At 46.6% G+C, this 57671-nt stretch carries 52 protein-coding genes and 1 pseudogene (2 of these 53 cut by a window edge); 42 read left to right on the top strand and 11 right to left on the bottom strand.

Translation table 11 applies throughout. The features are described 5' to 3' along the window. From NSS94_RS15200 to NSS94_RS15170, 7 genes are all read left to right on the top strand, one after another. Positions 1 to 1327 carry the 3' portion of a DNA repair helicase XPB gene (locus tag NSS94_RS15200; RefSeq protein ID WP_341039585.1) on the top strand. 497 nt of this gene lie to the left of the window's left edge, so the window shows 1327 of its 1824 coding nt (coding positions 498-1824); the start codon falls outside the window, past its left edge; the stop codon is at positions 1325 to 1327. 6 nt (positions 1328 to 1333) lie between these two features. After that, positions 1334 to 3358, top strand: coding sequence for a helicase-associated domain-containing protein (locus NSS94_RS15195; protein WP_341039583.1), 2025 nt, complete (start codon positions 1334 to 1336; stop codon positions 3356 to 3358). A gap of 108 nt (positions 3359 to 3466) precedes the next feature. Beyond that, positions 3467 to 3907 carry a YlbF family regulator gene (locus NSS94_RS15190; protein WP_013310906.1) on the top strand — a complete coding sequence of 147 codons (441 nt, stop codon included), beginning with the start codon at positions 3467 to 3469 and terminating at the stop codon, positions 3905 to 3907. 38 nt (positions 3908 to 3945) lie between these two features. Continuing rightward, positions 3946 to 4206 (top strand): YlbG family protein, encoded by a 261-nt coding sequence (locus NSS94_RS15185; protein WP_341040413.1) that lies wholly within the window; start codon positions 3946 to 3948, stop codon positions 4204 to 4206. A 228-nt stretch (positions 4207 to 4434) separates the two neighbouring features. After that, positions 4435 to 4872 carry a hypothetical protein gene (locus tag NSS94_RS15180; protein WP_025717787.1) on the top strand — a complete coding sequence of 146 codons (438 nt, stop codon included), beginning with the start codon at positions 4435 to 4437 and terminating at the stop codon, positions 4870 to 4872. Positions 4873 to 5084: 212 nt separating this feature from the next. Beyond that, positions 5085 to 6041 (top strand): selenium metabolism-associated LysR family transcriptional regulator, encoded by a 957-nt coding sequence (locus NSS94_RS15175; RefSeq protein WP_029517636.1) that lies wholly within the window; start codon positions 5085 to 5087, stop codon positions 6039 to 6041. Beyond that, positions 6041 to 6910 carry a PHP domain-containing protein gene (locus tag NSS94_RS15170; protein WP_341039581.1) on the top strand — a complete coding sequence of 290 codons (870 nt, stop codon included), beginning with the start codon at positions 6041 to 6043 and terminating at the stop codon, positions 6908 to 6910. The genes NSS94_RS15175 and NSS94_RS15170 overlap by 1 nt, the downstream gene beginning before the upstream one ends. A 93-nt stretch (positions 6911 to 7003) precedes the next feature. Here NSS94_RS15170 and NSS94_RS15165 read toward each other — a convergent pair whose 3' ends face one another. Further along, on the bottom strand, positions 7004 to 8749 hold the full coding sequence (locus NSS94_RS15165) for an Rqc2 family fibronectin-binding protein (protein ID WP_069010586.1): 1746 nt from the start codon (positions 8747 to 8749) through the stop codon (positions 7004 to 7006). Positions 8750 to 8978: 229 nt separating this feature from the next. On the opposite strand from NSS94_RS15165, the gene NSS94_RS15160 reads away from it, so the two are divergent. Continuing rightward, positions 8979 to 11777 (top strand): calcium-translocating P-type ATPase, SERCA-type, encoded by a 2799-nt coding sequence (locus tag NSS94_RS15160; RefSeq protein WP_069010587.1) that lies wholly within the window; start codon positions 8979 to 8981, stop codon positions 11775 to 11777. 109 nt (positions 11778 to 11886) lie between these two features. After that, positions 11887 to 12720, top strand: coding sequence for a diaminopimelate epimerase (dapF, locus tag NSS94_RS15155; protein WP_029517632.1), 834 nt, complete (start codon positions 11887 to 11889; stop codon positions 12718 to 12720). 165 nt (positions 12721 to 12885) lie between these two features. Here the strand turns inward: dapF and NSS94_RS15150 are convergent. Further along, positions 12886 to 14246, bottom strand: a protein-coding gene (locus NSS94_RS15150; RefSeq protein WP_341039579.1) for an IS1182 family transposase whose coding sequence is annotated in 2 segments (ribosomal slippage) — positions 12886 to 13679 and positions 13679 to 14246 — 1362 coding nt in all. Because the reading frame shifts where the segments join, the coding sequence is not laid out codon by codon here. A 255-nt stretch (positions 14247 to 14501) separates the two neighbouring features. On the opposite strand from NSS94_RS15150, the gene NSS94_RS15145 reads away from it, so the two are divergent. The 17 genes from NSS94_RS15145 to spoVM all read left to right on the top strand — a co-directional run bounded on the left by NSS94_RS15145 (position 14502) and on the right by spoVM (position 33118). Next, positions 14502 to 15524 carry a hypothetical protein gene (locus tag NSS94_RS15145; protein WP_069012753.1) on the top strand — a complete coding sequence of 341 codons (1023 nt, stop codon included), beginning with the start codon at positions 14502 to 14504 and terminating at the stop codon, positions 15522 to 15524. Between the two features lie 147 nt (positions 15525 to 15671). Beyond that, the gene (locus tag NSS94_RS15140) at positions 15672 to 17558 is read left to right on the top strand and encodes a bifunctional homocysteine S-methyltransferase/methylenetetrahydrofolate reductase (protein WP_069012752.1); all 1887 of its coding nucleotides are present in this window, start codon (positions 15672 to 15674) and stop codon (positions 17556 to 17558) included. Between the two features lie 35 nt (positions 17559 to 17593). Further along, positions 17594 to 18481: a YicC/YloC family endoribonuclease gene (locus NSS94_RS15135; protein ID WP_069012751.1), complete on the top strand. Its 888-nt coding sequence runs from the start codon at positions 17594 to 17596 to the stop codon at positions 18479 to 18481. A 56-nt stretch (positions 18482 to 18537) separates the two neighbouring features. Beyond that, entirely contained in the window at positions 18538 to 18798 is a 261-nt protein-coding gene (gene remA, locus NSS94_RS15130) for an extracellular matrix/biofilm regulator RemA (RefSeq protein ID WP_005548256.1), read from the top strand. 14 nt (positions 18799 to 18812) lie between these two features. Then, on the top strand, positions 18813 to 19385 hold the full coding sequence (gene gmk, locus NSS94_RS15125) for a guanylate kinase (protein ID WP_013310894.1): 573 nt from the start codon (positions 18813 to 18815) through the stop codon (positions 19383 to 19385). Positions 19386 to 19507: 122 nt separating this feature from the next. Continuing rightward, a complete protein-coding gene (gene rpoZ, locus NSS94_RS15120; RefSeq protein ID WP_039270867.1) occupies positions 19508 to 19711 on the top strand; it encodes a DNA-directed RNA polymerase subunit omega in 204 nt (67 codons plus the stop codon). A gap of 90 nt (positions 19712 to 19801) precedes the next feature. Then, complete coding sequence (coaBC, locus tag NSS94_RS15115; protein WP_341039577.1) at positions 19802 to 21106, top strand: bifunctional phosphopantothenoylcysteine decarboxylase/phosphopantothenate--cysteine ligase CoaBC; 1305 nt, start codon at positions 19802 to 19804, stop codon at positions 21104 to 21106. Continuing rightward, a complete protein-coding gene (priA, locus tag NSS94_RS15110; protein WP_029517200.1) occupies positions 21106 to 23682 on the top strand; it encodes a primosomal protein N' in 2577 nt (858 codons plus the stop codon). Before coaBC ends, priA begins: the two co-directional genes overlap by 1 nt. 139 nt (positions 23683 to 23821) lie before the next feature. Next, positions 23822 to 24319 carry a peptide deformylase gene (gene def, locus NSS94_RS15105; RefSeq protein ID WP_029517201.1) on the top strand — a complete coding sequence of 166 codons (498 nt, stop codon included), beginning with the start codon at positions 23822 to 23824 and terminating at the stop codon, positions 24317 to 24319. Positions 24320 to 24325: 6 nt separating this feature from the next. Further along, positions 24326 to 25285: a methionyl-tRNA formyltransferase gene (fmt, locus tag NSS94_RS15100; protein WP_029517202.1), complete on the top strand. Its 960-nt coding sequence runs from the start codon at positions 24326 to 24328 to the stop codon at positions 25283 to 25285. Continuing rightward, positions 25282 to 26697: a 16S rRNA (cytosine(967)-C(5))-methyltransferase RsmB gene (gene rsmB, locus NSS94_RS15095; protein ID WP_029517203.1), complete on the top strand. Its 1416-nt coding sequence runs from the start codon at positions 25282 to 25284 to the stop codon at positions 26695 to 26697. Before fmt ends, rsmB begins: the two co-directional genes overlap by 4 nt. A 187-nt stretch (positions 26698 to 26884) precedes the next feature. Continuing rightward, a complete protein-coding gene (gene rlmN, locus NSS94_RS15090) occupies positions 26885 to 27925 on the top strand; it encodes a 23S rRNA (adenine(2503)-C(2))-methyltransferase RlmN (protein WP_029517204.1) in 1041 nt (346 codons plus the stop codon). A 6-nt stretch (positions 27926 to 27931) separates the two neighbouring features. Further along, positions 27932 to 28708 (top strand): Stp1/IreP family PP2C-type Ser/Thr phosphatase, encoded by a 777-nt coding sequence (locus NSS94_RS15085; RefSeq protein ID WP_069012748.1) that lies wholly within the window; start codon positions 27932 to 27934, stop codon positions 28706 to 28708. Continuing rightward, the gene (pknB, locus tag NSS94_RS15080) at positions 28705 to 30984 is read left to right on the top strand and encodes a Stk1 family PASTA domain-containing Ser/Thr kinase (RefSeq protein WP_069012747.1); all 2280 of its coding nucleotides are present in this window, start codon (positions 28705 to 28707) and stop codon (positions 30982 to 30984) included. The genes NSS94_RS15085 and pknB overlap by 4 nt, the downstream gene beginning before the upstream one ends. A gap of 72 nt (positions 30985 to 31056) precedes the next feature. Then, the gene (rsgA, locus tag NSS94_RS15075; protein ID WP_029517207.1) at positions 31057 to 31974 is read left to right on the top strand and encodes a ribosome small subunit-dependent GTPase A; all 918 of its coding nucleotides are present in this window, start codon (positions 31057 to 31059) and stop codon (positions 31972 to 31974) included. Positions 31975 to 31978: 4 nt separating this feature from the next. Further along, positions 31979 to 32647, top strand: a complete 669-nt coding sequence (gene rpe, locus NSS94_RS15070) for a ribulose-phosphate 3-epimerase (RefSeq protein ID WP_029517208.1) — start codon at positions 31979 to 31981, stop codon at positions 32645 to 32647. Positions 32648 to 33037: 390 nt separating this feature from the next. Further along, positions 33038 to 33118, top strand: coding sequence for a stage V sporulation protein SpoVM (spoVM, locus tag NSS94_RS15065; RefSeq protein WP_010345573.1), 81 nt, complete (start codon positions 33038 to 33040; stop codon positions 33116 to 33118). Positions 33119 to 33342: 224 nt separating this feature from the next. On the opposite strand, the gene rpmB is transcribed toward spoVM, so the two are convergent. Then, entirely contained in the window at positions 33343 to 33531 is a 189-nt protein-coding gene (gene rpmB, locus NSS94_RS15060; protein ID WP_013310881.1) for a 50S ribosomal protein L28, read from the bottom strand. 509 nt (positions 33532 to 34040) lie between these two features. On the opposite strand from rpmB, the gene NSS94_RS15055 reads away from it, so the two are divergent. The 4 genes from NSS94_RS15055 to NSS94_RS15040 all read left to right on the top strand — a co-directional run bounded on the left by NSS94_RS15055 (position 34041) and on the right by NSS94_RS15040 (position 39193). Then, positions 34041 to 35825 (top strand): DAK2 domain-containing protein, encoded by a 1785-nt coding sequence (locus NSS94_RS15055; protein ID WP_341039574.1) that lies wholly within the window; start codon positions 34041 to 34043, stop codon positions 35823 to 35825. Between the two features lie 49 nt (positions 35826 to 35874). Continuing rightward, on the top strand, positions 35875 to 36744 hold the full coding sequence (locus NSS94_RS15050; protein ID WP_069012745.1) for a DegV family protein: 870 nt from the start codon (positions 35875 to 35877) through the stop codon (positions 36742 to 36744). A gap of 1 nt (position 36745) precedes the next feature. After that, positions 36746 to 38794, top strand: coding sequence for an ATP-dependent DNA helicase RecG (recG, locus tag NSS94_RS15045; RefSeq protein ID WP_165150238.1), 2049 nt, complete (start codon positions 36746 to 36748; stop codon positions 38792 to 38794). Between the two features lie 111 nt (positions 38795 to 38905). Beyond that, positions 38906 to 39193, top strand: coding sequence for a stage VI sporulation protein F (locus NSS94_RS15040; RefSeq protein ID WP_013310877.1), 288 nt, complete (start codon positions 38906 to 38908; stop codon positions 39191 to 39193). 150 nt (positions 39194 to 39343) lie between these two features. Here the strand turns inward: NSS94_RS15040 and NSS94_RS15035 are convergent, their stop codons facing one another. Further along, positions 39344 to 40612, bottom strand: a complete 1269-nt coding sequence (locus NSS94_RS15035; RefSeq protein ID WP_341039572.1) for a DNA polymerase IV — start codon at positions 40610 to 40612, stop codon at positions 39344 to 39346. 217 nt (positions 40613 to 40829) lie between these two features. On the opposite strand from NSS94_RS15035, the gene NSS94_RS15030 reads away from it, so the two are divergent. Next, positions 40830 to 43355: a transglycosylase domain-containing protein gene (locus NSS94_RS15030; protein WP_341039570.1), complete on the top strand. Its 2526-nt coding sequence runs from the start codon at positions 40830 to 40832 to the stop codon at positions 43353 to 43355. Positions 43356 to 43369: 14 nt separating this feature from the next. On the opposite strand, the gene NSS94_RS15025 is transcribed toward NSS94_RS15030, so the two are convergent. The 3 genes from NSS94_RS15025 to NSS94_RS15015 form a co-directional block, all read right to left on the bottom strand. Beyond that, positions 43370 to 43657: a Ger(x)C family spore germination C-terminal domain-containing protein gene (locus NSS94_RS15025; protein WP_341039568.1), complete on the bottom strand. Its 288-nt coding sequence runs from the start codon at positions 43655 to 43657 to the stop codon at positions 43370 to 43372. A 176-nt stretch (positions 43658 to 43833) separates the two neighbouring features. Further along, positions 43834 to 44121 (bottom strand): spore germination protein, encoded by a 288-nt coding sequence (locus tag NSS94_RS15020; protein ID WP_341039565.1) that lies wholly within the window; start codon positions 44119 to 44121, stop codon positions 43834 to 43836. Positions 44122 to 44348: 227 nt separating this feature from the next. Then, positions 44349 to 44750: a hypothetical protein gene (locus tag NSS94_RS15015; RefSeq protein ID WP_069012741.1), complete on the bottom strand. Its 402-nt coding sequence runs from the start codon at positions 44748 to 44750 to the stop codon at positions 44349 to 44351. 301 nt (positions 44751 to 45051) lie between these two features. On the opposite strand from NSS94_RS15015, the gene NSS94_RS15010 reads away from it, so the two are divergent. Then, positions 45052 to 45942 (top strand): DMT family transporter, encoded by an 891-nt coding sequence (locus tag NSS94_RS15010; RefSeq protein WP_029517216.1) that lies wholly within the window; start codon positions 45052 to 45054, stop codon positions 45940 to 45942. Between the two features lie 460 nt (positions 45943 to 46402). Next, positions 46403 to 47107 (top strand): YitT family protein, encoded by a 705-nt coding sequence (locus tag NSS94_RS15005; protein WP_029517217.1) that lies wholly within the window; start codon positions 46403 to 46405, stop codon positions 47105 to 47107. A gap of 113 nt (positions 47108 to 47220) precedes the next feature. Here NSS94_RS15005 and NSS94_RS15000 read toward each other — a convergent pair whose 3' ends face one another. Continuing rightward, positions 47221 to 47412, bottom strand: coding sequence for a hypothetical protein (locus NSS94_RS15000; RefSeq protein ID WP_029517218.1), 192 nt, complete (start codon positions 47410 to 47412; stop codon positions 47221 to 47223). 151 nt (positions 47413 to 47563) lie between these two features. Here NSS94_RS15000 and NSS94_RS14995 point away from each other — a divergent pair, with 151 nt between their 5' ends. Beyond that, positions 47564 to 48367: a lipid II flippase Amj family protein gene (locus NSS94_RS14995; RefSeq protein ID WP_341039563.1), complete on the top strand. Its 804-nt coding sequence runs from the start codon at positions 47564 to 47566 to the stop codon at positions 48365 to 48367. Between the two features lie 108 nt (positions 48368 to 48475). Here NSS94_RS14995 and msrA read toward each other — a convergent pair whose 3' ends face one another. Beyond that, positions 48476 to 49447: a peptide-methionine (S)-S-oxide reductase MsrA gene (msrA, locus tag NSS94_RS14990; protein WP_341039561.1), complete on the bottom strand. Its 972-nt coding sequence runs from the start codon at positions 49445 to 49447 to the stop codon at positions 48476 to 48478. Between the two features lie 178 nt (positions 49448 to 49625). After that, positions 49626 to 50243 carry a TVP38/TMEM64 family protein gene (locus NSS94_RS14985; protein WP_341039560.1) on the bottom strand — a complete coding sequence of 206 codons (618 nt, stop codon included), beginning with the start codon at positions 50241 to 50243 and terminating at the stop codon, positions 49626 to 49628. Between the two features lie 350 nt (positions 50244 to 50593). Between NSS94_RS14985 and NSS94_RS14980 the strand changes: the two genes are divergently transcribed. From NSS94_RS14980 to NSS94_RS14960, 5 genes are all read left to right on the top strand, one after another. Next, positions 50594 to 51283 carry a TerC family protein gene (locus NSS94_RS14980; RefSeq protein ID WP_029517222.1) on the top strand — a complete coding sequence of 230 codons (690 nt, stop codon included), beginning with the start codon at positions 50594 to 50596 and terminating at the stop codon, positions 51281 to 51283. A 165-nt stretch (positions 51284 to 51448) separates the two neighbouring features. Further along, positions 51449 to 52393 carry a Gfo/Idh/MocA family protein gene (locus NSS94_RS14975; RefSeq protein WP_029517223.1) on the top strand — a complete coding sequence of 315 codons (945 nt, stop codon included), beginning with the start codon at positions 51449 to 51451 and terminating at the stop codon, positions 52391 to 52393. Positions 52394 to 52465: 72 nt separating this feature from the next. Beyond that, positions 52466 to 52786 carry a hypothetical protein gene (locus NSS94_RS14970; RefSeq protein ID WP_013310862.1) on the top strand — a complete coding sequence of 107 codons (321 nt, stop codon included), beginning with the start codon at positions 52466 to 52468 and terminating at the stop codon, positions 52784 to 52786. A 95-nt stretch (positions 52787 to 52881) separates the two neighbouring features. After that, on the top strand, positions 52882 to 53160 hold the full coding sequence (locus NSS94_RS14965; RefSeq protein WP_029517224.1) for a hypothetical protein: 279 nt from the start codon (positions 52882 to 52884) through the stop codon (positions 53158 to 53160). Between the two features lie 320 nt (positions 53161 to 53480). Further along, positions 53481 to 54965, top strand: coding sequence for an alpha-N-arabinofuranosidase (locus NSS94_RS14960; protein WP_341039559.1), 1485 nt, complete (start codon positions 53481 to 53483; stop codon positions 54963 to 54965). 84 nt (positions 54966 to 55049) lie between these two features. On the opposite strand, the gene NSS94_RS14955 is transcribed toward NSS94_RS14960, so the two are convergent. Further along, positions 55050 to 55868 (bottom strand): AraC family transcriptional regulator, encoded by an 819-nt coding sequence (locus tag NSS94_RS14955; protein WP_029517226.1) that lies wholly within the window; start codon positions 55866 to 55868, stop codon positions 55050 to 55052. Between the two features lie 166 nt (positions 55869 to 56034). On the opposite strand from NSS94_RS14955, the pseudogene NSS94_RS14950 reads away from it, so the two are divergent. The 3 genes and pseudogenes from NSS94_RS14950 to NSS94_RS14940 all read left to right on the top strand — a co-directional run. Then, positions 56035 to 56328, top strand: a pseudogene (locus tag NSS94_RS14950) (Gfo/Idh/MocA family protein); the annotation flags it as partial. A gap of 184 nt (positions 56329 to 56512) precedes the next feature. Further along, positions 56513 to 57280, top strand: a complete 768-nt coding sequence (locus NSS94_RS14945; RefSeq protein WP_341039558.1) for a sugar phosphate isomerase/epimerase family protein — start codon at positions 56513 to 56515, stop codon at positions 57278 to 57280. Next, positions 57273 to 57671: the 5' end (the start) of a Gfo/Idh/MocA family protein gene (locus tag NSS94_RS14940; protein ID WP_029517229.1), read on the top strand. Its footprint extends 684 nt past the window's final position; only the first 399 of its 1083 coding nucleotides appear in the window; it begins with the start codon at positions 57273 to 57275; its stop codon lies beyond the right edge, outside the window. Before NSS94_RS14945 ends, NSS94_RS14940 begins: the two co-directional genes overlap by 8 nt.

Genomic DNA, 57671 nt, shown 5'->3' with positions numbered 1-57671 from the left:
ACTTCGTGTTGATGAGGTAAGCGTATCGGTCCCGCCCGAAAATCGGGGCTTGCTCAAGCAGGAATTAACTCGCTTGGGATATCCCGTTGTGGATACGGCAGGCTATCTTGAAGGGAATCAGCTTAGATTTACCTTGGGAAAGGGACAAATGAAGTTGCAGCTTCGTGATTATCAAGTAAAGGCCGCTGATGCGTTTGAAGGAGCGAACGGCTTAGGGGGTAGTGGTGTACTGGTGCTTCCATGTGGAGCCGGAAAAACAGTGATAGGTATGGCCGTAATGAATCGACTTCAGTGCGAGGTGCTTATTCTAACATCTAATACCACTTCTGTACGACAATGGGTAGAAGAGTTAAAGCAAAAGACGGATATTTCTGCCGATTCCATTGGGGAATATAGTGGTCAGAAAAAAGAGGTGCGTCCGATTACGGTGGCAACCTACCAAATTTTGACACACCGTCGCACCAAAGACGGAGATTTTGAGCATATGAAACTGCTGAGTGAGCGGAAGTGGGGACTCATTATATATGATGAGGTTCATTTGCTGCCCGCGCCAGTATTCCGGGCGACGGCTGACATTCAGGCTACTCGTCGTTTGGGGTTAACAGCCACGCTGGTTCGTGAGGATGGTTGTGAACGAGATGTATTCTCTTTAATTGGACCCAAACGGTATGATATGCCGTGGAAGGAACTGGAGCGACAGGGCTGGATCGCTCAGGTCGATTGTGTGGAGCTACGGCTTCCAATGACAGTAGAACTTATGGAGCGCAGTATGCGTGCCGAGGGCAGACAGCAGTACCGAATTGCAGCCGAAAATCCGGTCAAACTGGAGGCGGTGCGTAGCCTGATGCAGCAGCACAGTGGTTTGCCCACGCTCATTATTGGTCAATATTTGGACCAGTTGCGTACATTGGCTCAGGAGCTCGGTGTCCCACTGATTACGGGTTCAATGAGCCAGACGGAGCGGGTGCGTTGGTTTGATGCATTCCGCAAGGGTGCAATTCGGACCCTATTGGTGTCCAAGGTTGCAAACTTTGCGGTGGATCTGCCGGATGCAGCAGTAGCCATAGAGGTATCGGGCAGCTTTGGCTCTCGCCAGGAAGAAGCGCAGCGACTGGGACGCATTTTGCGACCAAAGTCAGGCGAGAATAAAGCTTATTTTTATGCTCTAGTGACGGAGAATAGCAAGGAGATGGATTTTGCAGCTCGTCGTCAGCTGTTCCTGATTGAGCAAGGCTATGAATATGCGGTTCGCAGATTTAGTGTGACAGAGGCTATTGGAAGCAGGGATGCTAAGTCTGGAGATCGTGGAAAGAAAAAGGAGGCCTAATCAAGAATGGGCGTAACGAACACGCAAGACAGCTGGAATGAGCTTTCATCGGATGAGCTGCTGGTACTTAGACGATGCTTTATTCGGCACGCGGGACAGCCCATGAAGGAAGAAGAACCTATACAGCTTACCCGGGGATCGTTAAGCGGAGTCGAAACGAAACTGGCACTGCGTGGATTACGTGCCCGGGGCTGGCTGGAGGCTGTTACCAAATCGTGGGGCGAACGAATTTTATATATCCCGGTTTATCGACTACCGGATCTGTACGATATGTTGTTAGAGGAAAATCCAATGAACATGATGCATTCGGATCATCCGATAACGGTACATGAATCAATGACAGGCCTGGAGTCGGAATTGCTGCATGCGTTGTCACGTATTGCAGTACAGGGCGTCCCTTTGACGGCCAAAGGAACCATACATAAGCGATCATTGCAAAAATTGAATGAACTGACCCCCTTTCGCCCGGAGGACCTGATGGGTCTTGGGTTGCATTATGCGCATGCAGAGCTGTATCCTGTGCAAACGGTGGTCATGATGGATTTGCTACTCAGTTTGGGGCTGTTAGTGAAAGAAACGGTGTCTTTTCGCATTCAGGAAACGGAACTGGCGACTTGGATTCGTTTGTCTGCTTGGCAAATGCGCAAGCATATTTTTGCTACACTCATGGAAAGATACGGCAAGGCCGAAGCATCCATGCAGCATTTTCGCTATATGCTGTGTGCCGTCTCCCAGTATATGGGAATAGAAGGGTGGATATCTATCAAGTGTCTGCTGCAATGGATGCTTCAAGTAGGCCTAATCCAGCAGGAGAGTACGAGCGGAGCTGATTCCAAGAACGGCGCCCTTTTAGACCTTATTCCTACAACCTCAAATCCGGAAGGGTTTGCGGGAGAAACGGGTTCTGATTTTAATTTTAATGGATCTTTCATGGAGGGATTGGAGGGTTGGCTGAAGGCCCTGACTGCGTTTGGAATGGGTGATTGGGGCCAGACTGCATCGGGTAAACTGTGTTTTCGCTGGAATGTATCTGTGTTAGACATGCTTCGTCCCAATAATTACGAGGATACAAATCAAGAACAAGGTACTTTTTATGTACAACCTGATTTTGAAATATTGGTTCCGCCAGATGTGGCATATGATGTGCGCTGGCGACTGGAATGCTGCTGTGAACGTGTGACAGGAGATCGGATGGCAATATACCGGATCACCAGAGAAAGTGTTACAGAGGCAATCGAGTTAGGGATGGAAGCTAAAGCAATTCCTGCTCTACTGGACAAGTTCAGCCGGACAGGCGTGCCTGATCATGTACGTATGGCGGTAGAACAGTGGGCAGGCGATGTCGGACGGACGGCATTTGCAACGGTAACACTTTTGCGATGTAGCACACAGGAGGATGCAGACATAGTTGCACGCCATCCCGCGCTGGAAGGATTGCTGGAACGGCTTGGCGACAAGGACTTTATTATTCCGGCGAGCTCTGTTGTCAAAATACGAAAAACGCTTGCTGCAATAGGATTAGGTCCACGTCGTGAACCCGAAGGTGTGGACGAGCCAGCTCATCATTATCCACTGATTTCGGAAACAGAGAACATAAATTCAGGCAGCCTCAACAGTGAAATGGAGTCCGAACCTATTCAAGCCCGTTCTATATTTTCCCAAGAGGGGAGAGCAGGTTTGGTTTATACAGGGCGAACGCTGCACTTTTACGAACAAGAGCATACACTGCCTGATCCGTCTGACTATTTTCCAGAAAGATCTACAGTCCCCTCCTCATGGACAAAAGAATGGAGGAGTTACCATACTTCCACTGCCCGGCAGTTGATCGAGCAAGCGATTCGTTGGCAGGCTGCTGTGGGGCTGCGAATCGGTGGGAAAGAGGTTAAATGGATACCGGAGGCGGTGGTTTCCGGTGCACCATGGAGTGTCACAGGCTGGTATGCCTCAGGAAGGGATGACGAAACACTTTCTCCTGCGACCTTACAGCCAAGTGAATGGTCAGACATGCGCTTGCTGGTTCCTTTTACATAGTAGGGCCAGGAAGTGCATGAAACTCCTTCTTCTCAAAAGAAGGATGTGGTATGATAAATGAGTCTACTTTTACAGGGTAGAACTTTATATAAAGTGAGATGAACATTCATGAGCGTAGCCGAATTGAACACGGTCAATATGGCAGAAGTGCTTATTAACGCCTATGAATTGGGCGATATGGTCAACCGATCCTTTGAGGTATCGGATTATTTATATTGGAAACAGCGTGTGGAATTGAATCCGTCTATTCAGGCGTGTGTACGCAAGCTGGATGCCAAAAAGGAGCTATTCGCGGAAACGGAGCGTTTTGGGCATTTTCATCCGAACTATCATGAAGCGAAGGATGCAGTGCAGGTCGTTGAGCTGGAACTGGAACAATTCGTGGATGTTAAGGAGTTCAAACGAGCCGAAAAGGCGCTGGATGATATGCTTCATGCCATGTCTGAAACGATTGCATATTCCGTGTCCGAGACTATTAAGGTGCCGAGCAATGATCCGAATGTGAAAAAAGGCGGATGTGGCAGCGGAGGGAAATGCTCCTGTGGATAGGTCATAGGAATGATACCGAGTGGGGGGAGATGAAGCGAATGTTTGCCGAGCGGACAGGGTACATCATTTGGGTAAGCGATATCAAGGCTGCCCGCAATCTGGATAAATATGGAAATGTCCACTTTATTTCAAAGCGTATGCATTATGTAGTGATATATATGAATGCGGATCGGGCAGAAGACACCGTTAAAAATATTCGCAGACTTTCCTATGTGCGTAAGGTCGAGCGCTCTTTTCGAAATGAGATTAGGACGGATTACAACGACGATAAGGAAAAGATGAAAGAATATGAAATATAATATTAAATGTCTATAAATTGTAAACATTTTTTGAAAGGTCAGCCTACAGGCTGGCTTTTTTTCGTGAAGTCAGGACTTTTGCATAATGGTCTTGATGCTGTTAGACCTAAAAAATCTTAAATATCACCCATAAACTTCAATTTTGTAACTTGTAGTCCCGGGTCTGTTGAGGTAACATATGAATATATTGGTAGATATAAAGACCTATCTGGTGGGGAGAGTGATCCCGTGCGTGACAAAGCAATGCAGCGATGGAGTACATACGAACCGTTCTACGTGGAGATGGGCGATAAAAAAGTCGCCGATATCGTGATAACAAATCATGCGAAAACACGTTACTTAGATCGGGTAGAGCAGAAACAGTCCGAGACGAATCATATCGCCGCCTGGCTTTGGGAATGCCTGAAGCAAAACAGGATGGAGTCCTATTATCATAACGAAGAGGATGTATATTTAATTGATGGTGATCTGGTCGTCGTGGCCGAATTTGGAGAGTTGCCCGGCGAGATGGATATTGCGGGGAATCCGCTTCACAAAATGATTGTCATTACCTTTTTGGGCCGGATGTCGGAGACCATTGAATTAAGGGATTTGAAGTCATACTATTCATGGTTACGCCATTCGCGGCGCATGACACTGATGAAAAGCACTCGTAAGCAAAAATAGACGGTCATTTGGAGAACGGCTTCAGATGAAAAAATCTCCAAACTTCTTGAATACCGTTAAGTTTAAGTAGAAAGTATGCAGTTATTAGCTGCATGCTTTTTTTATTTTCCAATAATAAAACTACCCAATTCAGTAAGTTTACTTGGAAATGCTTTCGACAGACGTTTTTCTTATGTTAAAATAGGGAGAACAGAGGGGAGAGGGCTGTCAGTATGAACTTTCATCAGTTGCACATTTTTTATACCGTAGCGGAACGCGGGAGCTTCTCGGCGGCGGCACAAGCGCTGCATATGACACAACCTGCGGTGACGATGCAAATTCAGTCTTTGGAAGATTATTTTGGCACGAAACTGCTGCAACGTTCGACTAAAAAAATCGAACTTTCAGAGGCGGGAGCGACACTCCTGCCTTTTGCGAAAAAAAGCATGCAACTGATCAGGGAAGCTGACGAGGCGATGTCTGCTTTTACTCACATGTTGGAGGGAAGATTGCATATTGGCGCCAGCCTAACGATTGGTGAGTATATTGTACCCAGAATGTTGGGACCGTTTGGTCAGGAATACCCTCATATACGCATGGCGATGAATGTGATGAATACAACTCAGATTATGGATGATATACTAAAACATCAGCTGAATTTAGGACTGATTGAGGCCCCAGTCCAGCATCCGGATATCGTGGTGGAACCTGTGATGCAGGACGAACTGAAACTGATTGTGCCTTCAGGACATGCGCTGGCCAAGGCTAAAAAAGTGGTTCTGGAAGATGTGTTCAAGCATCCTTTTGTAGCCAGAGAAAAGGGATCTGGTACACGTCAAGTAATAGAAGATGAGCTGAAAAATCGTGGTATGGATGCCTCCCGACTTGGGATTGTAATGGAGATGGGGAGCACTGGAGCGGTTAAATCGGCGGTGGAGGCTGGACTGGGTATTACCATGCTATCACCTTCTTCGGTGAAGCATGAAGTTGCGCTCGGATTATTGAAAATTGTAAATATTTCAGATATCACGTTCAAACGAGAATTTTATGCAATTCATTTGAAGTCGGCGTTGTTGCCGATTCCGGTAGTAACCTTCCTGTCTTACTTGCGTCGTCATGATCAGGGAACGGACGTCCTGGGGGACTCGCAGGACGAGCTTGCAAAGGTGAAAGAGAAGGAGGATGTATAATGAAGGAGCAGATTAACGTAAAACGATATGATTTACACACACACACCCAAGCATCTGACGGAATGCAACCACCTGCAGATAATGTGCGCTGGGCCAAGGAAAAAGGACTGGCAGGTGTGGCCATTACAGATCATGATACGGTAGCTGGCCTGGAGGAAGCTCTGGAAGAGGGAAAACGCATAGGAATTACTGTGGTGCCGGGAGTGGAAATTAGTACTCGAGCTGGCGATAAGGATATTCATATACTCGGTTATTTTATGGATTACCGCAATAAAGTGTTTTTGGAACGGTTGGAAAAGCTTCGCCAGGCACGGGATACCCGTAATGATTTGATTTTGAGTCAATTGCGTAGTCTAGGTGTGGAAATCACACTGGGTGAAGTGGTGGCTACGATGGGCAGACCGCTGGCACCAGATGAAAGCATTGGACGTCCGCATATGGCGGATACGCTGGTTCAAAAAGGATATGCGAAGGATATGCGGGACGCGTTTGACCGTTACTTGGCGGAAGGAGCGCCCGGATATGTGTCTGTACCCCGTGTAGAGCCTGCGGAGGCCATAAACTGGATTCGTGAAGCAGGAGGGGTACCCGTGGTGGCCCACCCTGGCTTGTACGGAAATGATGAGCTGGTTCGTTCTATTATAGAGGAGGCGAAGCCTGCGGGCTTGGAGGTGCGACATTCGGACCATGATGCTGAGGCTGAGAGCCGATATACTGCGATGGCGGCGCAATATGGCCTCATTGCAACTGGCGGCTCGGATTTTCACGGCGCGCGTCAAGGTGTTATTTTTCACGGTGATCTGGGTAGCCGTAGTGTGGAAGGGCAGGTAGTCGAGGAATTGAGGAAGGCTGCTGTTGGACAAAAGTAAATAAAAAGCCCCTTGCCTTATGCATGGAACACAAGAAGTGTATCGTGCAAAGAACAAAGGGCTTTTTTTGTGGATTCAATAGGCTAGTAGGACTTAGCCGTTTTTGATGCGATTCGGCAGCTTTTTGACTAGTTCCTCATCGGGTGTAATGAAAAGCGTACGCTGATGGTCGTAGATGACAAAGCCAGGTTTGGCTCCGCTAGGCTTACGTACATGTCGAATCAGGGTGGCGTCCACAGGTACACTGCTGGACTGCTTGGCCTGACTAAAATAAGCAGCGAGTTGAGCTGCTTCCTCCAGCGTCGCATCTCCGAATTGCTCAGCACGTATAACGACGTGTGACCCCGGAATATCCTTTGTGTGCAGCCAGGTGTCATTTGGTCCGGCCAGTCGATTTGTTACATATTCATTTTGCAAGTTGTTTTTGCCAACCAGTAACTCGATACCTTCGGATGATGTATAGACGTGCAGGGTTGGACGGTCGTTTTTCTTCTTTTTCTTTCCTTTTTTGACCCGATCTCTGAGATAGCCCTGCTGAACCAGTTCTTCACGTATTTCCTCAATGTCATTCATAGAGGCATGGGCTAGCTGCTGAAGAAGACTGTCCATATAACGGATTTCTTCGTGTGTTTTCTCCAGTTGTTCGTCAATGACAGCCAGGCTGTTTTTATATTTGTTGTATTTTTTAAAATACCGTTGTGCATTATCCGACGGGTTGAGTAGTGGGTCCAGTGGGATGGTCATTGGACGCTGTTCCTCATCATAGAAGTTGGTGAGCGTCACTTCTTTGTCCCCTTTTTTCACCTCATGCAGCGAAGCGAACAGCAACTCTCCATAAATGCGAAATTGATCGGCATCTTCCGCCTCGGCCAAATCCTGCTGGAGATAGTCGAGTTTTTTTACATTTTTACTTCGCTCGTTTTGCAGAAACCGCAGTAGGTCACTGACCTTTTGCTTAACCGTATCCCTTTCTGCCTTTTCACCGAAGAAGTCCTCCATACACTCACTGATCGTAGCGTATTCCTTACGTTCTCCTTGGATCAACGTCAGCGGAATAGCTGAGAATATCACTTTATCTTGTGCATTTAGTCCAGATACCGGCTGAAAACGATGATTCCGCACGTCATCCATGATGTGACTGAATGTACTCCATAGTGAATGATCACTACCACCAGATACTTCATTAGTTACTCGAGTTAGTATCTCTTCAGCAATGAGGGGACTGAGCCCGGTAAAAGTGTTCACGATCCAGCGTTTGGGGGTTTCTTCGGCCTCAATCGCTGTTTGATACGAGGATCTGAAAGCCGCCTCTTCTGTTTCTAGTGGATTCAGCTTGTTTTGTTCAGGAGGCTCCGTGTATTGAAAGCCGGGCATAATGACCCGATAGCTGCTAATAGACGGTGTGACATGATGAATGCCATCCAACATCACGCCTGTTTCCGGGTCAAGCAAAATAATGTTGCTGTGTCTACCCATCAGTTCAATGATAATTCGTTTGAGTGAAACATCTCCCAGTTCATCACGTTGACGTATATCCATGTGAATAATACGCTCCATGCCCACCTGCGTGATTTTCTCGATAACGCCTCCTTCGCAATGCTTGCGAAGAAGCATACAAAACATAGGAGCTTCTGTCGGATTAAGAAAGCTTTGATCTGTTAAATGTACACGCGGAAAGGTCGGATTAGCCGATAGCAGCAGCTTTACGCTTCCGCCTTGTGCCCGCAGATTCAGCACGATATCGCGATCGTTTGGCTGATGTATTTTATTAATGCGCCCGCCTCGGATGCCTTGCAGTTCGTGTACGATAGCGCGAGTTACGATTCCGTCCAATGCCATAATTTTGTTCTCCTTTGAAGCAAATGTATTTTCGCCTTCCTTCTATGATACATAACTTTGGGACAAAACTTAAGCGGCTTTGTGATATTTCAGATCCTGTCCGAATAGATTGAATCTAGAAAGTCTGTCCAGCTTATCAGCAATCGCGGCATAAAAATATAATAACGGGCAGCCATCCTACGCACAACCGACGGAAACGGACTATCTGACCGGGAGGGAATTGGGGAGAATGGAACAAGCACACTGGCACCAATTAAGCAATGAACAGCTTTCAACAAGTCTGGAAGTCGACCCGAAGCAGGGTCTTTCGGAGGAACAGCTTACGGAACGAAGAGAAAGGTCAGGATGGAATGAGCTGAGCGAGGGGAAGCGAGTTTCGGCGATCTTGCTGCTGCTCAACCAGTTCAAGGATTTTATGATGCTTGTATTGATGGGAGCGACTCTGATATCCGGCCTGCTTGGCGAGTATTTGGACGCGATTACCATTATTGCTATTGTTGTACTGAATGGAATTCTTGGCTTTGTACAGGAATTCAGAGCTGAGCGTTCATTGCGAGCTTTGAGACAACTATCGGCTCCGACCGCCAAAGTGTTGCGGGGCGGAAAACGAATTCAAGTTCAAGCCAGAGAACTGGTACCGGGTGATATTGTGCTGCTGGAAAGTGGTGATCGCATTCCCGCAGATGTAAGGTGGTTGAGTACGAACGGCTGTGATGTAGAGGAGTCCGCCCTGACAGGTGAATCGGTTCCGGTGAGTAAGCATTGCCGCCCTATTCATGCCGCCGAGGTACCACTTGGGGATCAAAAAAACATCGGTTTTATGGGCACGATGATGACTAGAGGAACCGCACAAGGAATAGTTATACGTACAGGTATGAGTACCGAAATGGGTAAGATCGCAGACTTGATAGAAAATACGGAGTCGCAGGAGACACCGTTGCAGCACAGATTGGAGCAATTGGGCAAAATTTTGATTATCGTAGCGTTGGCGCTAACGGTGCTCGTTGTCGTAGCAGGCATTTTACATGGACAGCCAGCCATGAGCATGTTCTTGGCCGGAGTGAGCTTGGCTGTGGCGGCTATACCGGAAGGGTTGCCAGCTATTGTGACGATTGCGCTCGCATTGGGTGTGCAGCGTATGATTAAACGAAAGGCGATTGTGCGTAAGCTGCCTTCTGTTGAAACGCTCGGCTGTGCATCTGTCATTTGTTCCGACAAAACGGGTACCCTGACCCAAAATAAAATGACGGTTACCAAGCTATGGCTGGACGGCCGCTTCTGGGGAGTTACGGGAGAGGGCTATGACCCTCACGGGCATATTATGGATAGAGACCTTCCTGCCGATCTTAAAAACGGACAATCTCTGCGTAGACTGCTGCAAGCCAGTGTGCTTTGCAACAATGCGGAAATTGTTCAAGCCGATACAGAGGAGCTACGTTCGAAAAAGAAAACCAAAGAGCCGACGCCGTCCTCCGTTTGGGAGCTAAAGGGTGATCCGACGGAAGGAGCGCTGGTCACGTTAGCTGCCAAGGGCGGAGTCACGCGACAAGGGCTATATGAGCTATACACAAGGGAGCGAGAATTTCCTTTTGACTCGGATCGGAAGCGAATGTCGGTACTCGTACGCCACCAGGGAGGACACATTGTCTTTGCCAAAGGTGCACCGGATGTATTGCTGGGCCAGTGCTCCTACATTTTATGGGAAGGAAATGTCGTTCCGTTAACGGGTACGCTGCGCCAAAAGGTACTGGCAGCTAACGAAGGAATGGCCTCGGAGGCGCTACGTGTACTTGGTGTCGCTTACCGTGATATCCGCTCGCATGAGCGTGTCTCCACGGTTGAGGAGGCTGAAGCACAACTGATCTTTATCGGGCTGACAGGCATGATTGATCCGCCACGTCGCGAGGTTCGCGAAGCCATTGGCAAGTGTCGTCGTGCTGGCATTCGCACTGTGATGATTACCGGAGATCACGGTACAACTGCAGAGGCCATTGCACAGCAGCTGGGCATTTTTCAGCGCGGATCCCACGTGTTAACAGGACAGGAATTGTCTGCGATGGATGATGCGTCGCTGGACAAAGCCGTTGATACCGTCTCTGTATATGCACGGGTTTCGCCGGAGCACAAGCTACGGATCGTCAAGTCACTGCAAAGGCGCGGACATGTCGTAGCCATGACTGGAGATGGCGTCAATGACGCTCCAGCGATAAAGGCGTCGGACATCGGCATTGCAATGGGTATTACAGGGACGGACGTGACCAAAGAAGCGGCTGCGCTTGTTCTGAGTGATGATAATTTCTCTACGATTGTAGCCGCAATTGAGGAAGGACGGAATATTTACGAGAATATCCGTAAATTTATCCGTTATCTACTCGCCTCCAATGTGGGTGAAATTTTGACGATGTTTTTTGCCATGATGGCCGGGCTGCCATTACCTTTGTTACCGATCCAGATTTTATGGGTGAATCTGGTGACAGATGGCCTACCAGCGATGGCTCTGGGGGTGGACCAACCAGAAAAGGATCTCATGGAGCACAAACCTCGTGGCGCAAAGGAAAATATTTTTGCTCGTCGACTGGGCTGGAAAATCATTAGTCGTGGCTTGTTGATTGGTTTATGTACGCTAGCGGCCTTCTGGCTGACATTACGTATTGCACCGGATGACGCAGGACAACTGATCAAAGCACAGTCCGTTGCCTTTGCTACGCTAGTTCTGGCGCAGTTAATTCATGTGTTTGATTGCCGCAGTTCCCGTTCTATTTTCCATCGTAATCCGTTTCAAAATAGTTATCTTGTGCTTGCCGTGCTGTCTTCAATAGTACTAATGCTAGTGGTTATGTACGTGCCTATGCTGCAACCTATTTTCAAAACGGTACCGCTCGGTTTGCGTGAGTGGGCGCTATCCATTGTCGCAGCTGGGATTCCGACGTTTCTGATGGGAGCGGGAAGTGTGTGGGGCGGTCGACGCAACCGTCGTCGCGGCGGAAATACACACTTTTCAGCGGGACGTACGAAGTTTTCATCCTAGAAATCGGGTTATGCATATCGCATCGCTTTCCCACTATTGCCCTGTATGATATCATGGGATCAAAGCTTCATGAGGAACATGACATCAGCAGCAACGGCGGAGGTAAGCTATGGAATTCACAAAAATGAACGGTCTAGGTAATGATTTTATCGTTTGGTTTGGGCATCAGGAGTTGCCGTCTGACGCCTCGGAATTAGCTGTTCGGCTATGTGATCGACATTTTGGTGTTGGCGCCGATGGGTTGGTATATATATTGCCATCAGAAAAAGCGGATTTCTGCATGCGCATTATTAACTCGGACGGCTCAGAGGCCGAACAATGCGGTAATGCTATCCGTTGTGCTGCCAAATACGTATATGACCGTAAGCATATCAACCGTGAACAGATCACGATTGAGACGCTGGGTGCAGGTGTACAGCAGGTCGAACTAACTGTAGAGAATGGACTTGTTCGTATGGTGAAGGTAGATATGGGAGAGCCAATTCTTGAGGGTTTGAAGATTCCGACTACTCTGGATCTGACTAGCGTAATTAATGAGCCCATTGAAGCTGGAGGAAGTGGTTTTCGCTTTACGGCTGTATCTATGGGGAATCCGCACTGTGTCATTTATGTGGAGGATGCGCCAAGCTTTGATCTGGAAGCCTGGGGGCCAAAGCTGGAATGCCATCCGTTATTCCCTAAAAAAACAAATGTTGAGTTCGCCACGGTACGTAGCCGTAAGCATATAGATATGAGAGTATGGGAGAGAGGAGCCGGGCCGACGCTAGCTTGTGGAACCGGGGCCTGTGCTACGCTTGTTGCTTCTGTACTAAACGGATATAGCGACCGCCACGCCATTGTAAGCCTGAAGGGCGGCGATCTGGATATCGAATGGAGCGAGGAAGATAATCACATATATATGACGGGTCCGGCTGAGATCGTGTACGAAGGTCGTCTGTTCTGAATCATGTGACTATAAAGATAACGTGCAACTACTTATGAATCGTATAGAAGTGAGTGAAAAGAAGACCTTAGTAGGTCTTCTCAGATTGTCGAGAAACCCCGTCATTTTGAGACGTGGGTTTCTTTTTTACATCATAATGCTCTGGTCTCTGGAGAAGCAGGGGGGTTACCCCTGTTTCTCCAGGCGATCTAGGTGGATCGCCATCTTCTTCATGTTCTGCACGGCTGCCGTCATAAGGGCTTGTTCCCTGACGTTTGGAAGACCGCGCAAACGGCAATAGCGAAACCCATGGAGCTCTTTGGCATCCGCGAAGCTTCGCTCAATCGTCTCTTTTCGTTTGCGGTACAGCTTTTTACCAGATGGGCTCAGCCGGTTGCTCCGTACCCACTCTTTGCTGTCTTCCCAGACATGCCGAGTCACCACTTTGCGGTGGTTTCGAGACTGGGTACACTGACTTAGCAGTGGGCAATGCTGGCACTGAGCTGGGTCAGAGGCATACTGCCGGTATCCCTTACGGTCCGTCGTTCGGTAGGGCAGTTCCTGTTGGGCTGGGCATCTATACGCATTGCGTTTGGCATCGTATTCAAACTTCCATTTCGGAAACAGTCCTTGTCTGGGATGGAATCTTCGGTGAGCAATCACGGCAAAAATCTTTCGGTTCTGCAAACCTCGGCAAATCGGCGTTGTTAAATAACCTGAATCTAGTGCAACAGCTTCTACTTGAAAACCAAAACGTTCTCTTTGGCGATCCAAACGGAACAAATAGGGGACAGAATCATGTACATTCCCCGGTGTCACATGCACGTCCGTAATCAGATTGTACTTCATATCCACCGTGCGGTGGTCCAGATAGAAGAAGCCTTCGGGCTTGCCATCACGGATCATATAGCCGCTGTCCGGGTCTGTTTTGCTCACTTTAATTTCTTTTTCTTCGTTCACTTCCTCTCGGGATTTTAAGGCTTTTTTCCGTGGTTTCTCCGGTCATCCTTCACCGCTTCGTTCAGCTCGTCCATATAGTCTTTAGTATTCTGCAACACTTGTTCTTTGGTGTACTGGTGCCTGTTAGCATTGGCTTTGACGTGTGTGGAATCGGTGACGAGAACACGCCCACCCACCATTCGGTGAGAGATCGCCTGCAGCACAATTTCATCGAAGATATCTTGAAAGATCGTGGTGTCTTTAAAGCGAGTACGACGATTCCAGCTCATCGTCGTATGGTCCGGAACTTTATCCGTTAAGCCCAACCTCAGAAACCAACGATAAGCTAGGTTCGTCTGAATTTCTCGCTCGAGTTGCCGTTCTGAGCGAATGCCATAGAAATAACCGAGAAAGATCATTTTAAACAATACGGTAGGATCAATGGCAGGACGCCCGTTGTCTGCACAATACAGTGATCGAACTTTATCATCGATAAACGAAAAATCGATATACTTATCTACTTTGCGGAGCAAGTGATCTTGAGGAACCAGATCTTCGATGGAAACAAATTCGTAGGATTGTTGTTTTTCGCGGTTGGAGCGTAGCATATCAACACCATCCGTTCTACAATAGTTACCTATATTATACAACATTAACGCGGTGTCGTCTTAAACAAAATTAACATAAAATAGGCTGTCGAGACTTTCTCGACAGCCTGAGAAGACCTTAGTAGGTCTTCTTTTTTTGGACTTAGATGCCCCTGTATACAAGGAATATGATGAACAAAGCAACATTCTGTCTTTTTTTGGCGCCTGAACGATGTATAATATAGAAAATGAAAAACAATAAGGAGGCCGTTCATAGTGCGGAAATTTCGTTGGATTTCAGCAGTTACAGTCTTCATATTTGTAGCCACCGCGCTTCCGGTTCAGGCGGCGACCATTCCTGCCGCCGCGGAAACGACGGATAAGCAGGTTGGGTCGCTAACTCCGACAGTGGTAAGCCGTTTAGAAAAAGCGGTGCAAGAACTCATCGGCTCGAAGACAGCATTTCAATTTGACGATGTGACGGATATGGGGAAAACTTGGATTGTAGAGGGCGGACTAGAAGATGGAACTGCTACGTTGCAGACAGAATATAATAAAGAAAAAAATAGAGTAGATTCTACAACCATACGATATAAAATAAGCAGCTTGGGAAAAGCGATGAACGCGCCACTCAAGACGAAAGTGCTAAACAGCGCCAAAGCGTTTGACAGCAAGCGTCCTTTGCAATTTGAAGCATTTTGGCGGGTCAAATCCCCTTATCAGTCCAACAAGCCATCAAATTACTGGGTATTTTGGGGCGCAGGAGAACAGGCTTCCTCGTTGTATGTGGATGTGGATCGAAGTAACGCTATTACCATCAACGCGGACTATGCGCTGAAGCGGGTGGACCCTCTGATACTGAACCGTGCAATGAATACATTTAAGCGTGTGAGTGGACAGCCAATTAAGGTGCAGCACGCTTCACGGTACAAGGACGAAGCGAAGGGGCTTTCATATTGGTCGTTTGAGGATGCAAACGAGGCCAGTGAGGTCAAAATTAGCGCGGTAACCGGTAAAGTGCTGGCCGTATCCACCTATGGGGTGGACTGGAATGATGACGCAGATTTCAAAAAAACATTTGCAAGCCCGAAATATACTGCCTCAGAAGCTTTGAAGCTAGTCAAGCCCAAGGCTCAGATGTTATTTAATATCAATTTGACCGGCTATAAAGTGAAAGTTCAAGGGAATCAATATACGTTCTACAAGCAGCAAAAGGGAACGGATTCTATTGTGGCTAAAGTGAATAAAAAAGGGACTTTTTACGCTTACTCTCTCCATTCTTCCAATGGGAAAATGTAGTAGGAAATAGAAAAGATGAATCAAGCCGCTCCACTCCTGATATCATATTGTCGGGGAGTGGGGCGGCTTTTTTAGTTTTTGGCTTATGTTTGAAGTCTCTTTATGTTACATTAGTATGAAAATAAAGAGCGGGGTGGAGCAGAGGACATGAAACCGGATTTGCGTACTGTGCTGAATCGTGAAATTATTGTCGGAGACGGCGCAATGGGGACTTTTTTATATCAGCTAGGATTTCCAGTAAATACGTCTTTCGAAGAACTGAACATCACTTCGCCTGATGTTATATCAGACGTGCATGGTCAATATTTAAGTGCAGGAGCTCGATTGCTGGAGACTAATACATTTTCTGCAAATGATTATAAGTTAGCCCGGTTTGGACTGGAATCTAAGGTAGAAGAGATCAATCGTGCTGGTGTGAGAATTGCCAGAGATGCGGCCGGACCTGAACATTATGTGGTAGGTGCAGTGGGTTCCATATGTGGGGGAAAGCGGCTTAACATATCAAAGCTGGAGCTGGCAAGAAACTATGAACAGCAAATTGATGCCCTTCTCTCCGAAGGAGTCGACGGTATTTTGTGCGAAACGTTTTATTCGCTGGATGAAATACGCATAGCGCTTCACAGTGTACGTAAATATAGTGATATTCCGGTGATTTGTCAGTTTGCGGTCGATCAGGTTGGTCGTACTCAGGATGGTTTTTTAGTGGCGGAAGCTTTTTCGGTGCTGCGTAATGAGGGGGCAGACATCCTTGGATTTAACTGTCACTCGGGTCCGCAGGGAATTATGAGTGTAATGGAGCAGCTGGACGGCCCTTTGTCTGTACCGTTGTCCGTATATCCGAATGCGGGACTAGCAGATTATGTGGACGGTCACTATGTATACGGTGCATCACCTGAATATTTTGGAGAATGTGCCAAATCCTTTGTAGACCTGGGAACGAGGCTGCTCGGTGGTTGCTGCGGAACTACACCGGATCATATTGCTGCTATATCCAAAGCCTTGAACCGTTTGCAACCGCCTCCTCTTGCTTCAAAAGAAGCTTTGTCGAAAGAGTCCTTTCAAGTGGCGGAGCAGATTGCAGATGAAGGGGAACGAGGAAATGGCAGACATACCAGTGAGCCCAACATCGTGGATCTTGTAAAGGAACGACATACGGTCATTGTAGAACTGGATCCTCCGCGCGATCTGGACATTACGAGGTTTATGCAAGGTGCTCATGCGTTGAAGAAAGCCGGGGCTGACGCGCTTACACTGGCTGACAACTCGCTTGCAGTCACTCGCATGAGCAACATGGCGCTTGGACATTTGGTCAGTATTGAATCAGGCTTGCGTCCATTAATTCATATAGCATGTCGTGATCGCAATCTGATTGGTACTCAATCCCACATGATGGGTTTTGACGCGCTCGGTATTGACCATGTACTGGCGGTTACTGGAGATCCGGCGCGGTTCGGTGATTTGCCAGGCGCCAGTTCGGTGTATGATATGACCTCTTTTGAAATCATACGCATGATCAAGCAATTAAATGATGGTGTCGCATTTTCCGGTAAGCCACTGAAGCAGAAAGCTAATTTTGTGGTAGGTGCCGCATTTAATCCTAACGTCAAGCATTTGGGTAAAGCCGTACAGCGGTTGGAGAAGAAAATTGCCTCCGGAGCCGACTATGTTATGACTCAGCCCGTATACGACCACGAGTTGATTGCAGCCATCGCGGAAGCGACACGACATTTGGAAGTACCGATTTTTATCGGTATTATGCCGCTGGCTAGTGGGCGCAATGCAGAATACTTGCACAATGAAGTACCAGGCATTCAGTTATCCGATGAGGTGCGTGCACGTATGTCTGGCCTTGAGGGTCCGGAAGGACGAGCAATGGGTGTGTCTATTGCCAAGGAGTTACTCGATACGGCAATGGAACATTTTAATGGTATCTATTTTATGACTCCATTTATGTTCTATGAAATGACAGCTGAACTGACTTCTTACGTATGGCAAAAATCAGGCCGCGCACAGGCCCCCTTGTTTCGACTATAATAATCAATTACAATAGTATAATGGATGTGATGCCGATGTCATTGAGTATGACCGGATACGGTCAAGCTATCCTTCATTATGAGGGCTATAAAGTGCGCTTGGAATTGAAATCGGTAAATCACCGCTATTGCGAAGTGATGATGAGAATTCCGCGCGAATGGACTCGTTACGAAGATGGCTTGAGAAGAACGGTTCAACAGCAGATTAAACGCGGTCGTATCGATGTCTTTATCCACAGGGAACGTGATGAAGAACAGATGCCCGCCGCGCGGTTAAATGACACTGTGGTGCAGGCTTACCTGCATGCAGCGGAGCAGCTGGCGGATCGTTATGGAGTGAAAGGAACGTTAGGGATAAGCGATATTCTTGCTTTGCCTGACGTTCTGGGTGAGCCTGGAGAGGCTTTCCATGGAGACGAAGAGGACTGGGAAGAGCAACTACAGCGAGCTTTGAATGAAGCTTTGCAAGGTTTACTGGAGATGAGAAGGCGAGAAGGCAGGCATTTGGCGCAAGATGTGAAATCCCGTATTTTACGTCTGGAATCCCTGCATCATGAAATGACGGTGCTGGCTCCTCATGTTGTGAGCGACTACCGTAACAGGCTGAAACACAGGCTTAAAGAGCTTCAGGACGGTTCATTTACGCTTGATGAACATAAGTTCGGAATGGAGATTGCGTTATTCGCGGATCGCAGCAATATTGATGAGGAACTTACCCGGCTTCAAAGTCACTTTGGGCAGTGCAAGGGGTTGCTGCTATCGGACGAGCCGGCCGGTCGCAAATTAGATTTTTTAATCCAGGAAATGAACAGAGAAGTCAACACGATCGGCTCCAAGGCTAATCATCTCAACTTGGTTAATTTGGTCGTTGAGATGAAAGCAGAGCTCGAGAAAATTCGTGAGCAGGCTGCAAATATTGAGTAGCTACCTGGTAGCGGCACGGCTGCAAGAGTCACATGTATAGGGGGAAAGACCTGAATATGGCAATCAAATTGATCAATATTGGTTTCGGCAATATCGTGTCGGCCAACCGAATTATCTCCATCGTCAGTCCGGAGTCTGCTCCGATCAAGCGGATTATACAGGAAGCCAGGGACCGTCATATGCTAATTGATGCTACCTATGGCCGCCGGACGCGGGCTGTTATTATTACAGACAGTGATCATGTAATCCTGTCTGCGGTGCAGCCGGAGACGGTCGCTCATCGCCTATCCACTAAAGATGATGACAATGACGAATAAAAATGGAGTGTACTATGGCTAAGGGATTATTATTTGTAATATCCGGACCTTCGGGTGTCGGTAAAGGGACGGTAGGCAACGCATTGCGTGACAAGCTACCAGAGATAACGTACTCCGTTTCTGCTACAACTCGAACACCTCGTTCAGGCGAACAGGATGGAGTGACCTATTTTTTTAAAACGCGTGAAGAATTTTTGGGTATGATTGAACGAGATGAAATGCTGGAGTATGCTGAGTATGTAGGGAACTATTATGGTACTCCACGTGATTTTGTAGATCAGACGCTTGCGCAGGGAAAAGATATTTTTCTGGAGATTGAAGTTCAGGGAGCGCTAAAGGTTAAAGAAAAATTTCCAGAAGGCATATTCATTTTTCTGCTTCCGCCTTCGCTAGATGAATTAAAGGATAGAATCCGGGGACGGGGCACAGAAACTCAAGCGACCATAGACCACCGTATGTCGGTAGCTGTGGATGAAATGAATCTGTTGCGTCACTATGATTATGCGGTCGTCAATGATGAGATTGATTTCGCTTGTAAACGAATAGAATCCATTATTATCGCCGAACATTGTAAGGTTCATCCTTAAACGAGGGCTTTACATATGCCAAGCGTACCTAAAGAGAAATAATACTGTATAAGCTGAGCTTGAAGGTGTACACTGGAGTTCAGCTTATACAGTCCTAAAACTACATGAAGAGGTGTCTATTCGTGCTGTATCCTTCCATTGATGAAATGATGAAAAAGGCAGATAGTAAGTATTCGTTGGTTGTAGCGGCTTCACGTCGTGCCAGACAGTTGCGCGAGGGTGAAAAGACGACCCTCAAGAATCCTAAATCCCACAAACAGGTTGGAGTAGCTTTGGAAGAGATCTATGCAGATCATCTTCTACTTGAAAGCGGCGAAGAAGAATAAGAATTATAGACAATCATTATAACCGGGCGTAATGCCAATTCCTTTGACAACCGCAAGGTTGTTATTTTTTTAGGTCAGGGGGAGTTAACGATGTTGAAGGGGAAAGTTATTATTCTAGGTATAACCGGTGGAATTGCTGCTTACAAAGGGGCTGTGTTATGTAGTAGGTTGACACAAAAGGGCGCCGATGTTCATGTGATTATGACAGCTTCTGCTAAGGAGTTTATTACCGAGCTTACGTTGCAGTCGCTCTCTCGTAATCCGGTGTACAGTGATACGTTTGATGAAAGAGAGCCGTCCGTCGTATCCCATATTCATCTGGCAGATGCGGCTGATTTGGTGCTTGTTGCACCTGCAACTGCGAATATTATCGGAAAAATGGCGCATGGCCTTGCTGATGATATGTTGTCTACAACGTTGTTGGCTACAACAGCGCCTATTATGGTGGCACCTGCGATGAATGTACATATGTACACTCATCCGGCAGTCATGCAAAATATGGAGACGCTTGTATCACGTGGCGTGAAGATGATTGAGCCTGGTGAAGGATTACTGGCTTGCGGTTACGTTGGCAAAGGACGTTTGGAAGAGCCGGACACAATTGTGCAAACCATAGAGCACTTTTTTGATCAGCAAGCCCAGGAACAAAAAAACAACATTAAGTCTGAATCCCGATGGTTTGGTGGCGAATCTATGGAGGCTCAAGTGCCTGAGTCACCTGTGAATGAGAATGAATCGGTGCTTTCAGGTAAAAAAGTCATTGTAACGGCTGGAGGCACGATCGAGCGAATTGATCCAGTGCGTTATATCACAAATGATTCATCTGGAAAAATGGGTTTCGCCATTGCAAAAGTGGCTCAAAAGATGGGGGCAGAGGTGCACTTGATTGCTGCCAATACCAGTGCGGAACCGCCTGCTGGTATTATGCTTGAAAGAGTCCAGTCGGCTGAAGACATGTACGCAGCTGTATTAAAACAATGGGAAACGAGCGATATGGTCGTTATGGCTGCTGCAGTTGCAGATTATCGACCACGTGAGATAGCACAGACCAAGATCAAGAAAAAAGATAGTGTATTTACGCTAGAGTTAGTGAAGAACGTCGATATTCTAGAATCACTCGGACGGAGTAAGAAACATCAATTTTTAATTGGCTTTGCAGCTGAAACTGAACATTTGGAGACGTATGCGAAAGATAAATTAGAACGTAAAAATTGTGATTTGATCGCGGCAAACGATGTAACTGTGAATGGTGCTGGTTTTGGCGTCGATACGAATGCTGTTCAAATTTATGACCGAAGCGGGATCGTTGAGCGTATTCCTGTACAGTCAAAGGAAGAAGTTGCGCGTAAGTTGCTTACTATAGCCGCGGGACGCATGGGTGGGGTGCTGCATTAATGGAGACGGGCAATTTAGTTGCCAAGGTCATTGTCGATGTACCTGCCAAGGATACGGACCGCACCTTCGATTATCTGATACCGGATTCAATGAGACCTTGGATTGAGCCGGGTAGTCGGGTAGCTGTGCCATTTGGCAAACGGACGGTGCAGGCTTTCGTCATCTCGGTAGTCCCAGCTGAGGAACCACCGAAATACAGGATGAGAGCGATTCAGGAGTTGCTGGATTTGGTGCCACCTTTATCTGCCGACCTAGTCGAACTGGGCAAGTGGATGAGTGAACGTTATGCTTGTAATCAAATTATGGCATTGCAAGTGATGATTCCTACCGCGCTCAAAGGCAAAGCAGAACGTTATATCTCAATTGCGGAACAGCATGAGTTAACGCATCCACAGCGTAGTATACAACCGAATCAGGGCGATGAGCTCGAATGGGCACTTCTGACCGACGATGGTATGAGTGATCCGACAGAGCGTCGGATTGTCAGCTTCATTCAGGAGAAGGAGCAAGTCCCGTTGCAGCAACTCAGTCGACGTTTCCCTGAGGAAGCGGAGGTTATTAAATCACTGTTACGCCGGGGTGTGCTTCAGGAAAGTCAAGTTATTAAAGACAAGCTTGGCAAAAAGACCATGAAATCCGTTGATCTGGCTATCGGCATAGACGAGGCATCAACGGTACTGGAGCAATTTTCTGCCAAAGCACAGCGTCAGCGGGAGGTACTTGCTTTTTTGCTGGAACGTAGCGAGTTTTTGCCTCTGTCGCTCAAGGAAGTCATGACCTCATTGAGTGTGTCTGCTGCAACGGTTAAGGCGCTGGAAGATAAGGGCTATGTGTTGCTGGAGGATGTCGAAGTGTTCCGCGACCCGTACCGGGGCAGACACTTCAAGCCTACAGAGCCACTCCCTCTCACAGCAGAGCAGCAGTCGGTGTATGAACGGATTATTCGCCAGCTGGACACGCGTGAGCAAGGAGCTTATTTGTTGCATGGAGTCACGGGGAGCGGTAAGACGGAAATTTATCTACAGACGATTCAACGTTGTATCGAGCAGAATCGGCAGGCCATTGTGCTGGTACCTGAAATATCGTTAACCCCACAAATGGTTGAGCGTTTTAAAGGTCGGTTTGGCGATCAGGTAGCAGTGATGCACAGTAGGTTGTCTGGAGGAGAACGGTACGATGAGTGGCGCAAAATACGCGAAGGCCGTGTGAAAGTGGCGATTGGTGCTCGCTCGGCAGTATTTGCGCCTTTTCGTGAGTTAGGTCTTATTATTATGGATGAGGAGCACGAAACGTCCTATAAGCAGGAAGAGACACCTAAATACCATGCGCGTGATGTCGCCATTCGCAGAGCCCATCAGCATGGGGCTGTCGTTATTCTCGGCTCGGCTACACCGTCGCTGGAAAGCTACTATGCGGCTCGCTCACAAAGCAACGACGAGTTTGCGCCGTTGCTACTTGAAATGCCAACTCGCGCATTGGGGAACACGTTACCCGAAGTACATATCATGGATATGCGTGAGGAACTGCGTGCTGGCAACCGCTCTATGTTTAGCCGTGCGTTGCATAATGGGATTGCAGAGCGGTTAGAGCGTAAGGAGCAGACGGTGCTCCTGTTGAATCGGCGTGGACACTCCACATTCGTCATGTGCCGTAGCTGTGGCTATGTGGCGGGCTGTCCGCATTGTGATATTTCGCTTACGTATCATCAGCGGTCGAACAATTTACGTTGTCATTACTGTGGTTATTCCGAGCCTGTGCCTCAGACTTGCCCTGAATGCGGTAGTGAGCATATTCGCTATTTCGGTACAGGTACCCAGCGAGTGGAAGAAGAGCTGGCGAAGCTATTCCCCGGTATACGTGTTGTTCGAATGGATGTTGATACAACGACAGAAAAAAATGCCCACGAAAAGCTCCTCAAGCAATTTCGTGATAAAAAAGCGGACGTGCTGCTCGGTACTCAAATGGTTGCCAAAGGCCTGGACTTTCCCGATGTGACACTGGTTGGTGTCATTACTGCGGATTCAGCTCTCAATTTACCGGATTTTCGGGCTGCGGAAAAGACATTTCAGCTGTTAACACAAGTAGCTGGACGTGCTGGGAGACATCAATTGCCAGGGGAAGTATTCGTACAATCCTATACTCCAGAGCATTATTCGGTGATTCACGCAAGTCGCCATGATTATGCTTCTTTTGTGAGGGAAGAATTGAAACACCGCCGCAATTTGCACTATCCACCATATTGCCGTCTTATTTTGGTAACCTTTTCTCATGAACAACTCCCGGTGCTGGTCCGGCTGGCAGAGAATTATTCAGCAACACTACAGGGACGGGCCAGACAACGAGGCTGGTTCGGGAATATGGATCGTCTTACATCGGATGTACTCGACATTTTGGGGCCAGTAGCTTCTCCCATTTCGAGAATCAAGAATAGATACCGATTTCAATGTATGATAAAATGGCGTGGAAATATCGACGCGATTAGTTTGGCTCAGCAAGTAGCTGATGAAATGGCCGAATCCGCACAGGCGCAAAAGTTGCTGATTAGTCTGGATGTTGATCCACAAATGCTTATGTAGAGCGTTGCCACAAAAGTTATTAGCACAATTAATGCGGACAAGTCGTCCGTACATAGGATAATGTAGCAGTCGCGTTTGTGATGAATACAGTTAAGCCTAAACGAAGGAAAAAGGATAAAGAGGAAGGTGTTCTGTTGTCATGTCAATTAGAATTATAGTGTTGGAGCCGGATGATGTATTGCACAAAGTAGCAAAGGAAGTTACTAAAATTACACCTAACGTGCAAAAGCTGCTCGACGATATGGCAGATACGATGTATGAAGCGGAGGGTGTAGGTCTTGCTGCTCCGCAAGTAGGTATTTTGAAGCGTCTCATCGTTGTAGATGCTGGAGATGAACATGGTTTGATTAAAATGATCAACCCAGAAATCGTGGCCGAAGAAGGGGAGGACTTGGGTCCAGAAGGCTGCCTGAGTATACCAGGGTTGAACGGGGATGTGCGTCGTGCCGAGAAAGTTACAGTCAAGGGACTGGACCGCGAGGGTAAGGCCATTACCGTTACAGCGACAGGATTGCTTTCTCGTGCTTTTCAGCATGAAATCGACCATTTAAATGGAATTTTGTTCACGGATATTGCAGAAAAAGTATATGAGGTTGCGCTGGAACAGCCAGGACCGAACCGTCAGATAGGAGAGTGAGGTTCGATGAGTCAAGACATTCGTATTATCTTTATGGGTACGCCTGAGTTTGCAGTGCCTTCGTTGAACATGTTACTGGATAATGGTTATAACGTGGTCGGTGTGATTACACAGCCCGATAAGCCACAGGGACGGAAAAAAATATTAACGCCTACACCAGTTAAGGAAGCGGCAGAAAAACGCGGATTACCTGTACTGCAACCGACCCGCCTGCGCCAGCCAGAAGCGGTGGCTCAGGTGGCGGAGCTGCGTCCTGATCTGATCGTAACCGCAGCCTATGGGCAAATTTTGCCAAAATCCGTACTAGACCTGCCTCGTTTCGGCTGCCTGAATGTGCATGGTTCGTTACTTCCCCGTTATCGGGGAGGTGCACCGATCCAGCGTGCGATTATTAACGGTGAGACCGTGACGGGTGTGACGCTGATGTATATGGCGGAAGGACTGGATACTGGCGATATGATATCGCGAGTTGAGGTTGCTATAGAGCCAGAGGATACCTCCGGTACGATTTTTGAGAAGCTAAGCGTAGCTGGAGCAAAGCTTTTGCAGGGCGAGCTGCCTAAATTGCTGGCAGGCCAATCAGACCGTACGCCGCAAAACGAGGACGAGGCGACCTATGCTCCGAATCTGAACCGTGACGATGAGCGTATTTCGTGGAGTGACAATGCACAGCAGATATACAACCGGATTCGCGGCCTTGTACCTTTTTCCGGCGCGTTTACGCTTTGGGAGGAAAATGTTTTTAAAATATGGGCTGCTGAGCAGCCTTTCATAAATAATGAAGTGAGTGGCTCAAATGCTCCAGCACCCGGAACGGTTCTTCAATTGACCGCTCGTGGCATTGAGGTGCAGACAGGCGAGGGAACTCTTTGGCTGACTCAGGTTCAACCGGCTGGCAAAAAGGTTATGGATGCCGGAACCTTTGCGCGCGGCGGACAGATGAAGCCAGGCACGGTGCTCGGATGAGCGGGAGTCACTCCCGTCAGGGAGGCAAAGGCAAGGGAGTGGGTGCCAGATCCGGCAATACTCGCAAACAGACGGCGCGGGAAGTTGCACTTGATGTGTTGACCGGTGTGGAGCAAGAGGGTGCGTATAGCAATCTTGAGTTAAATCGTCGACTTCAGCAGGCAGGTTTATCTGCAAGTGACGCTGGTCTGGCGACTGAACTTGTATACGGTACAGTCGCACGCCGAAATACACTTGATTATTTTTTGAATAAATTTGTTCAAAAAGGAACGGCCAAGCTTCAGGCTTGGGTACGTTCGTTGCTGCGGATGAGTGTGTATCAGGTGGTGTATCTGGATCGAGTTCCGGATCATGCAGTCGTTAGTGAAGCGGTGACCATTGCCAAGCGTCGTGGGCATCAGGGGATTTCCGGTATGGTCAACGGCGTGCTCCGCAGCATGCTGCGTGAGCCGGACAAGCTGCGTATTCCTGACGATTTGTCACCAGAGGAACGGATTTCATTAGAACATTCTCATCCACAGTGGCTGGTTAAGCGTTGGATTAAGCAATACGGTGCAGATACTGCTGAGGCTATCTGTCAGGCTAATAATGAGCCCCCTGCGGTCAGCGTACGGGTGAATACGACAATGACCAGCCGTGATCAGCTGCTGGACGAGATGCGCTCAAAAGGACTTGATGCCGTTCCTTCGGCAGTTAGTCCCTATGGGATTGTTGTTCGTAGCGGTGGCAATATGGCGCTTACCTCGTGGTATACGGACGGCTCGCTGTCCGTACAGGATGAAAGCTCTATGCTCGTTGCCGAAGCAGTTGCTCCTGAGCCCGGTATGCTGGTACTGGATTGCTGTGCCGCTCCAGGCGGCAAAACAGCTCATATGGCTGAGCTGATGAAGGATCGCGGTCGGATCGTTGCAAATGATCTGCATGCCCATAAGCATCAATTAATCCGTGAACAGGCTAAACGACTTGGCCTGGATGCCGTGGAAACAGTCACTGGTGATGCGCTAGAACTGAAGGAACGATATGCCCCAGCTTCTTTTGACCGTATTTTGCTGGATGCACCATGCTCTGGCTTTGGAGTAATTCGTCGTAAACCGGACCTGCGTTGGAGCAAAACTGCGCAGGATGTTCGCGACATTACACAGCTTCAGCATGAGCTGCTGGATAGTGTGGCGGGACTGTTGAAGCCAGGTGGCATTCTGGTATACAGTACATGCACGATTGAGCCGGACGAAAATGAAGGACAATTGACTCGGTTTTTAAGCGAACATTCGGAGTATGAATTGGCAGAGGGTCATTCCTTCCCGGACGTGAGCCGCGAAATGGATAGTATACAGGGAGGCTCGGTACAGCTGTTACCGCAGCATTTCCACAGCGACGGATTTTATATCGCGCGCCTACGTCGGGTGAAATAGCGCGGAAGAGAATTCCATGCAGCTGCCCACCAGCATTTCCACATTCCGCCGGAACATTTCCGGCGGTTTTTTGCATGAAGACGAAAAATTTTTACCCCCTCAGGGATTTGTGCTAAAATAGAAAGAATGAAAAATACGATCTGCGATCAAACAGAACTTAATGAAGAAGGAACGGGTGCAAACATTGATGAAACCTTTTATATATGATTTAACTTTGGAGGAGCTTCAGGACTGGGCCAAGAACAATGGCGAGCCTGCTTTTCGTGGAGGACAAATTTTTGACTGGCTGTATGTGAAGCGGGTCAATGATTTCAGCGAGATGACGAATTTGCCCAAGGCGCTGAGAGAGAAGCTTGAGGAGCAATTTAGTTTTGTGACGCTTAGTGAAATTACAAAGTTGGAATCTAAGGACGGTACAGTAAAATTCCTGTTCGGTTTGCATGATGATCATGCCATTGAAACGGTCATTATGAGACACAATTACGGAAACAGTATTTGTGTAACGACACAAGTGGGTTGCCGAATTGGTTGTACTTTCTGCGCTTCGACGCTTGGAGGCCTCAAACGGAACCTGACAGCTGGTGAAATTACTGCACAGGTAGTACAGGCTCAGAAAATTTTGGATAAAACGAATGAACGAGTGAGCAGCATCGTGATTATGGGCTCGGGCGAGCCTTTTGAAAACTATGAAGCGACCATGACGTTTTTGCGTACAATGGTTCATGAAAAAGGTCTGAACATTGGTCAACGTCATATCACAGTGTCGACCAGCGGTATTGTACCGAATATTTATAAATTTGCCGACGAGGATACCCAGATTAATCTGGCAATATCCATTCATGCGCCTAATGATGCACTTCGGTCGAAGCTAATGCCTGTAAATCGGCGTTATCCCTTTAAGGATGTTATGGATTCTCTACGTTACTATCTTGCTAAGACGGGGCGGAGAATTTCGTTTGAATATGCCCTGATTGGTGGGGTAAACGATCAGGCAGAACATGCTGAAGAGCTAGCGGATGTGTTAAAGGACATGCTGTGTCACGTTAATTTGATTCCAGTCAACCATGTGCCTGAGCGCAAGTATGTGCGCACATCGCGTAGCGATATTTTTAATTTTCAACGTATTCTTGCCGAAAAAGGCGTCAATGTGACGATCCGGCGTGAACAGGGTCACGATATTGCCGCTGCCTGCGGTCAGTTGCGTGCAAAGCATATGGAGTTGGGGTGAAACCATTTGATCAAAACAGTTCATGTCAGCCATGTCGGACGTGTACGTTCGGTGAATGAGGATTCTGCCTGGATCAGGCACTTAGAGCAAGGCTATATTCTTGGGATTGTTGCCGATGGTATGGGGGGGCATTTGGCCGGTGATACGGCCAGCCGCCTTGCGGTAGAGACACTTGCCGCTGATTTGGCGACGCTGGAGAGCGGATTATCCGCACATTCTTTGACGGCGGCGCTCAGCGACGCTATTTTGCATGCCAATGAAGTCATCTTCCAGACGGCTGCACGCGATGAGAAGTATCATAATATGGGAACGACAGTTGTTGCGGTTTTACTATACGACGCATCCGGAATTATCGGACATATCGGTGACAGTCGCGCCTATGTCATATCCAAAGGAGCGGTACGTCAGCTTACAGAAGACCATACTTTGGTTAACGAGCTGTTCAAAAACGGTCAGATCAGTAAGGAAGAACGGGAGAACCATCCTCGTCGCAATGTACTGACACGGGCGCTGGGCACTGATTCCGAGGTGAAAGTGGATATTGACTCCATTACGCTGGAAAAAGGCGATGTACTGTTACTGTGTAGCGACGGATTAAGCAATCTGGTAACGGAAGAACAAATCAGTAAAGTAGTAGGTGCCGCAGAGAATCCTTTGGAGGAGCGTGCGGATCGTCTGCTACATCTGGCGTTGCTTGCCGGAGGAGACGATAACATTACTGTAGCTTTGTTTGAATTGCCCGATGACACGGTTTCATTGAATGAAAAGGGGTGTGACGCATGATCGGGCACCTGCTAGGGGGAAGATACGAAATTATTGAGCGTATCGGTGGCGGCGGTATGGCTCTGGTGTACAAGGCTCAAGACATTTTGCTGAATCGCAATGTCGCAGTTAAAGTGTTGCGCCAGCAATTTGTTCATGACGAGGAATTTATTCGCCGGTTTCGGCGTGAGGCGCAGTCTGCGGCTTCGCTTTCGCATTCGAATGTGGTCAGTATTTATGATGTCGGCCAAGAGGATGAAATCCATTATATTGTAATGGAGTGCATCGAAGGTAAAAATTTGAATGAGATTATTAAAGAACGTGCGCCATTGCAAGTGGATGAAGCAGTACGGATTGCTTCCCAGATTTGTGATGCGCTGGAGCATGCTCACCAAAATCAGATCATTCACCGAGACATCAAGCCTCATAATATATTAATTGGACGTAATGGACGGGTTAAGGTAACCGATTTTGGGATTGCTAGAGCTGTTACGTCAACGACCATTACCCAGACGGGTTCTGTTGTAGGTTCTGTTCATTATTTTTCACCTGAGCATGCAAAGGGTGTCGTCACCGGCGAAAAATCGGACTTATATTCTTTAGGTATTGTCTTATATCAAATGCTGACGGCGCAGCTCCCTTTCCTCGGAGAAAGTCCAATTAGTGTAGCGCTCAAGCATTTGCAAGAGGAGTTTGAGGAACCGCGTAAAATTAATCCGTTGATTCCGCAAAGTGTGGAAAATGTCATTCTAAAATCCATGCGCAAAAATCCAGAAGAGCGTTATCAATCGGCAGATGAAATGCTAAAAGATTTGGAAACCTGTTTGCTGCCGGGACGGCGTAATGAATCCAAGCTGGAGTTTACACATTTGGATGATGAGGATCAAACACGGGTTATTCCGGCTATTAAGCCTCAACAATTAGGGATGTCTTCTAGCGGGGAAGATGTACCTGCCCAACCGCGTGAGTCTGAACAGCTTCCGAGCAAGCAATCGTCCAAGAAAAATAGAAAAAAAGCGATCTTGTGGGTAACACTAGTGTTGGTGTTACTTCTGTGCATGGGCGGAGTGGTGTACTATGTGCAAAGTGTACTTGTCGTGCCTGAGGTAAAAGTACCAGGTGTATTGACACAAACAGAAGACCAAGCGAAGGTTAATCTCAGTAAAGCGGGTTTACTCATTGAGGAGCCAATCCAGCATGAATACAAAGAGGGGATCGCGCCTGGAATTGTATTTTATCAAAGCTATCCTGCAGATTCTTTAGTCAAGGAAGGAACCAAGATTAGTCTGAAAGTCGGGATTGCCAAGCCGCTCACCCCAATGCCGGATGTAAAAGGCCAAAGCTACGAGAATGCTGTTAAGCTGCTGACCGCCCAGCAAATTAAGGAGACGCAGATTCAGCAAAATGAGCAGTTCAGTGATCAGGCCGTTGGGACCGTCCTTAGTCAGACTCCAGCTGCAAATGAGCCATTTGATAAGGATTCAGTCCAAGTTGTGCTCACAGTCAGCAAGGGCGCTGACACTGTAAAAATGCCAAGTCTCGTAGGGAAAACGCAGAACCAAGCGGAAAATGAGGTCAAAAAGGCAGGGCTGAAGGTTGGCTCGATTAAAGAAGAATTTAGCTATGAGCAGGAAAAAGGAAGAGTAACCAAACAATGGCCGTCCGAGGCAGGCAGTGAGTTGCCACCAAATACGGAAATTACGTTTTATGTAAGCACTGGTTACCCGCCAGAAGCGATTACGCTGCCATTTAATGTGCCTGTTGCACCGAAGGAAGAGGGTAAAAACAGCAAAATTCGTATTACTTATACGGATGCACGTGGAGAAAATCAGGAATGGGGAAGCCGTACAATTAATACGACACAGGTGTTCACTATCAACCTGCTAATGGCTCCGAACAAAGACAGTGTTGTCTCAGTATTTAGAGATGGTGACTTTATTGATACGTATCCGGTCTCTTATATTGATGCGAAAAATGGAACAGTGACGATGCCTCAAATTGCCCCACCTGCTGGAACTTCACCAACGGATACACCTGATGGTAATTCCTCGCAAAATGGAAGTGGAAACGGCGAGGAAGGTGATAACGGGGGATCTTCTAATGATAGTGGTGACGGTGGAGGCGACTCGAACAATCAGGAGGGCACAGGAGGTAATGGTGACCCTTCCGCCTTTGTTCCTGGAACGAATTCCACGGGGGCTACGCGCAGTGAGTTGGCAGTTAGCCATAAAAACAACCAAGGTCACGCTTCCCACAAAAAGAAGGAAAAAGTGATTGAGGCTGTTCAGCATCAGTAAACGTGCAATAGGAGATGCTTAACCTGCTATACGCAATAAAACTTAAACATTATGAAGGAGGACATCTTACACATGCCTGAAGGTCTGATCGTCAAGGCGCTTAGCGGATATTATTATGTCTCCAGCCTGGATCAGGATGGGCGTCCGGTATCTGGCGAAGCTACGGTACAATGCAGAGCACGCGGCATTTTTAAGAAAAAAGAGATCACGCCTCTTGTCGGTGATCGGGTCGTTTACGAACTGACTGAGAACGGGGAAGGTATGGTCAAGGAGATTAGAAAGCGTACAACGGAGCTGATTCGTCCTCCGGTAGCTAATACCACGCTTGCTGTGCTGCTGTTTTCCTTACGTGAGCCGGATTTAAACCTGCCTTTACTGGATAAATTTTTAGTCCATATTGAGCACGCCGGGCTGGATACGATTATCTGTCTGACTAAGCGCGATTTGTATGAAGGCAGCCCTTCAGAGGATGACACCGTGCTGACCGTTCAGGAAATGTACCGGAAGATCGGTTATGAAGTGCTGGTAACCAGTGCCCGTACCGGAGAAGGAACGGTTGAGCTTAAGAAGCTGTTGGCTGGTCAAATCAGCGTGTTTTCCGGGCAGTCAGGTGTAGGGAAGTCTTCCATGCTTAATGCTTTGGAGCCTGGGTTAACGCTCGAGACGAGCGCCATAAGCAATAAGCTGGGCCGAGGAAGACATACGACTCGTCATGTAGAGCTTATTCCTTTAGACAACGGAGGGTTTGTAGCAGATACGCCGGGGTTTAGCCAGTTGGATTTTCTGGAGCTGGGTGTGGATGAACTATCTCCCTGTTTTCGTGAATTCCAGCAGTATGCGGAAGGATGTAAATTTCGGGGGTGTACCCATATTCACGAGCCTGGCTGTAAAGTAAGAGAGGCCCTGGAAGAAGGACATATTTCACAGGGACGGTATGATAGCTATTTGCAGTTCTATCAGGAATTAAAAGAAAAAAAACGGAGGTACTAAGTTTATGTTAAAAATAGCACCGTCGATTTTATCCGCTGATTTTGCTCGCTTGGGCAGTGAAGTTGCGGAAGCTGCGGCAGGAGGGGCAGACTGGATTCATGTGGATGTAATGGATGGGCATTTTGTATCCAATATTACATTGGGGCCACCTATCGTTCAGGCTATTCGTCCGCATACGACTCTTCCCTTGGATGTTCATCTGATGATTGAGCATCCTGAACGTTATATTGGCGATTTCGTAAAAGCAGGAGCCGATATCATCACTGTTCATGCTGAGGCGTGTGTTCATTTGCATGGTGTCCTTCACTTGATCAAGCAGCAAGGCGCTCTGGCTGGAGTGGCTCTCAATCCGGGTACTTCACCATACGCGATCAAGGAAGTGCTGCCAAATGTAGATATGATTCTAGTGATGACGGTCAATCCTGGCTTTGGAGGACAGTCCTTCATTCCAGAGACGTTGAATAAAATCAGACAAATCCGTGCTTGGTTGAACGAATTGGGTCGTCCAGACGTACATATCGAGGTAGACGGAGGTATTGCGGAGGAGACGGCACCAGCCGTATTTGAAGCGGGGGCTAACGTGCTGGTGGCTGGTAGTGCGGTATTCGGCAGAGCAGACCGCGCAGCGGCTATTGCTACGATTCGGGACAGTGCAGCTCGTTTGTCCAAGTGAAGCTGACCGAAGCATTGTGGATGACTGTCGCGAGCATGGCGACGGGGTTGACCCTTAGCTGTTTCTCGCTTGTGAAGGCTCCTTGGAATGCCGTTCTTTCACTTTTGGCTGTTCTAGTTGTGCTGTTTTATTTTCGTAAAAATGAACGGCGTGGTTTACGAATAGGTTTTGTGGTGTGCAGCGTACTTTATTATATCCTGTTTATTTTCATACTCTCAGCATATCTCTATGTTCGCGGACTTGTCTGATGGTATAGCCTGGGATGGTTGTGCATAAATATGGTTACATGAGCGGGATTCTCATGTAGCCTTTTTTTGTGGGGTAACAACCCTTGACAGGTTGCATAAACTACAGAGAACGGATGCAGGAGGATGATGGGGAGGGTGAGGCATGAAGTTTTACACAATCAAGCTGCCAAAATTTCTGGGTGGATTCGTTAAAGCCATTTTGAATACATTCCAGAAAAACTGAATTCAACGTAATGTAAACACAGGATGTAGGATGAAAGCTAGAGGTACACAGGGCACGCTTCCCGGGCATAACAGATAGGTAGCTCGGTAGTAAAAGATAAGAACGCACGGGAAGGTGCCTGACATTTTGTTCTCCTGAACTAGGCGGATATTACTTTTCGAATAACCAAAAAAGCACCCGTTTAAAACGAGGTGCCTTTTGTTTATAACGATATTTTTTTACGACTACACGCGAGTCACTTTACCGGCTTTCAATGCACGAGTGCTGACATAAACGCGTTTCGGTTTACCGTTAACGAGAATGCGAACTTTTTGTACGTTGACGCCCCAAGTACGGCGATTACGGTTGTTAGCGTGAGATACGTGGTTACCGCTGCCAGGCTTTTTGCCTGTTACAGAACATTTACGAGACATGATTCCACCTCCTATTCTGAAAATAACCAAATTCCATATGGAACGGGTCTCTCTTCAGGCCGACTGGGTCAGCCGGACTTTGTAAGTCACTAACCTGAACAAAACAATACTTAAATATAATATCATAGTCAAAAAAGCTCCGTCAACTGATTCAAAAACTTTATTTATTTCTCTTTCGCATTATAGTACAATATGGGATAGTTATTGTTGCGATTATTTTGTATTTAAATGGAATGTGAATTCTTATTCCAGTCATGCCGGCGGTTCAGAGGCGGGACTATAGTTATCATTCCAGCCGATGATTTATTGTGGGGCAGTTGACTGGTTTTTCATTGTATATGACCTGTAGAAGAACGACCAGACGTGAGTACAAGAGCTTATGAAAGTGTGACATTCGTATTCGTCGTCTGGCTTTAGTATAATTTAATTGAACCTGTAGGCACAGTTGAATAAGGTGTGGTGAAGGTTGATAGTAAAACAAGTGTATTAAGCTAGGAAGGGGAATTCTCTTGAGTAATCGTTCTTTGAATGGAACAGATTTTACCGCAATGGTTTTAGCCGGGGCGGAACAATTACAGCAGCATGCGGAACATGTCAATTCACTAAATGTATTCCCGGTGCCAGACGGTGATACGGGAACCAACATGAATTTGACGATGAGCGCGGGCGTAACGGAATTAAAGAGGGGGGATTCTTCCTCCATCGGTGTCATGTCCGGCATATTATCCAAAGGTTTGCTGATGGGAGCCCGCGGCAATTCAGGGGTTATCCTGTCTCAGTTGTTTCGTGGCTTCAGCCGTTACGCTGCCCCATACGAGGAATTGAATACCCTTCAGTTCGCATCGGCATTGCAGAGCGGGGTGGATGCGGCCTACAAGGCGGTGGTTAAGCCGGTGGAGGGTACAATTCTTACCGTGGCGAAGGAAGCGGCCAGGCATGCTGTGTTTTTCTCGCGCCGGACGAACGATATCACGGAACTGATGGAAGAAGTGCTTGCCAAAGCGAAGGAAACGCTTGCCATGACGCAGGACATGCTCCCTGTACTGAAGCAAGTAGGAGTTGTAGATTCGGGTGGGCAAGGTCTTGTGTATATTTATGAAGGCTTTATGCAGCATCTTGGAAGCGGCTTGGTGACGTCTCCAATTGCAAAAAGTGATAATGCACGCCAGGTTTTTGCTCCTCACGTATCGGAGAGACCTACTGCTTCTGCAGTTGTTCCTTCCCCAGATGCGCCGATTTCTGCGCAAGCGAAGCTCGAAACGGATAATATTGAATTTTTGTATGATATGGAGTTTTTTATTAATCGACAACTGGGCGATGCGCAAGGTACCTATTTTGATGAGGAAGCCTTCCGGAAAGCGTTATCTGTAGATGGTGATTCTATTATCGTGATTTCAGACGATGACGTCATCAAGGTTCACGTGCATTCTAAGGCTCCTGGTGAAGTACTGAATTTGGCACTGCGTTACGGAGAAATTACACAGATTCGTATTTTAAATATGCGCGAGCAGCATCGTGATTTGTTGTCTGCGGGTATGGATGTTGCTCCTGAGCCTGAGTGGTTTGCTGAAATACCAACAGAGCCTGTACGTGAGGAAGAGCCGTCTGAGCCTCCCGCTCATGAACTGGCATCCTTTGGTTTTATAGCTGTGGCTTCCGGTGAAGGAATTGCTGATATTTTCAGAAGTTTAGGCGTCGATGTTGTCCTTGCTGGCGGCCAAACAATGAATCCGAGCACAGAGGACTTCGTTAATGCGGCCCGCTCGATTGCGGCTCAACATATTTTTATTCTTCCGAATAATTCCAATATTATTTTGGCGGCAGAACAAGCACGTGAACTGCTAGAGATGGAACGTTTGGTGTCGGTTATTCCGAGCAAAACAATTCCTCAGGGCATTGTGGCAGCATTTGCCTTCCAGGAGGAAGAGGCTTTTGAGGTAAATCAGGACAATATGCGTGACGCAGTCACCCGGGTGAAGTCTGGGCAAGTGACCTACGCGGTACGGGATACGACGCTTGATGATCTGCATATTACAGCAGGGCACTACATCGGTATTCAGGATTCCAAGATTGTTGCGACCGAGGAACACTTAATGGCAACGTCCCGTCTTTTGCTAGCGAAAATGCTGGTGAATGGCGATGAAATTGTTACGATTCTTACAGGTTCGGACGCGAATCAACAAGACACAGATCAGCTTGTTGCATGGATTGAAGAAAATTATGCGGATGCTGAAGTGGAAGTTCATGAAGGTGGTCAGCCGATTTATCCTTATTTGTTCTCAGTGGAAACCTGATGTGCTTTTGCGCGTCCATGGAAGTCCACTACAAAAGGAGGTCTGACTGATGAGTAGTACCATCATTTTGACGGATAGCACGGCTGATATTCCACCGGAATTAGCAGACCGTCTCGGTATAGTCGTTGTACCACTGACAGTGATGTTCGGCAGCACAACTTACCTGGACGGCATTGAGATGTCAGCGGCGCAGTTTTACAGCGAACTGGTACGGGCTGATGAGCTGCCTACGACTTCACAGCCTTCACCAGCCCGTTTTTTGGAGACATACACGACACTATTGGAGCAATACCCTGAGAGCCAGATTATCTCTATCCATTTATCCTCGGGTGTGAGCGGAACGTATCAGTCTGCTCTGCTGGGCAAATCCATGCTGGAGAAGCATGAACATAGAGTGACTGTGGTGGATTCCAAATCAGCTTCATACGGATACGGTATGCTAGTGGTTTATGCGGCAGAGCTGGCGGCAGCCGGGCACTCCCCGGCTGATATTGTTCGGGCTGTGGAACGTCGTGGAGAGCGCCGTTGTTTGTATTTCCTGGTGGATACCCTGCAATACTTACAAAAAGGCGGACGTATTGGTAAGGCAGCGGCAATGGTGGGCACGTTGCTTAACATTAAGCCGATACTTTCGATTGACAAAGAAGGCATTATTTATTCAGTTGATAAGGCGAGAGGGCATAAAAAAGCGACAGCGAGAATTATTGAACTACTGGAGCGGGACTTAAAAGGCCAAAAAATTAATATTGCTGTGGGCCATACGGCAGATCGCTCAGTGGCAGAAGCGTTCGTGGCTCAGCTGGCAGAGCATTTTGAGCTAGGAGATCGAATATATACTGAACTTGGCGCTGTGATTGGGACCCACGTAGGGCCAGGGACGATTGGCATTTTTGTGTGGCCGGCCGGAGATGAGAGGTAATATGCTGCAATTGGATCAAATACCTTTAAAACAAATACATGGCGTGAGTGCTCTCAAAGAGGGAGAGCTTCACGCTTTTGGCATTTTTAACATACAGGATATGCTGGAATATTATCCGTTTCGGTATGAAGATTACCGACTGCGCTCGCTAAGCGAAGTGAAGGACGGAGATAAGATTACGGTACAAGCCAAAATTATGGGCATTCCGGTGCTTCAGCGTTACGGGCGCAAATCAAGGTTGACTTGTAAATTGATGGCCGAGGATTGGATGTTTACCGCAACGTGGTTTAATCGGCATTTCATGAAGGAGCAGCTAACCTCAGGTCGTGAAATTGTGGTGACTGGTAAATGGGACCTCAAACGTATGCAGATGACTGTTGCAGATTCTGAGTTTCCTGATAAAGGGGTAGCCCGCTCGGGGACACTTCAACCGGTGTACTCTATAGGCGGCAAGATCACCCAAAGCTGGATGCGAAAAATAATGAACCAGACGCTCCAGCAGTTTGGTGAAATGATCCCCGAAATATTGCCTGAGTTGCTTGTACGCAAATATAGTATGATGCCGCGCAAGCAGGCTATTGCGGGTATACACCAGCCTCAGGACAACCGCGAGGGGCAAGAGGCTCGTCGGCGGATGGTGTATGAGGAACTGTTTTTATTTCAGCTGAAAATGCAGGCATTCCGGGCGTTAAATCGCGGTCGTGCGGACGGGGTGGTACATACGGTGGATAACGCCACGATTCGTGAATTTGTAAGGGCTTTGCCTTTTGAATTAACGGATGCACAGAAGAAGGTAGAGCTTGAAATACTGCACGATCTACGCTCACCTTATTGTATGAACCGTCTGCTTCAGGGGGATGTTGGGTCAGGTAAAACAGTTGTTGCTGCCATCGGTTTATTTGCCACAGTACGTTCCGGTTTTCAGGGAGCGCTGATGGTGCCAACCGAAATATTGGCCGAGCAGCACATGCGATCGCTTCACAAGCTGTTTGAGCCCTTTGGAATCAGCGTTGGTCTACTGACTGGGAGTACAACCGGGAAGAAGCGTAAGGAACTGCTAGCTGCTCTCCAAATGGGTCTGCTGGACATTGTAGTAGGCACCCATGCTCTCATTCAGGAGGATGTATATTTTCGTCAGCTTGGGCTTGTTGTAACGGATGAGCAGCATAGATTCGGAGTGAACCAGCGAAGTGTACTGCGTCGCAAAGGCTATAATCCCGATGTGCTGACGATGACGGCCACACCGATCCCTCGTACGCTGGCCATCACTGCGTTTGGCGATATGGATGTTTCTACGTTGTCAGAGCGGCCGAAGGGGCGTATTCCAATTTCCACCTATTGGGTGAAGCACGAACTGATGGATCGGGTACTTGGTTTTATTTCCCGCGAGGTAGACCAGGGACGGCAGGCTTATCTGATTTGTCCGTTGATTGAAGAGTCGGAGAAGCTAGACGTACAGAATGCCATCGATTTGCATATTCAAATGCAGCAGGCTTTTCCACATTACCGCGTTGGGCTATTACATGGACGAATGACTCCCGCAGAAAAGGAAGAAGTTATGCGTTCTTTCTATGCGAATGAAATTCAGTTGCTCGTTTCAACGACGGTTGTGGAGGTAGGGGTAGACGTTCCCAATGCGACACTAATGATCATTATGGATGCGGATCGTTTTGGACTGTCCCAGTTACATCAATTACGTGGACGAGTCGGACGGGGTGCACATGCCTCGTATTGCGTACTGATCGCTGACCCTAAGTCGGAGGTTGGTCAGGAGCGGATGAAGGTTATGACTGATACGGACGATGGTTTTGAGGTGGCTAGACGCGATCTGGATTTGAGGGGGCCGGGTGACTTTTTTGGTACCAAGCAGAGTGGGCTACCCGAGTTTCGTTTAGCAGATATGGTAGCGGATTTTGAGGTGCTGGAAAAGGCGCGTGAGGATGCAACTGATCTGATCAAGGATGCGTCCTTTTGGACATCTCCGCAGTATGAAGCATTGCGCGGTTATTTGCAAAAAGAGCAGATTTTTCAGGGGGATCTCATCGACTAATCCACCATGAATTATGAGATTGTTTTAAACGTTTTAAACAGATAGGCACAATGGACAGGCTGGCCGTCATATATTTGGGAATGACCGAATGATATGGGAGGTGTGGCAACATTGAGCTATCAGCAATATGGAATCAGTCCGCAACTGGTGGAGCGGATTAAGTTGAAAATGAAGAATCGTGCGCTCAAGGAGCGGGTTAAGCAGCAGATTGAAGGTGTGACTAAAGCGGACCTGCAAAATAAAGCTAAGGTGCGTCATCTTGTGAAGTCCACTTCTGCTATTTTAAACGAGCGTTTGACGGCTGCGCAGGAGGAGCAATTGACCGCCTTCGTATTGGCACAAAAAATTGATCCGTCCAATACATTTCATCTAATCAAGCTGTGGGGAATGTTCCGTTGATTGCTATTTGAAGAGGTGCTTCAAAGCGTTCTCCATGTTTTTTTGTGAAGCACAGATAAAAAAAGGATTGCCTGATATCAGGCGATCCTTTTTGGTTTGTTTTAGTTCATTCCCCGGGCAATAGCTAGTGTGCACTTATCATGAGACTTTTTATTTGTAATGACCGCCAATTTTGATAGAGCGTTCCATGGCCTGCCCGGCATCTGTTAACGATGATGCTCGCATGATGATGGACTGACCATACCGATCCTTTAAAGTGTCCGTCACCTTTTCCAAAGCACGGGATCGCTCCTGATCCTCAAATAAATCCAACTGATATAGTTGATCATCCACCAATCCGCTTAAAGTAACCCCTGCGCGCTTCACGGGCATATGATTCCAAAAAGTATAAAAGATTTTTTTAACGGTTTCATATACTTTTTGGGTATGGTTTGTAGGATCGGGTATCTTCATTTGTCGGGAGAACCCAGTTGGTGCCTCGTAGGGACTGCATATACAATGAACAGTCACAACTGAGCCCATATATCCTTTGCGGCGGGCGTCCCGACACACCTCTTCTGTTAGTTCAAGCAGGATGGTTTCCACTTCCGCAGGCTGGAGATAGTCGCGGGGAAGAGTCATCATATGACCGATGGATTTGGGAGGTGTATTAAATGTTTCCGGCTTGACCGGGCTGTGATCGATCCCGTTAGCAGTCCGCCATATCACCTCTGCCTGAATATCGGACTGCTTGCCGAAATGAGACCGGAATCTGTCCTGTAGCCGGGGTAAGGGGGTACGTGCGATATCTCCAATGGTGTGTAGTCCAAGCTTCTCCAAATGCCGTTCCATACGCGAACCAATGCCGAACATAAGACGTACTGGCTGAGGCCACAGCAACGCTGCAATATCGGATGTAGGCAACAAGAAAATGCCACTGTCATTTTTTTTAGCCCATATATCTGTCGCGGTTTTAGCCAGCATTTTGTTGGAGCTGATGCCAATTCGAATCCATACTCCTGTTTGTGCCAGTACCTTTTGCTGAATTTCACTTGCAATACTCACCGGATCTCCGAACAGAGAGAGGCTTCCGCTCATATCCAGAAACTGTTCATCAATACTGAAAACCTCAACCAAATCTGTATATTCATTATAGATTTCTGTTATTTTTAATGAGACATCGATATAATGCTGCATACGCGGGCGTACAATGATAAGGTCAGGACATTTTTTCACCGCTTCTCCCAGACGTTCTGCTGTAGATATACCGTATTTTTTGGCCAGCGGACATGCAGCTAAAATAATGCCTGAACGAAGTGCAGGGTCACCGGCCACAACGAGTGGCTTATGGTGGTATTTGGGATCATCTGCTTTTTCGATGCTGGTATAAAAACTTTGGCAGTCCGATAAGAATATGGTTCTATTTCTGCGTTCCTTCAAAAATTCGACCTCCTCTCCTGATAGGTGTTGATCATCCTACCAAAATATTCTTGAATGTATACTCTTATAGTAGTATTATATACGGAACAAGTGTTCCTAATACAAATGTATTTTTTGGAACGTTAGAGTTTACGTAAAACCTAACATGGCGTATCATAATATCTTGAGCAAAAACAAGTTGGAAATGAATGAATATTGAGGGGAGAAAACCATTTTTATGAACCCAAAACGTCGACCATCATCTCAAAAACGCAGTAGGTGGCGTATTTTTGGCAGAGTTTTGCTAATTAATATCAAGTGGTTCTCGTTTGCGGGTGTACTTGGAGTGCTATTTGCTGGAGGTCTTATATCCGGCTATGTAGCGGCACTGGTTCATGATGAACCTGTACGATCACGTCAGTTGATATATGAAAAGGTAAATGAGAACGCTCTGACCAGCTTTGTATTTTTTAATGATCAGGTAACTCCGGTTGGAAGAATGCGCATGGAGGAGGATCGACAGCTCGTTGATCTGAAGGATGTCCCTCAGTCGATTGTGGACGCCCTCATTTCAACGGAAGACAGCCAATTTTATGAGCACCGTGGTGTGGATTTAAAGGGAACAGCTCGTGCCGTTAAGCAGAAGCTTTTGAATGAAAACCGCCAAACAGGCGGCAGCACACTGACGCAGCAGGTAGCCCGAAGGGTTTTTCTCAGTCTGGATAAGACGGACAGCCGCAAGGTGAAGGAAATGCTGCTAGCATTGCGTATGGAACGGTTTATGGGCAAGGATAAAATATTAACGGCTTACTTAAACAAAATGCCTTTTGGTAATGGTTCCGCTGGTTACAATTTATATGGAATCAAGTCTGCTTCGTTAGGAATTTTCAATGTAAGTGATCTACATAAGCTTCATATTGCTCAGGCGGCTTATTTGGCAGGTCTCCCGCAACTGCCATCTGTTTATTCCGCTTTTGATGGTAAAGGGAACTTTGATGAAGAAGGCTTCAATAAAGCGATGGAGCGTCAGCGTGTCGTGTTGGGAAGAATGCTGGCAACAGGTAAACTTACGCTATCCGAATATAATGAGGCGCTTCAATTTGATGTGAAAGCCACTCTTGCGCCACATCGCGAAAAAAGTTATAACACATTCCCTTATTTGATGCTGGAGACAGAGCGGGAAGCCGCCCAATTGTTAGCGCTCCAGCAAAATCCGGATATCACGCCAGCCGAAATTTCCAAGCCTGAGCATGCCGAGCTTCTTCAAAATACGCGAGAAGAGTTGCAAAGGTCCGGATATCGAATTTATACAACGATAAATAAGAAAATTTATAATAATATGCGGCAGATTGCAGCCAATCCACAAAACTTTTCTCCATACAGTAAGAAGAAGGGATTAGAGCAGATTGCAGCAATCATGATTGATCATAAAACAGGGGCCATACTTGGTATGATCGAGGGCAGAGATTTTAATACCGAGCAAATGAACTATGCAACTCAAATGACACGTCAGCCCGGTTCTGCCATGAAGCCTATTGCTGCTTATTTACCTGCTTTGGAAAAGGGCTACACTCAGCCAGCCGGTCTTATTGATGATTCACAAATCATACTGAAAGACGGACGTAAAGGTTATCATATTCCTAAAAATTATAACAGACGGTACGAGGGGCTTATGACAGCCCGTGAAGCACTCAATCGGTCAATCAACATCCCTGCGCTGAGGCTGTTCCTATATGAAGTTAAAATTTCTAACGCTTGGAATTTTGTGCGTTCTCTTGGAATTACGACGATTCAGCCGCAGGATGAACATGCTCAGACAGGGGTTTTGGGTGGACTAAGTAAAGGGGTATCCGTCGAGGAACTGACCGCAGCATATGGAACGATTCCCAATATGGGTGTATATAATGCACCTCATCTGATCAGCAAAATTACGGATGCCAACGGGAAGATCGTATATGAATTTAAACCGCAGACGAGACGTGTATATTCGCAGCAAACCGCATTTTTGATGACGGATATGCTCAAAACGGTTATATCAGATCCGAGGGGAACTGGCAAACGTCTGCAAAATACTTTTAAAAGCTACGGTGACATTGATATCGCCGGTAAAACCGGTACGACACAAAACTTTGGTGATGTGTGGTTTATGGGGTACACACCTGACGTTACACTAGGCGTCTGGGCTGGTTACCGCCAACAGGTTAATACATTATCTCAAGAAGGTCATTCCAGAGCACAGTCAGTGTGGGCACTGATCATGAATGAGGCGGTCAAGGACCAGCCTGAGCTTTTTAAGAATAAGCACTTTATACAGCCGGAAGGTGTTGTAAGAGTTACGGTTTCTAGCCTTACAGGTAAGCTACCAGGGCGTTATTCCCGTCAATCGGGTCAACTCGTGACTGACTGGTTTAATCAAAAATATGTGCCTACCGAGGTTGGAAGAGAACAGATTCCGCGTTCTGCTAGACCAGTGGTCCCATCCAAACCAGATATCAAGGAAAAAGCAGTCCCAGAGGTTGAGGTCCCTGCAATAGATCAAGAGAAAATTCCACCAGAGGAAACGGATCCTGCTGTTCCTGACGCAGACACAGAGGTAGATATGCCTGATGAGAACAATGATGTGCCATCAACAGATACTTCGCAACCTTCTGTTGAAAATGAACAGGAGACTCCTTCTGAATCGGAAAGCCAGAGTGAGACTCCAAAAAACCAATCTGACGAAGTTACTTATCCAGAAATAATATCTGATCAACCCAAAAACTAAACGACAGGAACGGTTTAGTTTAAAATGCCGTTCCCAACAATGTCTACAGTGACCTGCGGATGAAAACGAACATTGGGGTATTCTTCATTCCAATCTACACTTTTCCATACTACTGGATGATGAGCGATCAACTGTCTGTCTACGCCAAAGGCATCACATCCATTTTCCTGATTGCTTTGAGGATCATCTACAGTCTCTAGCGTTTGCGACAACACGCCTTCAGGAGTGAGATCATAAGCCGATGCATTTGCCAATCGGGCATCCTTCAAATTGTCCTGATCCCAGCAGCCTGTTATAAACATGAGTAGAGCCAGCATTCCAAGCGCTCTGCTCTTTTTTATGTTTCAGGTCCCTCCTTTTTTTTGAAGAGATAGGATAGAATTAGCAGCGGAAAAAGGGAACACAATTAGCGGGAAATAAGTAGAATTATTGGGCGTAGAACCAATTCCTAGTTATTATTTGATGATATGCGCCAGCTCTAATGGCAAAATAGCACGGGAGCTATTAGAGTAGTTGGGCTACCATCAGCCAAAATCGCAATCCGTCCCTCCATTAGATTGGCGGTCACACGATCCGGTCGTTCCGTCTGAGCTATTGAGGGAAGAGAATAAGGATTTTCCTCCTTAAATTCTTGAATAAAAACGGGAGGGAGCGCCATATCGGAGGAGATTGCTTTAATTCTCGTTTTCACTGCTTTCACCAGCTCAGGATTAGCCAAGTCTTGAACATAGACAATAACGATTTTAGTTCGGGTTTTAGATCCCACATAAAGAGCGTACAACCAGTGACGGGGTGACAATTTGTTTGCGAATCAGATTCAGATTGATGGATAACTGCTCAAACATTTCTGTTTAATTCAACGGAAGCTGCGTCATGTCCAGCCAAGAGAGCACCTCCTTTTGGATGAGATAGGCATAATGTGTGCCCAATGGACTGAGTTTATCCATGATCTGGTGACTTATCCATTCTTGAATCACCAGATTACAAGGAGGCTTAATCTTGCGTCGGATCAATTCCTAGATAGTGTCCCAGTTTCCGCCGGACCTCGCTGCGAGCAAAGGACGAAAGCATGAAAAATCGCCTTTGATAGCCACGGCATACATACAAAACCTCTACGCCTTCATGATTTCGGATTTCGCTGTAAATTTTAATTCCTAGTGTTTTCATTCGCGCTTTTGTCTCTGCTAATTGAACAGCTACGCGCTGTTGTACTCCAGTCAGGCTACGAACATACAAATCGGGCATTTTTAGAGGAGAGGTATTTATAATATGAATGTCTCGTTCCAGCACATCCAGAACAAGAGTTAAAAGTACACACATCTTGACCAGCCCTGTGTCTTCTTCAGAAGGTAAAGGAGCTTTGCTCTTGTGGTTCAGTATCTTTTGGCTTGGCATAAAAATCTCCTTTACTCCGAGTAAGAATACAATATATAATCAGTATATAGAACGTATGTTCTATTTATACCTCATCATAGGAATTTTTCCATGGTTAAAGCAATCATCAATTATTGGAAAAGTGATGGGGAGCGATACCCATGTGCCATTATGTAAAGAATCTTACGTTTATCGCCAATGACAGTCAAACAGAGTTTATGTTAAGCTAATGGATAAAAACTTACATAAAAGGGGAGATCGTTCTGACTGCGGTCAGCCTTTACTATTTAACTTAAGAAAGTGGAGAAAGAAGGTATACATATTGTCACGTTCGTTATATGCAGCTTTATTACTGTTGAGCCTCATTTGGGGCGGTTCGTTTATGTTTATCAAGGTGTTGTTGCTACATCAGGTAGGGCCGTGGACTATTGTATTTCTCAGGTCCAGCTTTGGGCTTATTTTTATTGTCTTGTTAATGATACTTATGCGCAGGCCGTTTAAAATCAAAAGCATTCCGTGGAAATCGGTTACTCTGGTAGCTTCGGTCAACATGGTCTTGCCATGGACATTGATCGGTTTTAGCGAGACCAGAATAGCTAGCAGCATGGCTTCTGTATTGAATGCTACCACGCCCATATGGACCATGTTGGTGGGGCTTGTTTTTTTCGGAGCTATTTTTCATCGAATGCAGTGGCTAGGAATGGGTCTCGCTTTTGTAGGAATTATTATTTTATTGGGTATTAATCCTGCATCTATTATTTCTGTTGATCCTGTGGGTTTTGGGTGTATGCTGCTTGCGACTCTTTGCTACGGATTTGGAACACAGCTCTCCAAACGTTTTCTTTCCAATCTTTCCATGTATCAGGCTACCTTTGCGACACTGCTTGGTGCGGCGGTAGGGGGTGGCATTATGATGGCAATGGTGGAGAGACCTGATTTGTCGATTGTTTCTGATTCAGGTGTATTGGGTTCTCTTATAGGACTGGGAGTTTTGGGATCAGGAGTAGCATATATTTTGTTCAACTACATGATTTTGCGGGGGAGTGCGGAATTTGCTTCTTCGGTGACGTATTTTGTACCAGTAAGTGCCATTGTATGGGGCTTTTTGCTCTTGAATGAACATATCGGCTGGAACGTTCTAACCGGGCTGGTCCTTATACTTGGAGGAGTGTTTATGGCCAATCAGCGTAGAACCGCCAAATTAAGTGGATAATAATCTAAACAAAAATAAAATACGATTTGGGTTATATTAAATGTACATTCGCCAAACCTTCGGTATAATGCGTTAATTCACACATACAATAAAGCATGCTCACACATAAAATAAAATATGGTGCAGCAAAAAAGCAAGCTGTTTAGCAGGTGACAAGGTGTGGTATAATAAATTATAGAATTATATGTACCACAGAAATGTCGGAGTTTTATTCCACAAAAGAAAGGATCAGGATACCATGTGTCCCCGAAGGATACTTCCCCAAAGGACGATTTGGAAACGATTTGATCTGTCTTATACTTAGCTTTTCCGCGGAGTAACGTCAAGTTGCGAAAGCCAACTCTGCGGAAGAGGGGATTGTACATGCGAAGGACCAAGTCCTCCAGGCACATCTTACCTGGTAGTTTCCGTAAGAGTGGGTTCATCCACATCAAACTTACGAGAAACCGAGGGAGCCTGTATGAGGAAAACTTACGAATCTATCGTGAACAATGGAGCATTGAGACAGATTGCTGTCATGTTGCTCGGAACATGCATTTTAGCTTTTACGTACTATCACATTAATGCCCAAAATCATTTGTCAGAAGGCGGATTTGCAGGCTTGGCCCTGCTGGGACATTACGCGTTTGGTATATCTCCAGCATGGAGTATGTTGCTGCTTGATATTCCCGTCATATTGCTGGCATGGGTACTGAAGGGCAAAAGATTTATGCTGCTTGCGTTAATCGGAGCCGTCGCTTTTTCACTGTTTTATGCAGGATTTGAGAAGTATTCGACTCTGGTTATAGATCTACATGGAAATCTGCTGATAGCTGCTCTACTTTGTGGGGTGCTTACAGGTTTGGGAGCCGGAATCGTACTGCGATTCGGTGGAGCAACCGGGGGCGATGATATCTTATCTCTGCTGATCAGTGAGTGGCGCGGGTGGAAAATCGGCAACGTGTTTATTGTCAGTGACATCATCGTACTGGGATTATCACTATTGTATCTGCCTATGAAGGAAACAATGTTTACAATACTGGCTGTGTGGCTTGCCGGAAAAATAATTACATGGACGACCACGTTCCAACTGCACCGACCTGTGAAAAAGGTACTGCCAGCGGCTATACCCGCTAAAAAGGTGGTTGCCAAAACAGTGCCGGTCGTCCACAGCCTTCGTCAATAAGGAAAGGGTGTTACGTTAGGAGAGAAATCTTCTTACGTAACACCCTTTCGCTGTATTCAGCTTCTATCAGGAAGGTTTTAAAGTAGACTGAATGCGTCCGTTTTATATTTTTTCTACTGTTTCTCATCTTGCTCGGCTGGATGATTATCGTTCCATTCCTCGGCTTGGGAAGTGGCAATCGCAATCGAGCGACCTTCTTCATAGCCGTCACGGAGTAGAGCGTTAGCAATATCAACGGCTTTTTCTCGCACACGAGGTTCCAGGTTTTTCATGGATGGAGGGTAATCATGTTTGTTCCAAGGCATAGTTGCACACTCCTTATAGCAGATGATGTATTATGTATTACCCGTTGTAGGATTAAACAAACGGAAATCAAAGAAATGAATATATTGTAAAATGTATCTTGAGAAAAAGCGTATAATGGTGTGCAGAATACCAGAAAAAGGAGTGAAGCATTTGCTTGCCTGGGGTTTTGTTTTTTTGCTGACTATCATCATTCATCCTACAGATAGCTTGTCCTATGCTCTGCGGCTTGGTGGTTTGCGAGCGCGTCGGATTGGATTAGCGTTAACCGTTGCGGGAATGCTGCTGTTGGTTTCACGCACCTCTAACATGGCGCAGGGGCCTTTACTCGGAGGTATGGTCGATCAGGCTAAAGCTGCAGCACAAGTGGGCGGAACGGATATTAGACTGGAACTATATATGCATGGGGTACTGCTGGCAGCAACCGTTGGAACCATACTTGCTATATTACTGTATCCAACAGTGGTACGCATGTCAGCCAGATGGATTGTGCATTTGGAGCATACCGGATCTATTCCGGCTTTGGTGCGTCATTTAATGCTGCGAAGTCGCTGGAAACATGCAGGCTACTACATAAAACGTCCCACCTGGTCCATGCTTACTTCACTGATTAGCGGAGCGATACCCAAGCGTCTAATTATTCTGAATATAGCTGTCACTTCGATTTATACAACAGGAGTAGTATCTGCTTTATATGCATCATTCCTGTGGCCTGCTCAAGGTACAGCAATGTCAATGTCGTCAGGTCTAATCAATGGCGTTGCAACGGTATTATTGACCTTGTTAATTGATCCAAGATTGGCGGTCCTGTCGGAGAAAACGCTACGAGGGGAGCTACCCTTAACTCGGATGAACAGTATGTACGGCTGGATGATCATGTCGCGTTTGGCAGGTACTTTATTAGCTCAGCTATTGCTAGTACCGCTAGCAATTTGGCTAGGATGGGTAATGAGTTAATTGCTAGCTTTCGTAATGATGTGCTGCTGCCATATCCCAAAAAAGGGCTGACCCGTGATCATCTATTAAAGATAGATCGCGGGCCAGCTCCAATGATTTTATGGATACTTACTGTTCAAATAATGACTTATATGCTCCGTATCCTTCACGTTCCAAGTCTTCTTGAGGCACGAAGCGGAGCGCGGCGGAATTGATGCAATAACGCAGACCATCTGGACCTGGACCATCATCGAATACATGCCCTAAATGGGAGTCAGCTTCGCGACTTCGCACCTCGGTACGGATCATAAAATGGCTGAGATCGGTTTTTTCTTTGACATTATAGCTGCGCAGCGGACGGGTAAAGCTGGGCCAACCGCAACCTGCATCATATTTGTCCAATGAACTGAACAAGGGCTCTCCTGATACGATATCTACGTAAATGCCTTCACCCTCATGATCCCAAAACTCATTTTGAAAAGGACGCTCGGTCGCGTTTTTTTGTGTTACTTCGTATTGAATAGGCGTCAGCCGATCTTTAAGATCGGATTTATCAATCTTGCCAGACCAATTTTGTTCGATAAAATCTTCACGTCCCGAACCTTTGCGGTAGCGTTTGTAATGAGCGGGGTTTTTCTTATGGTAGTCCTGATGATATTCTTCTGCTTCATAAAAAGTGGTCGCAGGCAGGATCGGTGTAGCAATGGGCTTGTCGAAGCGGCCACTTTGAGCCAAAGCTTTTTTAGAAGCTTCTGCCTTGATTCGCTGCTCTTCATTATGATAGAAAATAACCGTTTGGTAAGATGAACCTCTATCGTGAAACTGTCCACCTTCATCCGTCGGATCAATCTGCTGCCAGAATAGCTCCAACAGTTTTTCATACGGGAAAACTTGTGGATCGAATGTAATCTGTACGGCTTCCACATGCCCCGTTGTTTCAGAGCATACCTCTTCATAGGTAGGATTTTCGGTATGTCCCCCTGTGTAACCAGATCTAACCTTAAAAATACCGGGTAATTCCTCAAAAGGGGAAACCATGCACCAGAAGCAGCCACCTGCAAAAGTTGCTTTTTCTACCGTGTGTGGATTGTTGGTGCTCATATTTGTCACTCCAATCTGAGAATGTTTAATTAGTTGTTATTTAAATAGCTTACAATTAAATTATATACGAGATTTTTGCAAAATCCAACGAAACGTCAGAAACCAAACGGCAGTGTAACTGGCTCTGTCCTCAAAATCGCCATGAAACATCCTACAGAAACGGTAGCAAACTGTCGCATTAAATTCTATTGATGCGTTGAAGCCTTTTTCGGTAGAGTATAAAGCCGCCGCCCACCAATGCAGTATATAGCACCAAAATGAGCAAACCAGTGATTGGGTGTTCTGCAAAGCTGCCGCCAGCATAAGCATACACCGCAATTGCGGGAAGCTTGCCAATAGCTGTACCTAGGATAAAGCTCCAGAACGGAAACCCCGCTACTCCAGCGTATACATTTACCGCTGCCTGGGGGATGACCGGAATCAGGCGAGCCAGCAGAACAGCAGCAAAAGGCTCCCTTTCCATGACCCGATTGAAGCGCTCCAATGCAGGAACCCGCTTCAAATAGGCTCGTCCTTTGTCACGAAACAGGGTACGTACTGCAATGAAAACGACCAGTGCAGCCATGGTAGTGCCTAGCCAGCAAATCAGAGCACCTTGCCAAGGACCTGCGGCATAAGCAATAGAAGCGATAATCAGCTTGTAAGGCACAAACGGTATTAACGCGAATAAAAATGCGAGCAGTAGCAGAACTGGAAAGGAGGTTTGCTTGTCCGCCCAGGCGAGCCAATCATATCTGTAGATAAACGTGATGCAAAGCAGCGAAACATAAGCAGCGGCAAGTAGCCATTTTTTCATTTACATACCTCTTTCAATATCCCTGTACGGCTTATCGCTTATACAGAAAAAAATAGGGTTCACATTCCTAATAATGTGTGCTATACTGCCACTAATAGAATAGTTCCCAAAGGGGAGTAGCTCAACGAGTAAAGTCGTCATTACGGGATTTTTAATCCCCGGCTTTATTGGCAACGTAATGTTGTAAGCGAGACCTTTGCCAGGATTTTAGGAATCCGGGTAAATGGTCTTTTTTTGATGCCAAATTTGGGTCAGCGCCGTTTCCGGATTCCGTGAAATGGCGCTTTTTTAGTATAAAGCGCTGAACTATGTACAGTATAACAAATAAATAAAAAAGGTGGGAGAAACGTATGGATTTGTTGTCAATTGAGTTTTTAACCGCATTAGTATCCATCATTATCATTGATCTGGTGCTAGCTGGTGACAATGCAATCGTAATCGGTTTGGCGGCTCGCAATGTTGATAAGGCCAATCAAAAGAAGGTCATTATTTGGGGGACGGTCGGAGCGGTCATCATTCGTGTGATTGCTACGGTGCTGGTCACGTATTTATTGCAAATTTATGGATTGCGTTTGATTGGGGGACTCGCACTTATCTATATCGCCTATAAGCTACTGGTCGAAGAGAAGAAGCATGAAATTTCAGCCACGAATCAAATGTGGGCAGCGATCCGCACCATTATTATCGCGGATACGATGATGGGGCTCGACAATGTACTTGCTGTAGCGGGCGCAGCTCATGGAAATATGCTACTCGTTATATTGGGTCTTGCAATCTCTGTTCCAATCATGGTGTGGGGAAGTACGATTATCTTGAAGCTGACAGAACGTTACCCAGTAGTTATTACGATTGGGGCTGCTGTACTTGCTTATACTGCTGCCAAAATGGTGGTGGCGGAACCGTTGATTGCACACTGGTTTATGAACGGGGTCGTTAAATACGGCTTTGAGGTTCTGGTTGTGGTTCTGGTTGTAGCCATTGGGATGCGTGTTAAAAAAATCAAAAGTGAAAAAACAAGAAAGCAAGTGCAGCACGCCTAAGCTAACTTACATTGAGGTAAACTTAGCTGAAGCTGAATGTTCATGCCATAGAGGCTGTTCCGTTATTGTCCAACTGGACCCGGAGCAGTCTCTTTTCTTTACTTGTCAGCAGACTTCCATGTAAACTAGACAACAGATGAATGAGTGATTAGAGGTGGGAATGATATGGACAAGCAAACGAAGACAAGGGTAGCCATTGCGGGACTGGGTGGTATTGCTCGTAAAGTATATTTGCCGTTACTGGCTGCACACCAAGGTGTAGACATTGTAGGTGTCATGAACCGTTCACAGGAGCCGGTAAGTTCCGTCATGGAGCAATATAGGTTGCCTAGAGGAACGACAGATGTGAAGGAGATGCTGGCATGGGAACCGGAAGCTGTATTTATACATGCCGCGACCGAAGCTCATTTTGATCTGGTTATGGCGTGTATTGAAAAAGGGATTGCCGTGTATGTGGATAAACCGTTGTCCTATGATGTTCGTCAGAATCTGGAAATGACCGCTTTTGCGGAAGCACAGGCCGTGCTGCTGGCGGTGGGATTTAATCGGCGTTTTGCCCCGCATTATGTTGCTGCTAAGGCTTGGTTAGAGGAAGCGGGTGGATTCAGTCAATGTGCGGCTATTAAACATCGTACTGGATATGATCGAAGACCGGCGGCACAGACGGTTTATGATGATTTAATTCATATGCTTGACTTGCTTTTGTGGCTGGGTGGCGATGATTATGAACTGCTGCATAGTAGTCTGAATACGACGAGTGAAGGATATATGGATGCTGCGTTCGGGACTGTACGTTTGGGAAATGCCACCGGAAGCTACAGTATGAGTAGACAGGCAGGAGCTGACATAGAAAAACTGGAGCTTCACGGGGCAGGACGGTCTGTTGAAGTAACAAATATGGAACAGGCTGTTTTTATGCAAAAAAATCATTCACCATTAACGCAAGCTTTTGGAAGCTGGGATACGATTTTGGAAAGACGAGGATTCACAGGAGTCGTGAATCATTTTCTGGAGCATATTCATCGTCCGGAGGAGTGTGCTGTACGAGCTGGAAAAGTATTGGAAAGCCATATGCTGGCTGACGAACTGATCAACCGTTTGAGTGATTAATATGGAACGTCCGAACATGATCTTAACAGTCCAGACAGACATCAAGAATTAGGTTGAAGGAGAAATGAATGAATGGAAGAAGATAATCGTGGTAAACAGCTAGAAGAAGCCATCATCGAAAATTATAAGCAAGAAGAAGATATGATGATTCTTGTATTTGCGCAATGGTGTATCAATCACGGGTTGGAGCCAGAGGAATTATATCGTGTAGCGTATCCGCATCAGGATAGCAACGAGCGTCTGCTACGAGTACGCAAATTGACTGTATCGCGTGAAGAAGCGGGTGATATTCCGCTGGATACAGTATTAGGGGTACTATCCATGTTCGGAAATGAGGACTTGGCGATGGTCGTATCCGAGGCGGCTGCCAGCCTTCCGTCGGAACGGAAATAGGGCTAGCCAGAATAAAGGATATACTGTTATCATTTATGGCATCATGGACTCACTATATTTACTTAAGACATTGTTGATGGGGAGGTAAGCTGACGATGGAAGATATACCTGTGCCAAGCACCTGCAAAGGTTGTGAAAGAGATATCTCGATATCGGAAGAGCAAATTACCAGAATTCTAACCAACATGAGACCCAAAATGGAATGTGTAAACGATGAAGTGTACGAAGCCAGACTGTTGGCCTGCTCACAATGTGAAGAGTTAATGTCCGGACATACGTGTGGTATCAGCGGAAGTATTGTTCGTGTACGTGCTTTGGCGGCAGCTCAAAATTGTCCCAGTTACCATGGTTCACGGTGGATAGGAACAGCCTAAAAGATACAATGCTCAGGCTCGGCTGAACCTGGATTACGGGTTAAAGTAGTCATACCTTGGTCTGCCTTAATGGCAGGCTTTTTGGTTTGATTGGACCTTTTCTTAACGATTGACAAAAAGTAGACAATAAAATATATTAAACACGTGAAATATTTTTGTTTAATTATTAATATTTATATTAATATTTACTAAAAGTAATGATGCGTAAAAATTAAGATCGAAAGAAAATCGGTGGTATGAGTGGTATTTAGGCCAAAATGAAAGCGCAAACATTTGTGCGGGTGTTCCAACAATCTTAATATTTTTGGGGAGGGTTTGTTGTGAAGGGTTCTATTGTTGTTAATACCGATTGGAAACAAGGCATTATTAATAAAAACATTTATGGACAATTTGCTGAGCATCTTGGACGTTGCATTTATGAAGGCATATGGGTTGGAGAGGACTCACCGATTCCGAACACAAACGGAATTCGTAATGATGTGGTGGAAGCGCTGAAAAAGCTGAATATTCCTGTGCTGCGCTGGCCGGGAGGCTGTTTTGCCGATGAATATCATTGGAAAGATGGTATCGGACCCAAAGGAAATCGTAAGAGAATGGTAAATACGCATTGGGGCGGTGTGGTTGAAAATAATCATTTTGGCACACATGAGTTTTTTCAATTGTGCGAGCTGTTAGATGCAGAGCCTTATATTTGTGGAAATGTCGGCAGTGGTACAGTTCAGGAAATGTCGGAATGGGTAGAGTACATGACCTTCGATGGAGAGTCCCCAATGGCTGCATGGCGTCAGGAAAACGGTCGTGAGAAACCATGGAAGCTCAAATATTTTGGAGTGGGTAACGAAAACTGGGGTTGTGGCGGTAACATGCGCCCAGAATATTATGCCGACCTGTATCGCCGCTATCAGACATATGTCCGTAACTATGGCGAGAACCGCATTTATCGGATTGCAGGTGGGGCGAATGTGGACGATTATCGTTGGACCGAAGTGTTGATGCGTGAAGCTGGGCATCTTATGGACGGTTTGAGCCTGCATAACTATACGATCCCGGGAAACTGGGAAGGGAAACGGCAAGCACTCGGCTTTGATGAAGCGGAATGGTTCGAGACGATGAAAAAATCACTGCACATGGATGAATTGATTACTCGTCATTCTGCTATTATGGACCAATATGATCCTGACAAAAGGGTCGGACTGATTGTCGATGAATGGGGAACTTGGTTCCTGACTGAGCCAGGGACCAATCCGGGCTTCCTGTATCAGCAAAATACGATGCGCGATGCGCTGGTAGCTGGGCTGCATCTACACATTTTCCATAATCACCATGACCGAGTACAGATGACGAATATTGCTCAAATGGTCAATGTTTTACAAGCAATGGTTCTGACCGAAGGTCCTGCTATGCTGTTGACGCCGACATACCATATATTTGAAATGTTTAAGGTGCATCAGGATGCGCAAGCACTGGCTGTTCATGTAAAGGTAGGCGATTATGAATATGACGGGGATTCCATTCCGCAAGTAAGCGTGTCCGCCTCCAAGGCGCAGGATGGTAATATTCATATCAGCTTTTGCAACGTCCATCCGGGCGTGTCGGCAAACTTGAATTTGGAGCTAAGAGGACTGGAAGAGGTTAAAAAGATCAGTGGTGTTGTCCTTGCCAACGACGATATGCAGGCACATAATACGTTTGATCAGCCAGAGCGTGTGAAAAAGGAAGCTTTCACATCCTATCAGCTTCAAGGTCAGCATTTGGATGTTACACTGCCACCAATGTCAGTAGTGATGCTGACAATTGCTCCGTAAAAAAGCTGGGTCGTGGTATGTAAGCAGCATCCACTATTATTGGTTATGAACAAAGAGAGCGTTCAGGTGAACGCTCTCTTTGTCCTACAATTGCTCGCGGTGAATCACCCTGAATTCCTTAGGCGACATACCGAAGCGGGAACGAAATACACGGTGAAAATACGTGTAATTTGCAAATCCTGACGATTCGGCGGCTTGTTCCAGTGACATGGGACTGAAAATGATTCGTTCTCTCGCCATGTTAAGCCTGATGTCCAGCGTGTACTGCATAATGCTCGTATCAAATGTTTCCTTAAACAGATGCACTGCTCGGGATACGCTGATACCGACGTGTGAAGACACGTCATCTAGCTTGAAGTTAGAGGATGCATTTTCTTCAATATAATTTTTAATCTGATACGCAAGATAGTTATGATGAGTAGCGATAGGATGATCGGATAGCATACGGTCAAACTCCAAACATAAAATGCGTATGTAATAACTTGATATTTCCGGGTAAGGATTAGAAATACGTCGTTGCTCCATCACAAGCTGACGAAATAGGCCAAGCAGGGCTTCTGTGAGCTGAACCTTAATTCTGTTGGGTCGTTTATGATGGTTCCACCACTCATCTACCCAGGAACCACCGAAAAAAATGTGATAATCTCCGCTTTCCACGACCAGCTCTCCCATGGGATTCAACTCACTATGAATATCCAGTTCATAAGGCTCGGTAGGATTGAATAACAGTAGGTCACCTGCCTCAATCCGTGTCATTTCCCCGTTAATGCGGGCTTGGCAACGTCCATCTGTTTGCAAACGGAATAAATAATTTTTGATCCCCTCAGGCTGGTTCGAATAAAAGGGCTTTCGATGGAAGGAATAGCCTGCGGTAAGAACCTGACAAGGCTCGACGATAGACATGATGATGACTCCTTTGGGCATATGGCTGTTTCAAATATTGACCAGATTGTTCATGTTTTAATCATATTATTCATTTTAAACGAAACAGAAATAGAATACTATGTGAACTGTAAAGCTTACATGTTAGATGAGAAAGTACATGTTGGAGGCCAAGGAGTGTGACGACGTGGAACGAATGAAGGCCGGGATTATCGGATGCGGTACTATTAGCTCGGTATATCTTGAAAATCTCCAAAAGAGCCCACTCATTGAAGTGGTGGCCATCGCTGATTTACTGGATGAGAGGGCAAAGGAGAGGGCCGATAAATTCAACATTGAAAACGTATACAAATCGGATGAATTACTGCGCCAGCCTGAAATTGAGCTTGTATTTAATCTGACCGTGCCTGGCAGCCACGTATGGTCAGATATAGCGATACTAGAGGCAGGCAAGCATGTGTACAGTGAAAAGCCTTTGGCGCATTGAAATTCACGGACCATCGTGCCAATGCTGAGCTGGCCTACCATGTGTTAGAAGCCATGCATGCTTTTCAGCACTCATCATTGGAAGGCAATACATTACGCTGGTAAGTACGTTCAAGCCGGACGAGGATGTGTATTATGGAACAGATATAATGGTTCCTAACTTAAAGAGGTGAAGGGTAATGGCTAAAGTAGGATTGCAATTGTACACCGTAAGGGAAGAGCTTGAACAGGATTTTGAAGGTACATTGCGCAAGGTAGCTGAGCTTGGCTATAAAGGAGTAGAATTTCATACCTTTTTCGGACGCAATGCCAAGGATGTCAGAGCGCTCTTGGATGAACTGAATCTGGAAGTTGTCGGAACTCATGTACAATATTCTCGCTTGCTGGATCATTTGGATGAGGAGATTTCATGCCACAAAGAATTGGGCAATAAGTACCTAATCGTTCCTTATTTAACCGAAGAACAGCGGGAGTGGGATGAACTTTTTGCTAATTTAAATCGTATTGGTGAAAAAGTGAAGGAACAGGGTTTGATACTGGCTTATCATAATCATGATTTTGAATTAACAGAAAAGATCAATGATCGCCCAGTATTCGATGCTTTATATGATGCAGTTTCCGATGATTTGTTACAGGTCGAAATGGATACTTGTTGGGTATACTACGGGGGCTATGATCCAGTGGAATACATCGGACGTTATAATGGACGCCTGCCTATCATTCACTTAAAGGATATGGCACGTGACGAGCAGCAAAAAGCAGTGACTGTAGAGCTTGGCAAAGGCGAAGTGCAGCTTCAGGCCATTACAGACGCCGCTATTCAGGCAGGTGTGGATTGGGTCGTCGTGGAACAGGATTTCTGCTCAAACCCTCCAATCGAAAGCATTGAAACCAGCATTAAATGGCTCCAACAATACGCAGCTCAGGGAGGAAATATTCATGTCTAAAACACTTAAAATCGGGATTATTGGTTGTGGAGGCATTGCCAACGGCAAACACTTGCCGAGTCTTGCCAAGCAGAAGCGTGCGGAGATCGTTGCATTTTGTGACATCATTCAGGAGCGCGCTGAAGAGGCAGCAGAAAAGTTTGGTGTTGATGGCTCGCAAGTTTATAGCGATTACCGTAAGCTGTTAGAAAATAAAGACATTGAAGTCGTACATGTATGTACACCTAACGACTCGCACTCGGAAATTACCGTAGCGGCGCTTGAGGCAGGTAAGCATGTGCTGTGTGAAAAGCCGATGGCTAAAACTGCTGAGCAAGCACGGGAGATGCTTGATGCGGCCAACCGCACAGGTAAGAAGCTGTCCATAGCGTATCAAAACCGTTATCGTGAT

It is taken from the genome of Paenibacillus sp. FSL L8-0644 (assembly GCF_038008165.1).
In the GTDB taxonomy this organism is placed as follows: domain Bacteria; phylum Bacillota; class Bacilli; order Paenibacillales; family Paenibacillaceae; genus Paenibacillus; species Paenibacillus polymyxa_D.
The sequence above is the reverse complement of the archived record's forward strand: the minus strand, read 5'-3'. Positions and strand labels throughout refer to the sequence as shown.

What these genes read in the sequence shown, in the direction of transcription:
- NSS94_RS15030 (WP_341039570.1), top strand. Translation starts at nt 40,830, where the DNA reads ATGAACCCAAAACGTCGACCATCATCTCAAAAACGCAGTAGGTGGCGT.
- rsmB (WP_029517203.1), top strand. Translation starts at nt 25,282, where the DNA reads ATGAGCGGGAGTCACTCCCGTCAGGGAGGCAAAGGCAAGGGAGTGGGT.
- recG (WP_165150238.1), top strand. Translation starts at nt 36,746, where the DNA reads ATGCTGCAATTGGATCAAATACCTTTAAAACAAATACATGGCGTGAGT.
- NSS94_RS14980 (WP_029517222.1), top strand. Translation starts at nt 50,594, where the DNA reads ATGGATTTGTTGTCAATTGAGTTTTTAACCGCATTAGTATCCATCATT.
- NSS94_RS15015 (WP_069012741.1), bottom strand. Translation starts at nt 44,750, where the DNA reads ATGCCAAGCCAAAAGATACTGAACCACAAGAGCAAAGCTCCTTTACCT.
- rlmN (WP_029517204.1), top strand. Translation starts at nt 26,885, where the DNA reads ATGAAACCTTTTATATATGATTTAACTTTGGAGGAGCTTCAGGACTGG.
- NSS94_RS15165 (WP_069010586.1), bottom strand. Translation starts at nt 8,749, where the DNA reads ATGGCATTGGACGGAATCGTAACTCGCGCTATCGTACACGAACTGCAA.
- rpmB (WP_013310881.1), bottom strand. Translation starts at nt 33,531, where the DNA reads ATGTCTCGTAAATGTTCTGTAACAGGCAAAAAGCCTGGCAGCGGTAAC.
- spoVM (WP_010345573.1), top strand. Translation starts at nt 33,038, where the DNA reads ATGAAGTTTTACACAATCAAGCTGCCAAAATTTCTGGGTGGATTCGTT.
- rsgA (WP_029517207.1), top strand. Translation starts at nt 31,057, where the DNA reads ATGCCTGAAGGTCTGATCGTCAAGGCGCTTAGCGGATATTATTATGTC.
- pknB (WP_069012747.1), top strand. Translation starts at nt 28,705, where the DNA reads ATGATCGGGCACCTGCTAGGGGGAAGATACGAAATTATTGAGCGTATC.
- NSS94_RS15000 (WP_029517218.1), bottom strand. Translation starts at nt 47,412, where the DNA reads ATGCCTTGGAACAAACATGATTACCCTCCATCCATGAAAAACCTGGAA.
- coaBC (WP_341039577.1), top strand. Translation starts at nt 19,802, where the DNA reads ATGTTGAAGGGGAAAGTTATTATTCTAGGTATAACCGGTGGAATTGCT.
- dapF (WP_029517632.1), top strand. Translation starts at nt 11,887, where the DNA reads ATGGAATTCACAAAAATGAACGGTCTAGGTAATGATTTTATCGTTTGG.
- NSS94_RS15195 (WP_341039583.1), top strand. Translation starts at nt 1,334, where the DNA reads ATGGGCGTAACGAACACGCAAGACAGCTGGAATGAGCTTTCATCGGAT.
- NSS94_RS15025 (WP_341039568.1), bottom strand. Translation starts at nt 43,657, where the DNA reads ATGTTTATAACAGGCTGCTGGGATCAGGACAATTTGAAGGATGCCCGA.
- NSS94_RS14945 (WP_341039558.1), top strand. Translation starts at nt 56,513, where the DNA reads ATGGCTAAAGTAGGATTGCAATTGTACACCGTAAGGGAAGAGCTTGAA.
- def (WP_029517201.1), top strand. Translation starts at nt 23,822, where the DNA reads ATGTCAATTAGAATTATAGTGTTGGAGCCGGATGATGTATTGCACAAA.
- NSS94_RS15135 (WP_069012751.1), top strand. Translation starts at nt 17,594, where the DNA reads ATGTCATTGAGTATGACCGGATACGGTCAAGCTATCCTTCATTATGAG.
- NSS94_RS15185 (WP_341040413.1), top strand. Translation starts at nt 3,946, where the DNA reads ATGTTTGCCGAGCGGACAGGGTACATCATTTGGGTAAGCGATATCAAG.
- NSS94_RS14955 (WP_029517226.1), bottom strand. Translation starts at nt 55,868, where the DNA reads ATGTCTATCGTCGAGCCTTGTCAGGTTCTTACCGCAGGCTATTCCTTC.
- NSS94_RS15050 (WP_069012745.1), top strand. Translation starts at nt 35,875, where the DNA reads ATGAGTAGTACCATCATTTTGACGGATAGCACGGCTGATATTCCACCG.
- gmk (WP_013310894.1), top strand. Translation starts at nt 18,813, where the DNA reads ATGGCTAAGGGATTATTATTTGTAATATCCGGACCTTCGGGTGTCGGT.
- NSS94_RS15170 (WP_341039581.1), top strand. Translation starts at nt 6,041, where the DNA reads ATGAAGGAGCAGATTAACGTAAAACGATATGATTTACACACACACACC.
- NSS94_RS15160 (WP_069010587.1), top strand. Translation starts at nt 8,979, where the DNA reads ATGGAACAAGCACACTGGCACCAATTAAGCAATGAACAGCTTTCAACA.
- remA (WP_005548256.1), top strand. Translation starts at nt 18,538, where the DNA reads ATGGCAATCAAATTGATCAATATTGGTTTCGGCAATATCGTGTCGGCC.
- msrA (WP_341039561.1), bottom strand. Translation starts at nt 49,447, where the DNA reads ATGAGCACCAACAATCCACACACGGTAGAAAAAGCAACTTTTGCAGGT.
- priA (WP_029517200.1), top strand. Translation starts at nt 21,106, where the DNA reads ATGGAGACGGGCAATTTAGTTGCCAAGGTCATTGTCGATGTACCTGCC.
- NSS94_RS14975 (WP_029517223.1), top strand. Translation starts at nt 51,449, where the DNA reads ATGGACAAGCAAACGAAGACAAGGGTAGCCATTGCGGGACTGGGTGGT.
- NSS94_RS15140 (WP_069012752.1), top strand. Translation starts at nt 15,672, where the DNA reads ATGAAACCGGATTTGCGTACTGTGCTGAATCGTGAAATTATTGTCGGA.
- rpe (WP_029517208.1), top strand. Translation starts at nt 31,979, where the DNA reads ATGTTAAAAATAGCACCGTCGATTTTATCCGCTGATTTTGCTCGCTTG.
- NSS94_RS14970 (WP_013310862.1), top strand. Translation starts at nt 52,466, where the DNA reads ATGGAAGAAGATAATCGTGGTAAACAGCTAGAAGAAGCCATCATCGAA.
- NSS94_RS15190 (WP_013310906.1), top strand. Translation starts at nt 3,467, where the DNA reads ATGAGCGTAGCCGAATTGAACACGGTCAATATGGCAGAAGTGCTTATT.
- NSS94_RS14985 (WP_341039560.1), bottom strand. Translation starts at nt 50,243, where the DNA reads ATGAAAAAATGGCTACTTGCCGCTGCTTATGTTTCGCTGCTTTGCATC.
- NSS94_RS14965 (WP_029517224.1), top strand. Translation starts at nt 52,882, where the DNA reads ATGGAAGATATACCTGTGCCAAGCACCTGCAAAGGTTGTGAAAGAGAT.
- fmt (WP_029517202.1), top strand. Translation starts at nt 24,326, where the DNA reads ATGAGTCAAGACATTCGTATTATCTTTATGGGTACGCCTGAGTTTGCA.
- NSS94_RS15175 (WP_029517636.1), top strand. Translation starts at nt 5,085, where the DNA reads ATGAACTTTCATCAGTTGCACATTTTTTATACCGTAGCGGAACGCGGG.
- NSS94_RS15005 (WP_029517217.1), top strand. Translation starts at nt 46,403, where the DNA reads ATGAGGAAAACTTACGAATCTATCGTGAACAATGGAGCATTGAGACAG.